57 protein-coding genes and 1 pseudogene (2 of these 58 only partly in view) are annotated in these 56,572 nt (G+C 58.7%); 33 read left to right on the top strand and 25 right to left on the bottom strand.

Annotated elements, in window-relative coordinates:
• A protein-coding gene (carB, locus tag QE432_RS23245; protein WP_003513392.1) for a carbamoyl-phosphate synthase large subunit crosses the window boundary here: on the top strand, window positions 1-346 show its final stretch. Its footprint begins 3,143 nt before the window's first position; only the last 346 of its 3,489 coding nucleotides appear in the window; the start codon falls outside the window, past its left edge; it ends in the stop codon at window positions 344-346.
• An 83-nt stretch (window positions 347-429) separates the two neighbouring features.
• Here the strand turns inward: carB and QE432_RS23250 are convergent, their stop codons facing one another.
• The 3 genes from QE432_RS23250 to QE432_RS23260 form a co-directional block, all read right to left on the bottom strand.
• Window positions 430-1,569 (bottom strand): GGDEF domain-containing protein, encoded by a 1,140-nt coding sequence (locus QE432_RS23250; protein WP_026330772.1) that lies wholly within the window; start codon window positions 1,567-1,569, stop codon window positions 430-432.
• A gap of 152 nt (window positions 1,570-1,721) precedes the next feature.
• Window positions 1,722-3,167, bottom strand: coding sequence for a UdgX family uracil-DNA binding protein (locus QE432_RS23255; protein ID WP_306625874.1), 1,446 nt, complete (start codon window positions 3,165-3,167; stop codon window positions 1,722-1,724).
• Entirely contained in the window at window positions 3,167-4,399 is a 1,233-nt protein-coding gene (locus tag QE432_RS23260) for a putative DNA modification/repair radical SAM protein (RefSeq protein ID WP_065702322.1), read from the bottom strand. Before QE432_RS23260 ends, QE432_RS23255 begins: the two co-directional genes overlap by 1 nt.
• A gap of 221 nt (window positions 4,400-4,620) precedes the next feature.
• On the opposite strand from QE432_RS23260, the gene greA reads away from it, so the two are divergent.
• On the top strand, window positions 4,621-5,097 hold the full coding sequence (gene greA / locus QE432_RS23265) for a transcription elongation factor GreA (protein ID WP_003513396.1): 477 nt from the start codon (window positions 4,621-4,623) through the stop codon (window positions 5,095-5,097).
• 91 nt (window positions 5,098-5,188) lie between these two features.
• Window positions 5,189-6,244, top strand: a complete 1,056-nt coding sequence (locus QE432_RS23270) for a glycosyltransferase family 4 protein (protein WP_111796067.1) — start codon at window positions 5,189-5,191, stop codon at window positions 6,242-6,244.
• Window positions 6,245-6,275: 31 nt separating this feature from the next.
• Here QE432_RS23270 and QE432_RS23275 read toward each other — a convergent pair whose 3' ends face one another.
• A complete protein-coding gene (locus QE432_RS23275; protein WP_003513401.1) occupies window positions 6,276-6,743 on the bottom strand; it encodes an Lrp/AsnC family transcriptional regulator in 468 nt (155 codons plus the stop codon).
• A 254-nt stretch (window positions 6,744-6,997) separates the two neighbouring features.
• On the opposite strand from QE432_RS23275, the gene trxB reads away from it, so the two are divergent.
• From trxB to QE432_RS23295, 4 genes are all read left to right on the top strand, one after another.
• Window positions 6,998-7,972 (top strand): thioredoxin-disulfide reductase, encoded by a 975-nt coding sequence (gene trxB, locus QE432_RS23280; protein ID WP_003513403.1) that lies wholly within the window; start codon window positions 6,998-7,000, stop codon window positions 7,970-7,972.
• A 24-nt stretch (window positions 7,973-7,996) separates the two neighbouring features.
• Entirely contained in the window at window positions 7,997-8,893 is an 897-nt protein-coding gene (locus QE432_RS23285) for a LysR family transcriptional regulator VtlR (RefSeq protein WP_003513405.1), read from the top strand.
• Between the two features lie 598 nt (window positions 8,894-9,491).
• Complete coding sequence (locus tag QE432_RS23290; protein ID WP_003513408.1) at window positions 9,492-9,782, top strand: ArsR/SmtB family transcription factor; 291 nt, start codon at window positions 9,492-9,494, stop codon at window positions 9,780-9,782.
• Between the two features lie 127 nt (window positions 9,783-9,909).
• Window positions 9,910-11,022: an alkene reductase gene (locus QE432_RS23295; protein WP_113157334.1), complete on the top strand. Its 1,113-nt coding sequence runs from the start codon at window positions 9,910-9,912 to the stop codon at window positions 11,020-11,022.
• A 56-nt stretch (window positions 11,023-11,078) separates the two neighbouring features.
• On the opposite strand, the gene QE432_RS23300 is transcribed toward QE432_RS23295, so the two are convergent.
• Window positions 11,079-11,468: a DUF6220 domain-containing protein gene (locus QE432_RS23300; protein ID WP_013636569.1), complete on the bottom strand. Its 390-nt coding sequence runs from the start codon at window positions 11,466-11,468 to the stop codon at window positions 11,079-11,081.
• Window positions 11,468-12,505: an NAD-dependent epimerase/dehydratase family protein gene (locus QE432_RS23305; protein WP_306625876.1), complete on the bottom strand. Its 1,038-nt coding sequence runs from the start codon at window positions 12,503-12,505 to the stop codon at window positions 11,468-11,470. The genes QE432_RS23300 and QE432_RS23305 overlap by 1 nt, the downstream gene beginning before the upstream one ends.
• A 63-nt stretch (window positions 12,506-12,568) precedes the next feature.
• On the opposite strand from QE432_RS23305, the gene QE432_RS23310 reads away from it, so the two are divergent.
• A complete protein-coding gene (locus QE432_RS23310; RefSeq protein WP_306625878.1) occupies window positions 12,569-13,540 on the top strand; it encodes a LysR family transcriptional regulator in 972 nt (323 codons plus the stop codon).
• Between the two features lie 109 nt (window positions 13,541-13,649).
• Here the strand turns inward: QE432_RS23310 and QE432_RS23315 are convergent, their stop codons facing one another.
• On the bottom strand, window positions 13,650-13,916 hold the full coding sequence (locus QE432_RS23315; RefSeq protein ID WP_003513427.1) for a DUF2188 domain-containing protein: 267 nt from the start codon (window positions 13,914-13,916) through the stop codon (window positions 13,650-13,652).
• A 197-nt stretch (window positions 13,917-14,113) separates the two neighbouring features.
• On the opposite strand from QE432_RS23315, the gene QE432_RS23320 reads away from it, so the two are divergent.
• On the top strand, window positions 14,114-15,220 hold the full coding sequence (locus QE432_RS23320; protein WP_306625880.1) for a calcium:proton antiporter: 1,107 nt from the start codon (window positions 14,114-14,116) through the stop codon (window positions 15,218-15,220).
• Window positions 15,221-15,279: 59 nt separating this feature from the next.
• Here QE432_RS23320 and QE432_RS23325 read toward each other — a convergent pair whose 3' ends face one another.
• Window positions 15,280-16,482 carry a pyridoxal phosphate-dependent aminotransferase gene (locus QE432_RS23325; protein ID WP_003513431.1) on the bottom strand — a complete coding sequence of 401 codons (1,203 nt, stop codon included), beginning with the start codon at window positions 16,480-16,482 and terminating at the stop codon, window positions 15,280-15,282.
• A gap of 209 nt (window positions 16,483-16,691) precedes the next feature.
• Between QE432_RS23325 and QE432_RS23330 the strand changes: the two genes are divergently transcribed.
• From QE432_RS23330 to QE432_RS23345, 4 genes are all read left to right on the top strand, one after another.
• Window positions 16,692-17,621 (top strand): EAL domain-containing protein, encoded by a 930-nt coding sequence (locus tag QE432_RS23330; protein WP_035198647.1) that lies wholly within the window; start codon window positions 16,692-16,694, stop codon window positions 17,619-17,621.
• Window positions 17,622-17,766: 145 nt separating this feature from the next.
• Window positions 17,767-18,078 (top strand): hypothetical protein, encoded by a 312-nt coding sequence (locus tag QE432_RS23335; protein ID WP_083211489.1) that lies wholly within the window; start codon window positions 17,767-17,769, stop codon window positions 18,076-18,078.
• A 141-nt stretch (window positions 18,079-18,219) separates the two neighbouring features.
• The gene (locus QE432_RS23340; protein WP_111783584.1) at window positions 18,220-19,122 is read left to right on the top strand and encodes a DMT family transporter; all 903 of its coding nucleotides are present in this window, start codon (window positions 18,220-18,222) and stop codon (window positions 19,120-19,122) included.
• Between the two features lie 443 nt (window positions 19,123-19,565).
• Window positions 19,566-19,781 (top strand): cold-shock protein, encoded by a 216-nt coding sequence (locus QE432_RS23345; protein WP_003494703.1) that lies wholly within the window; start codon window positions 19,566-19,568, stop codon window positions 19,779-19,781.
• 92 nt (window positions 19,782-19,873) lie between these two features.
• Here QE432_RS23345 and QE432_RS23350 read toward each other — a convergent pair whose 3' ends face one another.
• Window positions 19,874-20,518: an MBL fold metallo-hydrolase gene (locus QE432_RS23350; RefSeq protein WP_111783585.1), complete on the bottom strand. Its 645-nt coding sequence runs from the start codon at window positions 20,516-20,518 to the stop codon at window positions 19,874-19,876.
• A 234-nt stretch (window positions 20,519-20,752) separates the two neighbouring features.
• Here QE432_RS23350 and QE432_RS23355 point away from each other — a divergent pair, with 234 nt between their 5' ends.
• The 4 genes from QE432_RS23355 (at window position 20,753) to QE432_RS23370 (ending at window position 24,208) form a co-directional block, all read left to right on the top strand.
• Window positions 20,753-21,352 carry a DUF1236 domain-containing protein gene (locus tag QE432_RS23355; RefSeq protein ID WP_003513439.1) on the top strand — a complete coding sequence of 200 codons (600 nt, stop codon included), beginning with the start codon at window positions 20,753-20,755 and terminating at the stop codon, window positions 21,350-21,352.
• 202 nt (window positions 21,353-21,554) lie between these two features.
• Window positions 21,555-22,082, top strand: a complete 528-nt coding sequence (locus QE432_RS23360; protein WP_174002850.1) for a MarR family winged helix-turn-helix transcriptional regulator — start codon at window positions 21,555-21,557, stop codon at window positions 22,080-22,082.
• A 2-nt stretch (window positions 22,083-22,084) separates the two neighbouring features.
• Window positions 22,085-22,798 (top strand): response regulator, encoded by a 714-nt coding sequence (locus QE432_RS23365; protein ID WP_003513441.1) that lies wholly within the window; start codon window positions 22,085-22,087, stop codon window positions 22,796-22,798.
• A 30-nt stretch (window positions 22,799-22,828) separates the two neighbouring features.
• Entirely contained in the window at window positions 22,829-24,208 is a 1,380-nt protein-coding gene (locus QE432_RS23370) for an ATP-binding protein (protein ID WP_080798043.1), read from the top strand.
• Between the two features lie 121 nt (window positions 24,209-24,329).
• Here the strand turns inward: QE432_RS23370 and QE432_RS23375 are convergent, their stop codons facing one another.
• From QE432_RS23375 to QE432_RS23390, 4 genes are all read right to left on the bottom strand, one after another.
• Window positions 24,330-24,671 (bottom strand): tRNA-binding protein, encoded by a 342-nt coding sequence (locus QE432_RS23375; RefSeq protein WP_003513443.1) that lies wholly within the window; start codon window positions 24,669-24,671, stop codon window positions 24,330-24,332.
• A gap of 27 nt (window positions 24,672-24,698) precedes the next feature.
• Entirely contained in the window at window positions 24,699-25,517 is an 819-nt protein-coding gene (gene proC, locus QE432_RS23380) for a pyrroline-5-carboxylate reductase (RefSeq protein ID WP_306625902.1), read from the bottom strand.
• Window positions 25,518-25,519: 2 nt separating this feature from the next.
• Complete coding sequence (locus QE432_RS23385) at window positions 25,520-26,020, bottom strand: YbjN domain-containing protein (RefSeq protein WP_006311131.1); 501 nt, start codon at window positions 26,018-26,020, stop codon at window positions 25,520-25,522.
• 432 nt (window positions 26,021-26,452) lie between these two features.
• Window positions 26,453-26,716, bottom strand: a complete 264-nt coding sequence (locus tag QE432_RS23390; RefSeq protein WP_013636582.1) for an accessory factor UbiK family protein — start codon at window positions 26,714-26,716, stop codon at window positions 26,453-26,455.
• A 308-nt stretch (window positions 26,717-27,024) separates the two neighbouring features.
• On the opposite strand from QE432_RS23390, the gene lgt reads away from it, so the two are divergent.
• From lgt to QE432_RS23420, 6 genes are all read left to right on the top strand, one after another.
• Complete coding sequence (lgt, locus tag QE432_RS23395) at window positions 27,025-27,837, top strand: prolipoprotein diacylglyceryl transferase (protein ID WP_029658791.1); 813 nt, start codon at window positions 27,025-27,027, stop codon at window positions 27,835-27,837.
• 15 nt (window positions 27,838-27,852) lie between these two features.
• Complete coding sequence (locus QE432_RS23400) at window positions 27,853-28,953, top strand: class I SAM-dependent methyltransferase (RefSeq protein ID WP_019565221.1); 1,101 nt, start codon at window positions 27,853-27,855, stop codon at window positions 28,951-28,953.
• Window positions 28,954-29,113: 160 nt separating this feature from the next.
• Window positions 29,114-29,908, top strand: coding sequence for a peptidoglycan editing factor PgeF (pgeF, locus tag QE432_RS23405; protein WP_003513461.1), 795 nt, complete (start codon window positions 29,114-29,116; stop codon window positions 29,906-29,908).
• Window positions 29,909-31,060: a M24 family metallopeptidase gene (locus QE432_RS23410; RefSeq protein ID WP_065702315.1), complete on the top strand. Its 1,152-nt coding sequence runs from the start codon at window positions 29,909-29,911 to the stop codon at window positions 31,058-31,060.
• A 90-nt stretch (window positions 31,061-31,150) separates the two neighbouring features.
• Window positions 31,151-31,927 carry a hypothetical protein gene (locus QE432_RS23415; protein WP_038491763.1) on the top strand — a complete coding sequence of 259 codons (777 nt, stop codon included), beginning with the start codon at window positions 31,151-31,153 and terminating at the stop codon, window positions 31,925-31,927.
• Between the two features lie 220 nt (window positions 31,928-32,147).
• Window positions 32,148-33,080 (top strand): ribose-phosphate pyrophosphokinase, encoded by a 933-nt coding sequence (locus QE432_RS23420; protein ID WP_003513466.1) that lies wholly within the window; start codon window positions 32,148-32,150, stop codon window positions 33,078-33,080.
• Between the two features lie 231 nt (window positions 33,081-33,311).
• On the opposite strand, the gene QE432_RS23425 is transcribed toward QE432_RS23420, so the two are convergent.
• The 4 genes from QE432_RS23425 to QE432_RS23440 are packed head-to-tail and all read right to left on the bottom strand — an operon-like array spanning window position 33,312 to window position 36,780.
• Complete coding sequence (locus QE432_RS23425; protein WP_065702314.1) at window positions 33,312-34,160, bottom strand: phosphatase PAP2 family protein; 849 nt, start codon at window positions 34,158-34,160, stop codon at window positions 33,312-33,314.
• Entirely contained in the window at window positions 34,150-35,658 is a 1,509-nt protein-coding gene (locus tag QE432_RS23430) for an ArnT family glycosyltransferase (RefSeq protein ID WP_306625906.1), read from the bottom strand. Before QE432_RS23430 ends, QE432_RS23425 begins: the two co-directional genes overlap by 11 nt.
• Complete coding sequence (locus QE432_RS23435) at window positions 35,633-35,920, bottom strand: lipid-A-disaccharide synthase N-terminal domain-containing protein (RefSeq protein WP_019565216.1); 288 nt, start codon at window positions 35,918-35,920, stop codon at window positions 35,633-35,635. The genes QE432_RS23430 and QE432_RS23435 overlap by 26 nt, the downstream gene beginning before the upstream one ends.
• A 20-nt stretch (window positions 35,921-35,940) precedes the next feature.
• Window positions 35,941-36,780, bottom strand: a complete 840-nt coding sequence (locus tag QE432_RS23440) for a glycosyltransferase family 2 protein (protein ID WP_111783587.1) — start codon at window positions 36,778-36,780, stop codon at window positions 35,941-35,943.
• 190 nt (window positions 36,781-36,970) lie between these two features.
• Here QE432_RS23440 and QE432_RS23445 point away from each other — a divergent pair.
• A pseudogene (locus QE432_RS23445) lies at window positions 36,971-39,239 on the top strand (methyl-accepting chemotaxis protein).
• Window positions 39,240-39,382: 143 nt separating this feature from the next.
• Here the strand turns inward: QE432_RS23445 and adh are convergent.
• From adh to QE432_RS23460, 3 genes are all read right to left on the bottom strand, one after another.
• On the bottom strand, window positions 39,383-40,900 hold the full coding sequence (gene adh / locus QE432_RS23450; RefSeq protein WP_003513477.1) for an aldehyde dehydrogenase: 1,518 nt from the start codon (window positions 40,898-40,900) through the stop codon (window positions 39,383-39,385).
• Between the two features lie 173 nt (window positions 40,901-41,073).
• Complete coding sequence (locus QE432_RS23455) at window positions 41,074-42,033, bottom strand: helix-turn-helix domain-containing protein (RefSeq protein ID WP_013636592.1); 960 nt, start codon at window positions 42,031-42,033, stop codon at window positions 41,074-41,076.
• A 107-nt stretch (window positions 42,034-42,140) separates the two neighbouring features.
• A complete protein-coding gene (locus QE432_RS23460) occupies window positions 42,141-44,225 on the bottom strand; it encodes a putative bifunctional diguanylate cyclase/phosphodiesterase (RefSeq protein ID WP_306627119.1) in 2,085 nt (694 codons plus the stop codon).
• Between the two features lie 300 nt (window positions 44,226-44,525).
• Between QE432_RS23460 and QE432_RS23465 the strand changes: the two genes are divergently transcribed.
• The 5 genes from QE432_RS23465 to QE432_RS23485 all read left to right on the top strand — a co-directional run bounded on the left by QE432_RS23465 (window position 44,526) and on the right by QE432_RS23485 (window position 49,836).
• Window positions 44,526-45,137, top strand: coding sequence for a 50S ribosomal protein L25/general stress protein Ctc (locus tag QE432_RS23465; RefSeq protein WP_013636594.1), 612 nt, complete (start codon window positions 44,526-44,528; stop codon window positions 45,135-45,137).
• Window positions 45,138-45,443: 306 nt separating this feature from the next.
• Window positions 45,444-47,828, top strand: a complete 2,385-nt coding sequence (locus tag QE432_RS23470; RefSeq protein ID WP_306625908.1) for a bifunctional diguanylate cyclase/phosphodiesterase — start codon at window positions 45,444-45,446, stop codon at window positions 47,826-47,828.
• 16 nt (window positions 47,829-47,844) lie between these two features.
• The gene (locus QE432_RS23475) at window positions 47,845-48,558 is read left to right on the top strand and encodes a substrate-binding periplasmic protein (RefSeq protein ID WP_065662224.1); all 714 of its coding nucleotides are present in this window, start codon (window positions 47,845-47,847) and stop codon (window positions 48,556-48,558) included.
• A gap of 102 nt (window positions 48,559-48,660) precedes the next feature.
• Window positions 48,661-49,377 carry an aminoacyl-tRNA hydrolase gene (gene pth / locus QE432_RS23480; RefSeq protein ID WP_003513491.1) on the top strand — a complete coding sequence of 239 codons (717 nt, stop codon included), beginning with the start codon at window positions 48,661-48,663 and terminating at the stop codon, window positions 49,375-49,377.
• 6 nt (window positions 49,378-49,383) lie between these two features.
• Window positions 49,384-49,836, top strand: coding sequence for a GNAT family N-acetyltransferase (locus QE432_RS23485; protein WP_038491777.1), 453 nt, complete (start codon window positions 49,384-49,386; stop codon window positions 49,834-49,836).
• Window positions 49,837-49,847: 11 nt separating this feature from the next.
• On the opposite strand, the gene clpS is transcribed toward QE432_RS23485, so the two are convergent.
• Entirely contained in the window at window positions 49,848-50,159 is a 312-nt protein-coding gene (clpS, locus tag QE432_RS23490) for an ATP-dependent Clp protease adapter ClpS (protein ID WP_003513495.1), read from the bottom strand.
• Window positions 50,160-50,412: 253 nt separating this feature from the next.
• Between clpS and ychF the strand changes: the two genes are divergently transcribed.
• From ychF to QE432_RS23510, 4 genes are all read left to right on the top strand, one after another.
• Window positions 50,413-51,516 (top strand): redox-regulated ATPase YchF, encoded by a 1,104-nt coding sequence (gene ychF, locus QE432_RS23495; protein ID WP_003513497.1) that lies wholly within the window; start codon window positions 50,413-50,415, stop codon window positions 51,514-51,516.
• 321 nt (window positions 51,517-51,837) lie between these two features.
• Entirely contained in the window at window positions 51,838-52,311 is a 474-nt protein-coding gene (locus tag QE432_RS23500; protein WP_003513500.1) for a MaoC family dehydratase, read from the top strand.
• The gene (locus QE432_RS23505; RefSeq protein WP_003513502.1) at window positions 52,308-52,775 is read left to right on the top strand and encodes a MaoC family dehydratase; all 468 of its coding nucleotides are present in this window, start codon (window positions 52,308-52,310) and stop codon (window positions 52,773-52,775) included. The genes QE432_RS23500 and QE432_RS23505 overlap by 4 nt, the downstream gene beginning before the upstream one ends.
• A gap of 63 nt (window positions 52,776-52,838) precedes the next feature.
• The gene (locus QE432_RS23510) at window positions 52,839-53,474 is read left to right on the top strand and encodes a class I SAM-dependent methyltransferase (RefSeq protein ID WP_065702309.1); all 636 of its coding nucleotides are present in this window, start codon (window positions 52,839-52,841) and stop codon (window positions 53,472-53,474) included.
• Between the two features lie 13 nt (window positions 53,475-53,487).
• On the opposite strand, the gene QE432_RS23515 is transcribed toward QE432_RS23510, so the two are convergent.
• From QE432_RS23515 to QE432_RS23530, 4 genes are all read right to left on the bottom strand, one after another.
• Complete coding sequence (locus QE432_RS23515; RefSeq protein WP_019565208.1) at window positions 53,488-54,030, bottom strand: adenine phosphoribosyltransferase; 543 nt, start codon at window positions 54,028-54,030, stop codon at window positions 53,488-53,490.
• A 90-nt stretch (window positions 54,031-54,120) separates the two neighbouring features.
• The gene (locus QE432_RS23520) at window positions 54,121-54,513 is read right to left on the bottom strand and encodes a GFA family protein (protein WP_003513508.1); all 393 of its coding nucleotides are present in this window, start codon (window positions 54,511-54,513) and stop codon (window positions 54,121-54,123) included.
• Between the two features lie 79 nt (window positions 54,514-54,592).
• Entirely contained in the window at window positions 54,593-55,477 is an 885-nt protein-coding gene (locus QE432_RS23525; protein ID WP_003513510.1) for a cytochrome c1, read from the bottom strand.
• 22 nt (window positions 55,478-55,499) lie between these two features.
• On the bottom strand, window positions 55,500-56,572 hold the 3' portion of the coding sequence (locus QE432_RS23530; RefSeq protein ID WP_019565206.1) for a cytochrome b. It continues 211 nt past the right edge of the window; only the last 1,073 of its 1,284 coding nucleotides appear in the window; the start codon falls outside the window, past its right edge — the gene reads right to left on this strand; the stop codon is at window positions 55,500-55,502.

Here is a 56,572-nt window from a genome sequence, read left to right on the forward strand (position 1 = left end):
GCCCGCAATCCGTATTCTGGTCGAGAGCGGCTTCAGGGTACTGGCAACCGGCGGCACCCAGCGTTTCCTTGCTGAACAGGGCATCAACGCCGAGAAGATCAACAAGGTGCAGGAAGGTCGTCCGCATATCGAAGACGCCATCCGCAACCGGCAGGTCCAGCTGGTCATCAACACCACCGACAGCAACAAGGCGATTTCCGACTCGAAGTCGCTGCGCCGCGCAACGCTGATGCAGAAGGTGCCCTACTACACGACGATGGCCGGTGCCGAAGCAGCAGCCCTTGCCATCAAGGCGCTTAAGGCCGGCAATCTGGAAGTGAAGCCCTTGCAGAGCTACTTCCTGTAAAATCAGCCGACAACGAAGATCATGGAAACGCCGCGGGTCATGCCTGCGGCGTTTTGCATTGTCTCACAAAAAGCTCAAAAGCCTCACGCCGCCAGGGCTTCGCGCACGCAATTGCGCCCATCCGTCTTGGCGCGGTAAAGGGCGCGGTCCGCCATTTCCGCCAGGGTCTGAAGATCGCAGCGTGCATCTCCGCTGGTTGCGACGCCGATGCTGATCGTCACGCCGACACGCAAACCGCCGCAATCGACTTCGGTTATCGCAATCGCATCGCGAATGCGTTCTCCGATCATGCAAGCCTTTTGAACACCGGCACCCGGCAGGAAGATGATGAACTCCTCGCCACCGTAACGCGCCAGCACGTCACCACCGCGTATGCTGCCGCCGATACGCTTCGCGACTTCCTGAAGAACGCTGTCGCCGACGGCGTGGCCGAAGCGGTCGTTGATTGATTTGAAGTGGTCGATATCGAGCAGCATCGCCGCATCGTTGGGACCCGGCACCGCCGGCATGGCCTGGAAGAAAAAACGGCGGTTCTTGACGCCCGTCAAAGGATCGGTGTTGGCGAGAACCAGCAATTTCCGCTCTGACCGCTCGGCTACCAGCATCATCACGAACAGCGCAATGGCGAAGTTCAACATGATGATCAAGAAAAACGCATTGACCAGATCGATGGCGGCGTATTGGGGCAAAAGCACGCTCTTTGCCACCGACAACGAAATCAGGCCGGAAATACCCGCAATCGCGCCCAACGCGAAGCGGGACAGGAGTGGCTCCTTGCGCCACCGCGCGAAAAGCCCGCCAGCTCCAGCAAGATAGGCCACAGCCGCACAGCCGTTGAACAGGGCCGCACGATAAGCGTTATTGTCAGCCACCTGCTGTGCAAGGACAATTGCCAGCAAGGCAATCAAACAGACAGCTGATACTGTCCCCCTGCTGGCAGCACGTCCATCGCTCACGATTTTCAGGCCAAGCCAGATCAGCGCATAACCCACGATACCGAAGACGATGCTGCCGAATTGCCACAAGGCCGGAGACATTATTCCCCATTCGCCGTACCCAGCGAGCGTGGAGCCGGCAGCCATGGCTGCGAAGCCTGCTGCAAGAGCTGTCGGGCCGTGCAAACCACGATTTGTGAGCTTCAGATATATAAAACTCAGCATTCCAACAATGTAAGAACACTTTTGCATCAGTATCACTGTTGCAAGATCTAGTTCGCCGAGCATCATACATCCACGCAATGAATAAATATAAATATCTGAATTATGGTATCAAGTATAAAATTTCAATAAAAATAACCAATAAACAAAAATTTAATCATACCGATGAAGACATCGATGATCATCAAATATAACGTAAAAACACACAGAACAGTCTATTAGAATAATCTTATAAAATCAATTTCATTCCTGAAATTCTGCATTTCCGCCTCCTTCTGCTGCGAGTCGGGAAGGCGAAGAAGATAGGAAGGGTGCACCGTGACAAAAAGCGTCCGCTCCTCCTGCATCGGTATCGGGCGACCCCGAACCTCGGACACCTTTTCCTTTCCGCCTGTCAGCGCATAAAGCGCAGTTGCACCCATGGCAACGATAAGCTTCGGCCGTACTAGCTCGATTTCCTTGTTAAGCCACCAGCGGCATTGCTGCACCTCGCCCGCATCCGGTCGCTGGTGGATGCGCCGCTTGCCGCGGGCCTCGTATTTGAAGTGTTTGACGGCGTTGGTGACATAAAGCTTTTTGCGGTCAATACCGGCTTCAATCAACGTCCGGTCGAACAACTGACCAGCGGGACCGACGAAAGGTTTTCCGGCAAGATCCTCGTGATCTCCCGGCTGTTCCCCGACGATCATCACTTTCGCATCTTCAGGTCCCATGCCGAACACTGTCTGCGTTGCCTTGCAATGCAGGGCGCAGCGCGTGCATTGGCCAGCCTCCCGCGCCAATGAAGCGAGCGTACCGTCCGGCGCCGGTGGCGGCTCTTCACGCGCCGAGGCCGCGGCCTGCAGGCGGTGATGGAATGGTTGCGGCTGGCTAGCAGCCTTCGCCGCCATCTCCAGCACCCGCGCCTCGGCACCGAGAACGAGACCTGGAATAAGCTCGGCTTCCGGCAAATTTTTCCAGTATTTCTTTGGCATCTCTGCCGTCATCGCTTTTATCTTCAGTCGCGCCGGATTGAATATGTTGGCATAATAGGTTCGCCACAGCTCGTCCGTTTCATCCGTCAGCTCAGGCTTGGACGCGGCCTGCCGCGATGTCTCCAGCACGTTTCCGTCCCACCGCGCGGAGCCGTTCGGTGTTGCGATCAGCCAGTCCATATCCGTGAACCGCCGCTGGAAAAACGGGGCCGTGCGCTCGACGATGAAGTGATCCGGCTCGAACCATGCGACGAAGCGCCGCCGCCCGCCCTGCCCCTGCGGCAAGGATAATTCCTTGAAGCGAACAAAGGCCGTCATCTTGTGACAATCGCGGCGGACCGATTTTTCAAGCTGCCGGGCTTCGGAAACATCCGCATCGGACTTGAACTGCAACAGGGCGCGATCCCGCCTCAGCCGCCACAGCAACCGGTAAAGCAGTGCGAAACGACCCGGATCGCTATGACAGATAATCGCTTGCGCCAACGTCACGAAGGAGGCTGGAACGGACACCTGCACGTCATCCGCACGGGCCGCCGGCAAAGGCTCTCCGGCAAAATCGAGAAGCCCAGCTTTCTCATCCCGCAACCGCCAGTCAATCGCCTCCGGCGGCACATTGGCGGCGAGAGCCGTGCGCGCCGCATCACGCCACTCGCCGAAATCGCCCCGCCCTTCCAGAACCGGGCCGTACATCACAGCAGCGATAATTGTTCGGGCTGCGGAGCAAACATCGCTCGCAAATCCGGCCGTTCGGTCAGCTTGCCCGGCGTCCAGCCGTCGGCAACGATGAAGGCCTTCACCTTTTTCAGGGAAACGCCGAAGCGGGCGATATCCTCCAGCCGCAATCGGCGAAACCGGCGTGAAGACAGGATCGAGGCGACCGTCTTGGTACCGAAGCCGGGCACGCGCAGCAATATTTCGCGATCCGCCACGTTCACGTCCACTGGAAAACGGTCGCGATTTTTCAGCGCCCAGGCAAGCTTTGGATCTATATCTAGATCGAGCATTCCGTTACCGCCGATCGCGGTTATTTCACCAATGTCGAACCCATAAAAACGATAAAGCCAGTCGGCCTGATAAAGCCTGTGTTCCCGCATCAAAGGCGGCTTGATGAGCGGCAGGTTCTTCGACGAATCCGGAATGGGGCTGAAAGCCGAATAATAGACGCGCCGCAAACCATAGCTGCCATAAAGCCGGGCGCTGGTGGACAGAATGGTGCTGTCATCAGCCCCATCCGCCCCAACGATCATCTGCGTGCTCTGTCCGGCAGGCGCAAAACGTTTGGTCTTTCGCGTCCTGACAGTCGGCTCCCCCGCCTCCTCGATCTTCAGGCGGATATCAGCCATCGAGCGGCGAATATTGGCGGGCTGCTTTTCCGGCGCAAAACGGCTGACGCCGCTATCAGTCGGCAATTCGATGTTGATCGACAGCCGGTCGGCGTAAAGCCCCGCTTCCTCAATAAGCTTTGGCGATGCTTCGGGAATGGATTTCAGATGTATGTAGCCGCGAAAGCCATGCGTGACGCGCAGTTCCCGCGCCACCCGCACCATCTCTTCCATCGTATGATCGGAAGAGCGGATAATGCCGGAAGAGAGAAACAGCCCCTCGATATAGTTGCGCCGATAGAACTCCAGCGTCAGCCACACCACCTCCTCGGCAGTAAACCGCGCCCGCTCGACATTGCTCGAAGAACGATTGATGCAATAGGCGCAATCATAGATACAGAAATTGGTGAGCAAAATCTTCAGGAGCGAAATGCAGCGCCCGTCCGGCGCATAGGCATGGCATATGCCCGACCCCTCCGTGGAGCCAAGTCCGCCGGATGCAGCAGAGCTGCGTTTCGTCGTGCCGCTGGAGGCACAGGACGCATCGTATTTGGCCGCATCGGAAAGAATGGCCAGCCGTTGCCTGATTGACTTCTTCATGGTTATGTTCACTATATGTTCTATTGAAAAATGTCAATCTCATCTGTTAAAGCCCTGAACGAATGCAAGAAAATGCCCGTCTCAAATTTGCTGGCATTTCGTTGTCGTCTTCTGATATAGTCGGCTTAGTTATGATTTTGGCATGGTTCCGGAGTTCCCCTCCGGAACCTGTTTCTTTTTGTGTCTGCAAGTAAAGCGACAGGACTGCGAAGGATAAAAAAATGGTAGAAAAAGTACCGATGACGCACGGTGGATTCATCAAGCTGCAGGAGGAGCTGCGCTTTCGCCAGCAGGAGGAGCGCCCCCGTATCATCGAGGCAATTGCGGAGGCGCGCGCCCATGGCGACCTTTCGGAAAATGCCGAATACCACGCTGCCAAGGAAGCCCAGAGCCATAACGAAGGCCGCATCACTGAACTCGAAGACTTGACCGCACGCGCGGAAGTCATCGACCTTTCCAAGATGTCCGGTTCCAAGATCAAGTTCGGCGCCACCGTCAAGCTGATCGACGAGGATAGCGACGAGGAGAGAATCTATCAGATCGTTGGCGACCAGGAAGCCGATGTGAAGGCTGGACGCATTTCCATTTCCTCGCCCATCGCCCGCGCCCTCATCGGCAAGGAAGTCGGTGACAGCATCGAAGTCAACGCACCGGGCGGCGCCAAGGGTTACGAGATTCTCGCCGTACAGTGGGGCTGATCTGCCCTTTCATGCAATGCGCCCCTCGGGCGCATTGCATTGATATCCTGAACTGAACATCCTGCCTTAGCCGCAAAGACGGAAGCCCATCTTGTCCCACGCCAGTCTGAAAGATGTGCAGGTGCTTGCGCCGAACTTCAAGCGCAGGCTCTCCGGCGTTACCTCCACCATCGTCCAGCTTATTCCGGTACAAAACCGGCTGGGTCAGAAAGTGGGCGTCATCGGCCCGGGCCTGCCGCAGCATCTGCCACATGTGCGCTTCCGTGATCTGTGGCGGCTCTGGCAAAACGGCCCGCTCAGCGGTCCGCGCATCTGGCACGCCCGCCGCAATCTCGAAATGTTGCCGGGCATTCTCATGCGTGACGTGCTGCGCATGAAGGTGAAGCTGATGTTCACCTCCGCGGCGCAAAGGCGACATTCCGCCTATACCCGCTTTCTGATTTCAAAAATGGATGCGGTCGTCGCGACAAGCGGCCGCTCAGGCTCGTTTCTGGAAGTACCACACAGCGTCGTCATGCATGGCGTCGATACCGAGCTGTTTCATCCCGCAACCGGCCCGGAGGATACGATCGCTTCGACCGGCCTGCCGGGGCAATTTCTCATCGGATGTTTCGGACGGGTGCGCCACCAGAAGGGAACAGACCTTTTCGTGCGCGCCATGATCGAACTTCTGCCCGACTATCCCGAATGGACGGCCGTCATCTCCGGCCGCGTGACCGCAGAGCACAAGGCCTTCGCCGACAAGCTCGTGGCCGATGTCGCAGCAGCCGGTCTTGCGGACCGCATCGCGTTTCAGGGCGAGGTGGACGACATCAAGCCCTGGTATCGGCGGCTAACCCTCTATGTCGCACCGTCACGCAACGAGGGCTTTGGCCTGACACCACTGGAAGCCATGGCGTCCGAGACGGCTGTCGTTGCCAGCAATGCCGGCGCTTATGAGGAAATGATCGTCAAGGGCGAGACCGGCATGGTCGTTGAGGCCGGCGACTACGCGTCCCTGCGGGATGCCATTAAAACCTATCTTGCCGATCCTGCTCTCGCCAGGGACCATGCCCGTGCCGGACTTTCGCATGTGCGCACTGCATTTCCGCTGGAAAAAGAGGCGACAAGCCTCGGCACGATCTATGACGCGTTGCGGCGCGGGTAAGCGCCGGCGCAATCACTCAAAGGTCCGGCGATCAGATTTCCACCAGACCGACGCGCTTGACCTGACGGATGGTGAGCATGGTGCGCACGGTGTCGACGTTTTCGTCCGCTGTCAGAACCTCGATGACGAAATCCTGAAACTCGGTCAGGTTTCTGGCGATGCAATGCAGAAGGAAATCGCTTTCGCCGGATACCATCCAGGCCTGGCGCACCAGCGACCATCCGGCCGTCGCCGCTGCAAAGGCTTTCAGATTGCTGTCTGACTGGCGCTTGAGGCCGACCATGCAGAAGGCAACGAGATCGAAACCGAGCTTCGGCGCGTTCAACATGGCGTGATAACCCTCGATCACGTCGGCTTCTTCCAGCTTGCGGACGCGCCTGAGGCACGGCGGCGCGGAAATACCGACCCGTTCGGCCAGTTCCACGTTGGTCATGCGCCCGTCGCGCTGCAATTCGCGCAGGATTTTCAGATCGATGGCATCGAGTTCGACGCTGGTCACGGAGAGGTTCCTCGTTAAGCCGGAGAACTTCCTTGTACTACCAGGCGCAGGATTCGCAACAATATGCCGCCGGCCGGTCACAAAATTGCGCGCGCATCCACAACTGCCTTGTTGGTAACGCAAGGCTGCCCTTGAATAAAGGCACTAGACAACCTTAAATACCGGGCAACGAAGGGGTTGCGGCCTGTCCACCGTGCTGCGGCTGGAATGTTCTGCTGCCGAAAGGCCCCGCTACTTTAAAAAGGATTGTTTCCATGTCTGCCCGCCATACCAAGGTATTGATCATTGGCTCTGGTCCCGCCGGTTATACCGCGGCGATCTACGCGGCCCGCGCAATGCTGAAACCCGTGCTGATTGCCGGCATGGAACAGGGTGGCCAGCTGATGATCACCACCGACGTCGAAAACTATCCGGGCTTTGCCGATCCGATCCAGGGCCCCTGGCTGATGGACCAGATGCTGAAGCAGGCGACGCATGTGGGTGCGGAAATCGTCAGTGACCTCGTGACCGAAGTCGAAACCAACACGCGCCCCTTCGTGGTCAAGACCGATTCCGGTCAGGTCTGGACCGCCGACACGCTGATCATCGCAACAGGCGCAAAGGCCAAGTGGCTCGGTATCGAGAGTGAGCAGCACTTTCAGGGCTTTGGCGTTTCCGCCTGCGCCACCTGCGACGGTTTCTTCTATCGCAACAAGGATGTGATCGTGGTCGGCGGCGGCAACTCTGCCGTGGAGGAAGCGCTCTATCTCGCCCATATCGCCAAGTCCGTAACCGTCGTGCACCGCCGCGACAGTTTCCGCTCGGAGAAAATCCTTCAGGAACGGCTCTTCGCCAAGGAAAACGTCAAGATTCTGTGGAACACGGAAATCGCCGAAATCACCGGCGCTCCCGCCAAGCCACCAATGCCACCCTCTGTTTCGGGTGTGCGACTGCGTGACACCAAGACCGGTGTGATCAGCGATACGCCCATCGACGGCGTCTTCGTCGCCATCGGCCACGCGCCGGCCGTCGAACTGTTCAAGGGCAAGGTGAAGCTCAAGGACAATGGCTACATGTGGACCGCGCCCGATTCCACCGCTACCGACGTGGAAGGTATTTTCGCCGCCGGCGACGTTACCGACGATATATACCGTCAGGCCATCACCGCCGCCGGTATGGGCTGTATGGCCGCCCTTGAAGCAGAACGGTACCTCACCGCGCAGCAGCCGCTTGCGGTAGCAGCCGAATAACCGAAAGGCAGGATAGGCATGGCAATGCCATTGGACTGGGATAAACTGCGCATTTTTCATGCCGCAGCCGAAGCGGGGTCTTTTACCCACGCTGCCGACAAGCTGCATTTGTCCCAGTCGGCCATCAGCCGCCAGGTCAGCGCGCTGGAACAGGATGTTGGCGTGAAGCTGTTTCACCGCCACGCCAGAGGTCTTATCCTCACCGAGCAGGGCGAACTGCTGTATCGCACCGCCCATGACGTGTTGCTGAAGCTCGAAACCGTCAAGATGCAACTGACCGAAACGACGGAGAAGCCGAGCGGCAAGCTGCGCGTGACGACGACGGTTGGTCTCGGCCAGGGCTGGCTGACGGACAAGGTGCAGGAATTCCTGCAGCTCTATCCGGAAATGTCGATCCAGCTCATCCTCGACAATGAGGAGCTGGATGTGAACATGCGCCACGCCGATTGCGCCATCCGCCTGCGCCAGCCGCAACAGTCCGACCTTATCCAGCGCAAGCTGTTCACGGTGCACATGCACGTCTATGCGGCGCCATCCTACATCAACCGCCACGGCGAGCCGCAGTCGATCGAGGATCTGGACAACCACCGCATCATCTCCTTCGGCGAACCGGCACCCAACTATCTGCTTGATGTCAACTGGCTGGAAAATGCGGGACGCTCGTCGGACAACACCCGCATTCCGCATCTTCAGATCAACAGCCAGACCTCGATCAAGCGCGCCTGCCTGCTGGGAATAGGTATCGCCTGTTTGCCGGATTACATCGTCGGGCGCGATCCGGGATTGATTCAGTTGTCGCTTGCCGCCGATATTCCCTCGTTCGACACCTACTTCTGTTACCCGGACGAGATGAAAAACGCTGCAAAACTGAAAGCCTTCCGCGACTTCGTCGTTGCCAAGGCACGGAACTGGAACTTCTGACGTTTAAATAGGCCAGCGCCACAAAATATCATACTAATTCATGGAGTTGGCCTTCCCAAGATGGCGGCGCGCCAGACGCGCCGCACTTCAGCTTTGCACATAAATTATACCGGAAATATCCAGACCTGCATCGCACGCATGCCTGACCTGCACAAAAAAGAGTTGTTTCGTGCACAAAAAAGCACCATATCGCTCTCAGTTGATGCACACGGTGGCTTTTCCTCCCAGTTCCACCGCATCAGCTGTTCCCCTCTGGAGGTTTTTGACCTTCACACTTAAAGGGCCCTGGATTTATCCGGCGGCCCTCTTTTTTTACCCGCAAGAATTTTCTCCAATTTGGCGAAATATCGCATGATGCAACCTTGTTTTGCATTCTTGCCACTCCCATATTTCAATCAGCTGTCACGCCTGCCTATGCACGCGACAGCTGTTCCCCTCTGGAGGTTTTAACCTTCAAACTCATTGGCCGCGGAGAAATCCGGCGGCCATTTTTTTGCGCGCTGTTCTCGGCCCGGGTGACTACCTCACAGAGACGTGAATTGTATATCGGAAACTATCGATATAAATATCGAACATGTCAGATATTAGAGAAACGCAGATGAACCCGGAGGAAATCCTCAAAGCCCTTTCACACCCCGCAAGGCTGAAGTTCCTCGAGTGGCTGAAGAGCCCTGAAAGTCACTTCTGTCAGGACCATCCGCTCAGCATGGGCGTATGCGCCAATCAGTTCCAGATCAGCGGCCTGTCGCAATCGACGGTCTCCTCACATCTGGCGGTTTTGCAGGCAGCTGGCCTGATAAGGTCAAAGAAAGTTGGGCAATGGGTGTTTTTCGAACGCAACGAGGAAACCATCGACGCCTTCCGCAATTATCTGCAAGCCAATCTTTGAGCCTCCCAAGCTTATAAGACCGGGGCGTCGGACCGGAAACTGCAAGGCGGTTTTCTCTCCGATGCCCATACATTAGGAAAGCGCGCCAGCCGCGCAATTTCGCCAACCGACCAGAAAGTGAAGTCGCATGACAAGTCTTTTCGAACCGGCACAGGCCGGCGATATCGCACTCGCCAACCGTATCGTCATGGCTCCCCTCACCCGCAACCGCTCGCCGGGGGCAATTCCCAATAATCTCAACGCCACCTATTACGAGCAGCGCGCAACAGCCGGGCTGATCGTGACCGAAGGCACGCCGATTTCCCAGCAAGGTCAGGGTTACGCGGATGTTCCGGGCCTCTATAAGAAGGAAGCGGTTGAGGGCTGGAAAAAGATCACGGATGGCGTGCATGTCGCCGGCGGCAAGATCGTCGCGCAGATTTGGCACGTGGGACGCATTTCCCACACCTCGCTCCAGCCGCATGGCGGACAGCCGGTCGCCCCTTCCGCGATTATCGCCAAGTCCAAGACCTATATCATCAATGATGACGGCACCGGCGCGTTTGCGGAAACCTCCGAGCCACGCGCACTGACCATCGACGATATCGGTCTTATCCTTGAAGATTACCGGACCGGCGCGCGCGCCGCACTTGAGGCCGGTTTCGACGGTGTCGAAATCCATGCCGCCAACGGTTATCTGATCGAGCAGTTCCTGAAATCCAGCACCAACCAGCGCACCGACGAATATGGCGGCTCGATCGAAAACCGCGCCCGCTTCCTTCTCGAAGTCGTCGATGCGGTTGCGGAAGAGATTGGCGCAGGCCGCACCGGCATTCGCCTGTCCCCCGTCACGCCCGCCAACGACATTTTCGAGGCCGACCCGCAGCCACTCTATAATTACGTTGCGGAAGAACTCGGCAAACGCAATCTCGCCTTCATCCATGTTGTTGAAGGTGCGACCGGTGGTCCGCGCGACTTCAAGCAGGGCGACAAGCCCTTCGATTACGCAGCCTTCAAGGCCGCCTATCGCAATGCAAGCGGCAAGGGCCTGTGGATCGCCAACAATGGCTACGACCGTGAGAGCGCCATCGAGGCGGTGGAAAGCGGCAAGGTTGATGCCGTGGCCTTCGGCAAGGCCTTCATCGCCAACCCGGATCTGGTGCGCCGTCTCAAGGACAACGCGCCGCTGAACGAGCCGAACCAGCCGACCTTCTATGGTGGCGGGGCTGAAGGCTATACCGACTACCCGGCTCTTGGCTGATCAGTGCTAAACTTGAAACGCCGCACCGCTCCACAGCGTTGCGGCGTTTTGCCGTTTTAGGACAGGCCTCGCGTCTGCCGCGCAGCAAAGTCTGAAAATGCGCCCATTACGAAGGCGTTGGCCACATGCAGCGCCTGCAGAAAGCCACTGCCCGTTTCCCGACCAATGCTCATCAACGCCACCTGAAGGCAGTAGAGAGCGAGCAGCACGAGCGCGCGCCCAAGGTTTGGCCGGAGGTCATCATGACGAAGGGCGAGCACGACTAGAGATACAATGGGAACGGCGATCAGCATGCCAAGCCCTTTGTGAACCACAAGCAGCGATCCGTCATAATAGATCGACAGCCCTGCCAGCAGCACCTGCGCGAAAATCAACACCGGCACGCCTGCCGAAATCACGGCGAACATACGGCGCCGCCGGGAAAATCCATTAGCCACTGTAACCATCACACCCTACCTCCGGCATCGGTCGCATGATGAAGGCCCGCCGGTTGCTGCACCTCGGCGAGACACCCAAGGCTCGCCAATGTTGTCGATACCGCCGCATCGATCGGCGTTCGCGGTTCCGCGCCGAGGAATTCGACAAGCTTGCGGTTGCTCATCCGGATCGGCATCTGCCACAGATATTTCATTTCCATGACTTCGCGGAACAGGGGAACGAACGGTGCAGCCAGCCCAACGGCTAACCACGAAAGCCGCCGCATCTTGACCGGATGGCCGACGGCCCGCTCGATGGCCCCAACCAGTTGCAGCCCGTCGAAATCCCAGACACCCTCCATGTGGTAGACGGCAAACGTCTGAAGCTCGTCCGAGCGATCGAGCAGCCGTCCGATTATCTCCGCAACATCCGGCAGATAGGCCCATTGATGCCCGGCATTCGGTACTGCTGGATTCTGAACACTGCGAACCGGCTTGCCCGGTCGCACCAGCATCTGCGAAAACCAGTTGTTCTTCGCGTCAGGACCAAAGAAATCACCGGTGCGGACGATCAGGACCGGCACGCCGCGCATCGACGCCATTTTCAAACGCCGCTCCATTTCAACGCGCAAGCCGCCCTTGCGGGTGAAAGGCTTTTGCGGACTGTCCTCCGTCAGAAGCGGAAAGGCATCCGGGCCAAAATTATAGATGCTGCCTGGAAACACGATCCTTGCCCCGCAGGCCTCGGCAGCGGCAATGGTATTGTCGAGCATCGGCAGCACTTGGCTGTCCCAGTTGCGATATCCCGGAGGATTGACCGCATGGACGATGAGCCCGGCGCCTTTTGCCGCCTTCACCACATCCTCCCGGTTCATGGCATCACCAATCACGCGCTCGACGCCATCGACGGCATCAACTGGTGCCGATCGGCGAGTCATCGCCCGCACCCGCCAGCCGCGCTGCAACAACATCTTCGAGACATGGCTGCCGACGCCACCATTCGCCCCAACAATCAGCGCCAGAGGCCGGTTATTCTCTGCTGTATTTGCGTGAATTTCATATATCATTGCCATTACTCCTTCTTCTGGGCTGGAGTATCGGGCCATCAGGCGATATACGAAATTGTCCAAATGAGTGGAGCCGCTATACAAAATCTTATAATCAGAAGCCGCGATGTCAGCTGGGATTTTTACCGCACCTTCCTCAGCGTGCTGCGCGACGGCTCGCTTTCCGCCGCCGCCCGCGAACTCGGCATTACCCAACCGACAGCTGGGCGCCATATCGGAGCGCTGGAAGAGGCCATCGGCTTTCCGCTGTTCATCCGCTCGCCGCACGGGCTGATGCCGACGGAAGCGGCGCTGGCGCTCCGGCCGTATGCGGAAAATCTGGCGGCGACGGCTGCGGCCCTTATGCGGGCGGCCTCCGGCGAGGTCGGCAAGATCGAAGGAACCGTGCGTATCAGCGCATCGGACATCATCGGCGTTGAAATGCTGCCGCCGATCATCGCTGCCATGCAGGAGATTCACCCCCGGCTTGAAATAGAACTTTCACTCTCCGACACGCTGGAAGACCTTTTGCGGCGCGAGGCTGATATCGCCATCCGCATGACCGAACCGCAGCAGGATGCCATCGTCATGCGCTATATCGGCAATTTCCGTCTGGGATTTCATGCCACACGCGACTATCTGGCAAGAGCCGGCATCCCGAAAAACATGGAAGAACTGAACAACCACCGTATGATCGGTTTCGACCGCAAGACGCCTTTCATCAGGGCGGCGATCCAGCGCATGCGCTCGCTCGATCCGGAAATACCCGATATCGAAGAAATTTCCTTCGAAATTCGCGCCAACAGCAACCTCGCCCAGCTTGCCATGATCCGCGCCAGCGCGGGCATCGGCGTCTGTCAGATCGGCCTGGCGCGCAAGGATCCGCGCCTTGTCCAGGTCCTTCCGAAAACCGACATCCCGCTGCACGCATGGGTCGCGATGCATGAAAATCTCAAGACCTCGCCGCGATGCCGTGCCGTGTTCAGCGCCCTTGTCGACGGCCTGAAGGCCCACCTGAAGGAAACCGATCCGGGCGCCCCGCCGCAACGACGCTAGCGCCATTACAGCATCGATGCCGCACGGCCTTGCGCCCGCAAATCCGCAAGACAGACCGGCGAAGCATGGAGGGTGATGCTGTTCTCACCGGAAATGTTGACGCACTCCATCAAAACGGTCTGGCCGGCGGTGAAATCTTGTCGACCACTTCCGCCTCCGGCCGGTCGCCGCCCTGGCTATATTCCTCATGCCACTGGCCGCGTTCGTCCTGATAGCTGATTTCCTCGTCATCGCCGCCCACCTGCTGTTCGGCAGCAACGATGCGCGCGGCCTCAACGGCATCGGCATAGGTAGGAAATGTTTCGGAATAAGCGCCGTTCATGCGGTAGGCGAAGCCACCGTCATGTTCCACGACTTCATATACCACTTTTGTCATGCATGTTCCTCCTGTTTCAGTAGGCGACATCGCAACCACAACCGCGCTTCAAGCATTGCACCCAACGGGGGACAACACGGCATGAGCAGCATGTCCTTGACTGTACCACTATCCTACCAAAAGCACTCAAGCGCAAATCCTGCTTGATCTTAACGACGATACGTCACAGCCTCACACTCTCAGGGGAAGGGAAATCGATGGCGGGTTCTATTTTAAAGCAGGAGCGCATGTTGCTGCTGGCAATACCGGTGGCAGCCGTCGCCTATATGGCCGAACATGCGATATTCGAGGCCGGCAAAACGGCGTCGCTGATTGCCGCGATCGCCCTGATCGGGATGATCGTTCTGGTGTCGATGCGGGTTGCCCACCACGCCGAAATCCTCGCCACCAAGGTCGGCGACCCCTATGGCACGATGATCCTGACGCTGTCTGCCGTGGCGGTGGAAGTGCTGATCCTTGCCATCATCATGAGCGAATCCAATTCGCCGACGCTCGTGCGTGACACGATCTATTCCGCCGTGATGATCGACATCAACGGCATTCTGGGACTGGCCGCCCTGCTGGGAGGCCTTCGCCACGGCGAGCAGCCCTACAATGACGATTCAGGCAAGACGTACGGCGTCATGATCCTGACTGCCATGGGCATCTCGATGATCGTGCCGGAATTCATCCCCAAGGAAAGCTGGCACGTCTATTCCGCCTTCACCATCGTCGCAATGATCGCGCTTTATGCGCTGTTCCTGAAAATGCAGGTTGGTCCGCACAGCTATTTCTTCAGCTACGCCTATCCCCGCAAGGCTCATCCCAGCGGTCATCCATCCGGCGATCACACGGAGGACGAGGAAGAGGGCAGCGTGCCCCTCTCCATCGGTCTCATCATCGCGGGCGTCGTGCTGATCGGCGTGCTGGCGGAATTCATGGCGGCCTTCCTAAGCCAGAGCCTCGAGGGCACAAGCGCGCCACCGGCACTGATGGCCGTCGTGGTCGCGACGATCTCCGCATCACCGGAAATCCTGACCGCGCTCAGGTCCGCATTGCGCAACCGCATGCAGGCCGTGGTCAATATCGCCATGGGCGCATCGCTTTCGACGGTCATCCTCACCGTCCCTGTGATGGAGGGCATCGCACTCTACACCGGTCAGCCGTTCATCATGGCGATGACGCCGGTCCAGACGGTCATGGTCTTCATCACCCTCATCGCCGCCGCCATCAACCTCAATGACGGTGAAACCAACGCGATCGAGGGAATGACGCATTTCATCCTCTTCGCCACCTTCATCATGCTGCTGTTTCTCGGGCTTTAGCCGCAACAAAAAAAGCCCGGCATCGCTGCCGGGCTTTGTTATTCAATATCCTAGACCGATCAGCGGCAATCGGCGCAGAAGCGCTGGATGCGCTTGCAGGCCTCTTCCAGCAGTGCTTCCGACGTGGCGTAGGAAATGCGGAAGTTCGGGCCGAGGCCGAACGCCGATCCCTGCACAACGGCAACACCTTCGGCTTCCAGAAGCTCGGAGACGAAATCCACATCCGACTCGATGACCTTGCCGGACGGCGCGGTCTTGCCGATCATGCCGGCGCAGGACGGATAGACATAGAATGCGCCTTCCGGAGCCGGGCAATTGATGCCTTTCGCCTGGTTGAGCATGGAGACGACGAGATCGCGGCGGCCTTCAAAAATCTTCTTGTTGGCCGGAATGAAATCCTGCGTGCCGTTCAGCGCTTCGACAGCCGCCCACTGAGCAATCGAGCTGGCGCCCGAGGTCTGCTGGCCCTGGATCATATCCATGGCCTTGATGAGCGGCAGCGGGCCGGCTGCATAGCCGATACGCCAGCCGGTCATGGCATAGGCCTTGGAGACGCCGTTCATCGTAAGCGTGCGGTCATAGAGCGAAGGCTCCACCTCAACCGGCGTGACGAATTTGAAGTCGCCATAGGTCAGGTGTTCGTACATGTCATCAGTCAGCACCCAGACGTGCGGATGCTTGACCAGCACGTCCGTCAATGCCTTCAGCTCGTCATGCGAATAGGCAGCGCCCGAAGGGTTGGACGGCGAGTTGAAAACGAACCACTTGGTCTTCGGCGTGATCGCCTTTTCCAGCGCTTCCGGCTTCAGCTTGAAATTGTCTTCGAGCGTCGTGTCGACGAAGACAGGCGTACCGCCGCAGATCGCCACCATTTCCGGATAGCTGACCCAGTAAGGTGCAGGAATGACGACTTCGTCACCCGGGTTGAGGGTGGCCATGAAGGCGTTGAAAAGGATCTGCTTGCCACCGGTGCCGACGATGGTCTGCTCCGGCTTGTAGTCCAGACCATTTTCGCGCTTGAACTTGTCGGCAATCGCCTTGCGCAGTTCAGGAATACCTGAAACGGGCGTGTATTTCGTTTCGCCGCGCTTTATGGCGTCAATGGCGGCTTCCTTGATGTTTTCGGGCGTATCGAAATCCGGCTCGCCGGCGCCAAGGCTGATCACATCGCGGCCCTTCGCTTTAAGCTCACGGGCTTTCTGGGTAACAGCGATGGTGGCGGATGGCTTTACGCGGGAGAGAATGTCGGCAAGGAAGGCCATTTTTAATCGGTCCTGTTGTGGTTGACATCGGCAGAGGCGGAAAATCCTGTCTTCTGCGGCATTTTCTATGTCGAAAGACAGGCGCTCTTTCAAGGTCAAAAGCAGCATATGTGACACGGGGAAGAATTTAAACCTTCCTTAACCCGGAAGTAACGCTTGATGCGCTATATTCTCCGGCTAGAGGTCGTGTCTCTGTAGCTGGTTGAAAAATGGCGCCCAAAAGCATCTTTTCCAGTCTTGTCCGCGAGGTCGATGGCACATGGTCCACGGCCTATGGCACCTTCAACTTGAAATCAGCCCTGCAGCCCATCTTTCGCCGAACGATGAACGGCGCTCTCGACATCGATTCCTTCGAGGGTCTGGTGCGCCCCCATCGCAACGGCGAACCTGTGACACCGGGTGAATTCTTCTCGCTGGTGGCGCCTGAAGATATAGAGAATATCGACAGTATTCTGCGCACGATCCACATTCTCAATACCGGCAGGCTCAATCGTTCGCGCGCCCGCGTCTTCGTCAACTTCCATCCGGGCCTGTTCCAGACCCCGGCCAAGATGCGTCAGGAAGTGGAGCGCATGCGCCTTACCGCCCACGAGGCCGGCATGACGGCAGACCGCATCGTCTGCGAAATCTCCGAGAAAAAAGTCTCCGATACGCAGATGGTCGCCGACTTCGCCTATCATATGCATGACATCGGTTTTCGCGTGGCGCTGGACGATTATGGCGCGGGCGATTCCGACATTGACCGGGTGAAACTCATCAAGCCGGACTATGTGAAATTCGAGGCAGGCTGGGTGCGTGATTTCATGCAGAATTCGGCAGGCGCCGCCCTTCTGCGCGTCATCGTCAGCCAGTTTCGCGACGATGGGATAGAGCCGGTGTTCGAAGGACTGGAAACCGGCAGGCAGGTGGATATCTGCGAGGACCTCGGCGTCCTGCTGATGCAGGGATACGTGTTGGCAAAACCCGAACTAGCGCCGACGAGTTTCGACGCTCGCTTTCCCGAACTCGGCAGCGGATATTTTTCACCCTCGCCAAGGTCGGACAGAAGTACTGCGACACCGGCATTCCCGCGTGAAGACCGCCTCGCCGAGCCGCATACCCTGCGCCAGACCCGAACCTTCGGAAAACGCGGCCTTTGAGGCCGTTGACAGCGAAATTGTCTCGAAATCGGCTTTGCCACGATATTGCCACAATAAATACTGCGGAACGCCTGAATTCGGTCTCCAAGCCGTCCATTTCGAAGCCTCTTTTATCCTTTGAGAACAGGGACAAGAGGCGATCGCCATGTTTACCAACGACAGGACATCAGTTGAACGGTTAAGGGCGCAGAGAACGCTGTTTTCCCTCTGGATGGCCATTGCCGCCTTTCTTGTCGTCGTCACCATGGCCGCCGGGATCGCAACCTCGGCCAATGCAGCCTCTCAGGCAATCGACACCCTGCAGACATCCTCTATTCCGCAGGTGACGGCAACCGCGCGGGCGGGCGGCCACCTGTTGCTGGTTATCTTCTCCGCCGCAGCCTTCATAAGCCTCGGCATAGGCGGCCTCGCGCTCACCCGGCGAAGCCTGAAGGACGAGGCCCGCCGCCACAAGTAAGCCGCCCTCTCCTCGACTTGCGGCATCGGCGTGTTGCTGCTAAAGCACAGGGGAAGTCGTCAGAACGACGTTTCAAAAATCCCCGAAATGCCAAGGCCGCGACGGAATGATCTTCGGGCCCCTGCTGTGCTGGTGCCATTAATGACGCGTATTCAGGCCAACATGCTGCTTCTGCTCGCCGCGGCGATCTGGGGAGGCGGTTTCGTCGCACAATCATCCGCCATGGCCTCGATCGGGCCATTCTGGTTCGTCGGTTTACGCTTCGCCATTGCCGCCATCGCCGTGCTGCCATTCGCCCTGATGGAAAACCGCTCGAAAAAATCGCCGCCACGTCGCAGGGAAATCGGCGGCTTCATCCTTGTGGGCCTCGCCCTGTTCGGCGGCGCGACGACGCAGCAGGTCGGGCTTTTGACTACAACCGTCACGAATTCCAGCTTCCTGACGGGACTTTACGTCATCTTCGTACCCGTGATCGCCGTCGTTCTTTACCGGCGCCATCCCCACTGGATCGTCTGGCCCGGCGCCCTGATGATGCTGGGCGGAATATTCCTGCTCTCGGGCGGCGCACTCGAGACGCTGACGCAGGGCGATATTCTCAGCATCATCTGCGCCTTCTTCTGGGCAATCCAGATTACGCTTGCAGGTCGTTTCGTTTCCGAAAGCGGACGGCCGCTTGCGCTGTCATGCACTCAGTTTGCGATTTGCTCTCTCTTGAGTTGCATGATCGGCCTTGCGGTAGAACCCATCAGCATGGCGTCCATAGAAGGGTCGCTGGCGGAAATTCTATACGTCGGCCTCGTATCCTCCGGCCTCGCCTTCGTTTTGCAGGTCGTCGCCCAGCGGTATACGACCGCGCCGCAGGCTGCGATATTTCTCTCTTCAGAGGCACTTTTCGGAGCCTTGCTGGCGTCGATTTTCCTGAAGGAAACCATTTCCAACGCCGGTTATATCGGCTGCGTGATTATTTTCGCCGCTATATTGATCGTCGAACTGGTGCCGGAACTGACGCGTAAACGGCAAAAAACCGTCGTTGGAACGGCCTAACGCAGAAAGAACTGATTTTTCTGTTTCGAGGAAAAATCGTACCGCCGCATTCAAAATTTTGCCCGGAAACCGAAGGCAACCGGCAATTATTTCATCAATTATCAAATATGCGGAAAAAATGTGCGACTACGCGCAGGAATTCTACCGCAGGTTTTTATCCGACAAAAAGCCCGTGAAAACTTTTGCTTGCCAATTTTCCATAAACGCAGCAATCTACTGCGGTTCGGGCAATTTGCGAGCATGGGAAGGCCTATAAATTTGCGCACTGGGGACGCTATAAACCTCGGGCGGTGGGACGAAAAACGTTGGATGAGAACGCCATTACTTCCCGCTGTGAAGGTCCTTTTTCTCAATAGTCAAGAGCTGCCTGCCAACGCCCTCGCGGGGCAAAACTGTAATGCTGCCTGTAGCTGAACGCGGGCAGAGCGAAAAGGACCTGATGCATGGCCGAAACTGGCACCGTAAAATTCTTCAACACAGACAAAGGCTTCGGCTTCATCAAGCCAGACAATGGTGGCGCTGATATCTTTGTTCATATCTCTGCCGTACAGGCTTCCGGCCTGTCCGGACTTTCAGAAAATCAGAAAGTGAGCTTCGACACGGAACCGGATCGTCGCGGCAAGGGCCCGAAGGCAGTCAATCTGCAGATTGCTGGCTAACCCTAAAACGGCTTTCATTTCTAGTTGAAGCCCGGCAGGAATGCCGGGTTTTTTTATGCCCAATCCGGAGGCGCCAATACGCGCCCGGAAACTCAGATCCCCTTGAGATAGGGGTTGGTGCGCCGCTCCTCGCCAAGCCGCCCGCCGGGGCCATGGCCGCAGATAAATCCGACATCATCACCCAGCGGCAGCAGCTTGTCGCGAATGGACGCCATCAATTGCTCGTGGTTCCCGCCCGGCAGGTCGGTACGCCCCACCGACCCCGCAAACAGCACATCGCCGACATGGGCGAATTGCTGGTCGCGATTATAATAGATGACGTGACCTGGAGCGTGACCCGGGCAATGGTAGACTTCAAAGACATGATCCCCGAAAGATACCGTGTCGCCCTCATTCAGCCACCTGTCCGGCAAAACGTTCTGAAGACCGCTGATGCCGTATTTCTGGGCCTGGGTCTCGATCCTCTCGAGCAGCGGCCGATCGTCCTCATGCGGGCCGATCACCGGCAGGGAAAGCTTCTCGCGCAGTTCCTTGGCGCCGCCGGCATGGTCGAGATGGCCGTGCGTCAGCCAGATTTCCTTGAGCGCGATGCCGTTTTCGGAAACCACCTGAAGAATGACATCCACATCCCCACCGGGATCGACGACAACGCCTTCCTTCGTATCCTCATCGAAGAGAATGGTGCAGTTCTGCTCGAACGGCGTGACCGGAATAATGCCCGCCTGCAACTTTCCCATATCCCGTGTCTCCCTGTCTGACAAATCCCGCCTCCTATAGCCTGCGGCCGGTTCCGGCACAATGGCGGAGGAAAAAGCAACGGTTTCCGGTGACCTTGCTACTTCTAAAAACTATGAGTTAATCCAATTAGATATCGGAAATTTTCCCGCTCGAGACGGGAGGTATCTGTGAAAAATGTGGAACGCCCTGAAGGCTGCGACGTTGTAGGTCCAGTCTTTAAAGGAGTGAGACACATGGACAAGACGCTTAAAATGCTCATGGCTGGCGGCGCTTTCGCCCTGATGGCCGGTTACGCAAACGCCGCCATGGTCGCCACAACAGCATCGGACGTTTCCGTTCGCTCGGGCCCAGGCGAGGATTATCCCGAGCTTGGCCTTGCCACCCGTGGCAGCAACGCGGTTCTGGATGGCTGCATGGACGGCAGCAGCTGGTGCCGCATCGAAGTCAACGGCCTGCGCGGCTGGGCACATGCAGATTATCTGAATGTTATGTATGAGGGCTCTCCCGTCATTCTCGAACAGCGCCGCTCCGATATCAGCGTGCCGGTCGTGACTTACGAGAAGACCTCGAGCGTACAGGCAGAACCCAACCCCGGCGATCCGAACCTTGGCCGCGTTGGTGAAGTCAATCCGCCCGAAACAGTCATCTCCTATATTGACGAGCACCCTGCGGACACTGTCACCTTTGATGGCGAGGTAGCGGTCGGCAGCACCCTGCCCTCCGATACCCGGCTCGTGGAAATCCCTGATTACCAGTATCGCTACGTTCAGGTAAACGACGTGCCGGTTCTGGTGGAGCCATCGACGCGCCGGATTGTCTACGTCTACCAGTAGACGCGAACTCGATACCGGCAGCATGAAACCAATGAAGAGCGCGGGCTTTCCGCGCTCTTTTCTATTTACGGTAAAGGTCAGTCAGGATTCCAGTTGCACCGGCACCCGCAGCATATTATCCACCGCAACAGAAAATGATCGCGGCATCCTCCCGAGCGGACGCATTTTCGGCTATGTTTACAGAATATTGGCGCATCGACGCATGTCAGCCGCAGAATATGAAGGAACCGCAGTGCCACCGCAATCGCTCAAAACCGCAGCCGCCAAGCAGACACCGGCACTCCCGAAGGTTGACGACGGCAAGATCGACTTCGATACGATAGAGGCGCTGTTCTTCGCGTATCGCGATTTCGTCTCCGATCCAGATGTCATTCTTTCGAAACTGGAATATGGGCGCGCGCATCACCGGGTGGTCTATTTCGTCAGCAGGCAGCCCGGCATGACGGTGGCGGATCTGCTCGACACCCTGCAGATCACCAAGCAGAGCCTTGCCCGCGTGCTCAAGCAATTGATCGACGACGGTTATATCCGCCAGATGGCTGGCCCGGAAGACCGCCGCCAGCGCAGGCTCTATCCGACGCTGACAGGGCGCGAACTGGCGCTGGCGCTGAGCGAGCCGCAGTCGCGCCGGATCGACCGTGCGCTGGAAGGGCTTGGACCCGACGCCCGCGCCTGCGTTCGCAAGTTTCTGGCGCAGATGCGCAGCCCGACACCGGGGGAAGGCGACTGACGATGGCCACGGCAACGACAAAACTCCCCCCCGCTGATGACGATGCGGCCCACCTTCTGATCGTCGATGACGACGCCCGCATTCGCAATCTTCTGCAACGTTTCCTCGGCGACAAGGGATACCGCATCTCCGTCGCAGCCGATGCGGCAGAAGCCCGGCGCAAGATGGTAGGCATCCGTTTCGACCTTCTCATTCTCGACGTGATGATGCCGGGGGAAAACGGGCTTTCGCTCACCCGCTCGCTGAATGAGAACAAATCCGTGCCGGTCATTCTCCTGACCGCCCGCTCGGAGGCGGATTCGCGAATTGCTGGGCTGGAAGCCGGCGCGGATGATTATCTAGCGAAGCCTTTCGATCCGCGCGAACTTGTCCTTCGTATCAACAACATCCTGCGACGCAACACTTCGCCGGATACGCCCAAGATCGAACAGATCATGTTCGGCCCCTACAGCTTCTCTATCCCCAGGAAGGAATTGCGGCGCGGCGCTGAAACGATCCGCCTGACGGATCGCGAACAGGAGATCATGCTGCTCTTTGCGCTTCGCGCCGGCGATACCATTCCACGGCACGAGCTGGTCGAGGCGGAATCCGAAGTGGGCGAAAGAACAATCGATGTGCAGATCAACCGCCTTCGCCGCAAGATCGAGGACGACCCTGCCAACCCGGTCTATCTGCAAACGGTGCGTGGCATCGGCTACCGCCTGAGCGTGGATTGACAAGGACAAACGAAAGGCGGGCGCACAGCCATGGCGAGCCTCGATTTTCTAATCACTGTCAGGAATAGCGGCGTAGCGAAGACCTGGCGCGCATTTGCCAGATGGCTTCGCCACTGGCTGCCCACCGGGCTTTATACACGCTCGCTGCTGATCATCATCCTGCCGATGATCCTGCTTCAGGGCGTTGTCGCGGCCGTTTTCATGGAGCGTCACTGGCAGCTGGTTACCGAGCGCCTTTCCTCCGCCGTAACGCGCGATATCGCAGCGATCATCGAGCTTCTGCAAACTGATGAGGAAGAAGACGACTATCAGCGCGTCATCCGCATCGCTCGCGAGAAGCTGGGTCTCAGCATCTACATCGAGCCGAAGGCCGATTTGCCGGCCCCGAGACCAGAACCGTTGTTTTCCATTCTGGATACGATCCTCGCCAATCAGCTGACCCAGCAAATCGGCCGGCCATTCTGGATCGATACTTATGGCAACGGTTCCCTGGTTGAAATACGTGTCCAGCTCGAAGACAAGACGCTCCGCGTCTTTACCAGCCGCAGCGCCGCTTATGCCTCCAACACGCATATCTTCCTTGTCTGGATGGTCGGTGCATCGCTGGTTCTGATCGCCATTTCCATCCTGTTCCTGCGCGGGCAGATCAAGCCTATCGAAGCGCTTGCCAAGGCGGCCGAAAATTTCGGCAGGGGCCAGAAGATCAGCGCCTATTCCCCACGCGGCGCAGACGAGGTGCGGCGGGCGGGACTTGCCTTCATATTGATGCGCGAACGCATCGAGCGGCAGATGGAACAGCGCACTGCCATGCTGAACGGTGTCAGCCACGACCTGCGCACCATCCTCACCCGTTTCAAGCTGCAACTCGCGCTTGCCGGCGACAATCCTGATCTGGAAGGGTTGGACAAGGATGTCGAGGATATGCAGTCGATGCTGGAGGCCTACCTCACCTTTGCCCGCACCGATGTCGAGGAGGATGTCGGCACGCTTGAGCTTCCGGCACTTCTGGAAAAAATCGACTATGATTTCGAGCTGCACGGCAAGAAATTCAGCTACGAGCTTTATAATATCGACCAGATCATCGCGCGCCCGAATGCCCTCTCCCGCCTCGTCGCCAATCTCGCGGAGAATGCCCGGCGCTATGCCAGCAAGCTCCATATCGACATCCGCAAGGCTCCACGCTCCATCATCATGACGTTTGATGATGACGGGCCGGGTATTCCGGAAGCGTCAAGGGAGGATGTCTTCAAGCCGTTCTTCCGGCTGGACGAGGCACGCAACCTCAACGCCTCTGGCACCGGGCTCGGCCTCTCCATCGTCCGAGACATCGCCCGCAGCCATGGCGGTGACGTATCGCTGGACGACAGCCCGATGGGCGGATTGCGGGTAATCGTCAAAATTCCGGCGTAGAGCAGCGGAGAGAAAAATGTGATGCGGCTCGCCCGCTTCCGTCATTCCAGCCTTGAACCGGAATGACGGAGAAAGAGTGTTCAGCCTGCGCAATCTTTGGGTTGCGTGTTGTTGCGCTTTCTCAGCACATTTTCTCGCCGTTCGGCACCGGCCGCTCGACCGCGGCAAGCACGATGTCGCCGTTGCCATCGGCAAACCCCAATGTCAGAACTTCGGAGCGGAACGGGCCAATCTGGCGCGGTGGAAAATTCACCACACCCAGCACCTGCCGGCCGATCAGACTTTCCGGGGTATAGTGCACCGTGATTTGCGCCGAGGATTTCTTGATGCCGATCTCGGGGCCGAAATCGATCTTCACCTTGATCGCCGGCTTGCGTGCTTCCGGAAAAGGCTCTGCCTCAACGATCGTGCCGACACGGATATCGACCTTCTCGAAATCGGCATAGGAAATTTCACTGCTCATGCCCTGCTCCCGCCAGCCTGCTCGTCTTCAACCAGCCAGTTCTTCGGCGCGATTTTTCGCCGCAGCGATCGCCTTGTCAAACAGGGGCTGCATACCGTCTTCGGCCATCAGCACCGAAAGTGCGGCGGCCGTTGTACCGCCCGGCGAGGTCACGTTCTGGCGCAGGCGCGCCGCCTCGTCAGAAGACTGATGCAGGAGTTCGCCCGCACCGGCCACGGTTTCACGCGCCAGCCGCATGGCTATATCCGCCGGCAGACCTGCCTTGCGACCGGCTTCCGCCATGCATTCAACCAGATAGAAGACATAGGCCGGACCGCTTCCCGAAACCGCGGTAACCGCATCGATATCGCTTTCGGTTTCCACCCATTCGACCGGACCGCTGACCTTCAGCAATCCATCAACCACTGCCTTTAGCGCCGGCGTCACCAATTCGTTGGCGTAGGCGCCCGTCACGCCACGGCCAACCATGGCCGGCGTGTTCGGCATGGCCCGCACGGCGGCGATCGAGCCGAAATGCGAAACGAAAGTGCCGATGGTGGTGCCGGCCGCAATCGAAACGACGACGGTCTCGGGTCCGAGCAAGGGCTTGAGGGAGGGTAGCACTGCTTCCATCATCTGCGGTTTTACCGCGACAAACAGAATGCCCGCCTTCACGCCATCAGGCACGCTTTCGCTATGCGTGGCGCCCGCTTCCGCAATTGTCGTGCGCATGGCGTCGGAGGGGCGCGGATCGATGACGATAACCTGCGAACCCGGCACGCCCTTTTTCAGCCAGCCCGAAAGCAAAGCGCCGCCCATATTGCCCGCCCCAACGAGGACGAGAGGACCGGAAGCCCTGTAGACCATTTTCAAGCTTCTCCGACGGTCTCGAACATGACCGCTTCAATTGCACTTTTCGCATCCAGCCCCGACCATACGACGAACTGGAATGCCTGATAATATTGTTCGCATGCCTCAAGCGCGCTGGAAAGCAGCACTTCCACCTGCTGGTTGTTAGGCTCCGCACCGCCAGCCAGAAGCAGCGACTGGCGGAAGATCACAACATCTTCCTGCCGCCACAGATCGAAATGACCCATCAGTACCTGGCCGTTGACCTGAGACAACAGGCGAATGACTTCGTTGACGCGCTGATCGGGCACCTTGATGTCGAAGGCGCACGCCAGATGCAGTGCCTCAAAATCTTCCATCCAGGAAAAGGAAACGTGATAATCGGCCCAGTGGCCCGCCACCGTCATGGCGATCTCGTCTTCGCCGGAACGTTCGAACGACCAGTCGTTCGAGGCGGCGACAATCTCGATCATGTCCACGGGATTGGACTGGCGCTCAATTTCAAATTCTATCAGGCTCATGCGGCACCTTCTCATCCGGTATGGATGTTCTGCTTTGAACGCCGGGCACAAAACGCACACACAAACCGGATTCAACACTTGAGACGATTGCCCGACACCAACAGAGTTACACATTCACCCTGTGTGGAGCTTACCAGGTTCGTTTCGAATCATCATTTAAAATCAGTGTATAATGGCCGAGTCCTGCTGCCACCCCTCGGGCAGCATTTTTACTTTTTGAACAGTGGATATCTTCTCCCCCATCACCTCAGGCGAGATACATAAGCGACTCTGGCAATTGCGTTTTTTGGAAGTGTCCACAGGCCTCAAAAAATTAACGATGGAGGCAGGTCCGGATCGACAGGGAATAATTTCGGGTTGCATGGCCCGCAAACAAAAAGTCCCGGAATCGCAGGCGATCCGGGACCTCTTGATGAAAAAGCGCGAAAAGAATCAATCCTTGGCAGCAGAAAGCTTTGCTTCCAGAGCCTCGATGCGAGCGCGCAACGCATCGTTTTCATCGCGCGCCTTGATCGCCATCTCGCGCACCGCGTCGAATTCCTCGCGCTTGACCACGTCGAGGCTGTTCAGCCAGCGATCCGCCTGTGCGTGCAAGGCAGCCTCGGCCTCCTTGCGCATTCCCTGCGCAGCGCCCGCCGCATCGGTCATCAGCTTTGCGAATTCATCCAGAAAACGATTGGTGCCTGTCGTGGTCATGGCCCTGTTCCTTCGTCGGTTCAGGGAGCGTTCCGTTCCCTGCTGTTGATGCCTTTCAGGTAGGCACTCGACAGCCGCCTTGCAAGCAAAATCGAAAAATCCACATGGCTTGCAATGGCCTTCGGCATCGCAAAGCGTCCCTTGAAGAATAATCTTGACCGGCGCTGCGGCAATCGCCATTTTCCTCGCGTAAAGAGACCGGAGAGCATCATCGCCCGGCTCCTTGAGGCAATGGGTCATTCTGTTGTCCGCCCAGCAACGATGACGGAATATACGGATTGTTAGCCGCTCCCACCCAACTTGCCATCATGCCATTTCCGAATATCGATCCGGTTGCCCTGTCTCTCGGGCCTCTGGCGATCCATTGGTACGGCATTGCCTATGTCGCCGGCATCATGCTCGGCTGGTTTTATGCCCGCCGCCTTGCGCTTACGCCTCGCCTGTGGCCAAACGATACATCGCCGATCTCGGCGCAGCATCTTGACGACTTCATCCTGTGGGCAGCCGGCGGCATCGTGCTTGGCGGGCGCATCGGCTACATCCTGTTTTACGATCTTGGCGCCGTCGCCGCAAACCCTATAAGAGCACTTGAGATATGGAACGGCGGCATGTCGTTCCATGGCGGCCTGATCGGCACGACCATCGCCATGATCCTCTTCGCCCGCAAGAACGGCATCCCTGTCTGGAGCATGTTCGATATCATCGCAGCCGTCGCACCTGTCGGCCTGCTGTTCGGACGCATCGCCAATTTCATCAATGGCGAATTGTGGGGACGTATCGCCGACGTTCCCTGGGCGGTCGTGTTCCCCACCGGCGGGCCGTTTGCGCGTCACCCCAGCCAGCTTTACGAAGCGGGACTCGAAGGCCTCGTTCTCCTCGTCATTCTGGCGGTCACCATCTACGTTTTCAGGGCGCTCAAGACACCTGGCATCGTAACCGGCATCTTCGTTTGCGGTTACGCGCTGTCGCGCATCTTCGTGGAATTCTTCCGCGAGCCGGACGCCCAGATCGGTTATCTCGCGGGCAACTGGCTGACCATGGGCATGGTACTCTCCACGCCGATGTTCCTTCTTGGCCTCTGGGCCGTCTTGCGTGCGCGGCGCGCGAAAATACGCGCTTAAGCGGAATGGCCTGCCATGACGACACCGCTTGCGCAACGCATCAAATCCCTCATCCGCCTGAACGGCCCGCTCAGCGTCACCGATTTCTTCTCGCTTTGCCTCGCCGATCCTGAACACGGTTATTACCGGAGCCGCGAGCCTTTTGGCAGATCGGGTGATTTCATCACCGCTCCGGAAGTCAGTCAGCTTTTCGGCGAAATGCTCGGCGTTTTCGTGGTTCACGCGTGGCAGCGCCATGGCGCACCCGCAGATATTCGTCTGGTGGAAATCGGCCCCGGCCGCGGCACCATGATGTCTGACATGCTGCGCGTCATCCGCCGCATCGCCCCACCACTTTACGAGACGATGCGGGTGCATCTGGTGGAGACCAGCCCTCGCCTTTGCGCCATCCAGAAAGAGACGCTCGCTGCGCATGCCGAACGGCTGACATGGCATGACAGTTTCGATGCGGTGCCGGAAGGTTTCCTGCTCCTCGTCGCCAACGAGCTTTTCGACGCCATCCCAATCCGGCAATTCGTGAAAACGCCGCAGGGTTTCCGCGAACGGGTGGTCAGTCTTGGTACCGATGGTGAACTGGTCTTCTCGACTGGGCTTGCCGGCATCGACCCGACGCTGCTGCCGCCCGGCCCGGAACGGCAGCCGATAGGCAGCATATTCGAGATCTCACCCGCCCGCGAAGCCGTAATGACCGCAATCTGCCAGCGCCTGTCCGCATATGGCGGCACCGCACTCGCGATCGACTACGGCCATCTGGTCGCCGGATATGGCGACACATTGCAGGCCATGCGCAACCATGCCTTCGACCCGCCGCTTTCTCATCCCGGGCAAGCCGATCTGACCAGCCATGTCGATTTCGAAAGCCTTATCAGGACGGCTGAAGCAAACGGCGTTCATGTCAATGGCGGCATCAGGCAGGGCGACTTTCTTTATGGTCTTGGCCTGAAGGAACGGGCAACCGCCCTTGCCGCAAAAGCTACACCCGACCAGACGCTTGAAATCGCCGAAGCGGTCAACCGTCTCGCTGGCGAAGGGGCTGGCAGGATGGGGGAACTTTTCAAGGTCATCGCCGTTTCAAGTCCCGCGCTCCATCTCATGCCGTTTCGCGCGGTGGATTGACAGTGCAATCACCTCTGGGCCAACATCGGCCCAGAACGAAGCAAGCGAACGCAGACACACTGCACCAGACAAACGCCGCGCAACGCCGCGGCAACAGGAAACATCTCGCTTAACGCATCCCACTGGCCAACAGCGACATTCTCCAAGGAACTCCCGCACCATGCAGAACGAAACGCTGCCGCTCCCCATCCAGAGCCCCCTGCTTGCCGCCTTGAGTGAAAACCGTGTCCGTCACGGTTTCTTCACCCGGCAAGGCGGTGTCTCCGAGGGGCTTTATCAGGGCCTCAATGTCGGCCTCGGTTCGAATGACGAGCCGGAACTGGTGCAGGAAAACCGCCGGCGCGTCACGCAATGGTTCGGCTTGTCTCCGGAACGTCTCGCCACCGTGCATCAGGTCCATTCTCCTGATGTCCTTGTGGTCGATGAAAGCTATGACGGCAGCCGCCCGCAGGCCGATGCGATGGTGACGGCGACACCGGGTTTCGTGCTCGGCGTTCTGAGCGCCGATTGCGGCCCAATCCTTTTTGCTGACGCTGAAGCGGGCGTTGTGGGTGCCGCCCATGCCGGCTGGAAGGGCGCATTGTTCGGCGTGCTCGAAAACACGATCGAGACCATGAGGAAGCTGGGCGCCAGCCGCGAGCGCATCTCCGCCTCCCTCGGCCCCTCCATCAGCCAGGCCAATTATGAGGTCGGGCCTGAGTATATGGCGCGCTTCACCGATTTCGATCCTGCCTATGCGGCCTATTTCACCGCTTCGGACAAAGGCGGCCATGCGCTATTCGACCTCAAGCAATTTACGGTGGACCGGCTGGTCAATGCGGGCGTGAGAGCGGAAAACCTCGGCCTCTGCACCTATCCCGATGAAGAACGCTTCTATTCCTACCGCCGCACGACCCACCGTGCCGAGCCCGACTACGGGCGGCAGATTTCCGCAATCGCAATTCTGGAGGACTAAATGGCCCTGCACTTCGAGCTCTCGGAATTCGATGCCCGCCGCGAACGGCTGATTGCGAAGATGGCGGAAGAGAAGCTGGACGCCATTCTGCTTTTCGCCCAGGAAAGCATGTACTGGCTTACCGGCTATGACACCTTCGGCTACTGCTTCTTCCAGACGCTGGTGGTCAAGTCGGACGGCTCCATGATGCTTCTGACCCGTTCGGCGGATATGCGGCAGGCCCGGAATACTTCGACGATCGAAAATATTCTCGTCTGGGTAGACCGGCCCAATGCCGACCCGACGCTCGATCTTAAGAACCTCCTCAGCGATCTCGATCTCCTTGGCGCCAAGATCGGCGTGGAATACGACACCCACGGCATGACCGGGCGCGTCGCCCGCTTGCTGGACAACCAGCTTGCCAGCTTCTGCCAGATGATCGACGCCTCCTATCTGGTCAGCAGCTTGCGGCTCATCAAGAGCCCAGCCGAGATCGCCTATGCGAGGAAGGCAGGCAGACTTGCGGATGAGGCTCTGGACGCTGCAATGGAGCTCATCAAGCCCGGTGCGGACGAAGCCGCGATCCTCTCGGCAATGCAGGGAGCGGTTCTGGCCGGCGGCGGTGACTATCCCGCCAATGAATTTATCATCGGCTCCGGCGCGGACGCGCTGCTGTGCCGTTACAAGGCCGGGCGCCGCAGGCTCGATGACAAGGATCAGCTGACGTTGGAATGGGCGGGTGTCAGCGCCCATTACCACGCCGCCATGATGCGCACGGTGGTGATCGGCGAACAGGACTTCCGCCAGAAGGAGCTTTACAGCGCCTGCCTGCAAAACCTCACCGACATCGAGGAAGTGCTGCGGCCCGGCAAGACCTTCGGCGATGTCTTCGACGTGCACGCCCGCGTCATGGACGAGCGTGGACTGACCCGCCATCGCCTGAACTCCTGCGGTTATTCGCTGGGCGCGCGTTTCTCACCGTCATGGATGGAGCATCAGATGTTCCATGCCGGCAACTCTCAGGAAATCGCCAGCGACATGACCCTGTTCGTGCACATGATCGTGATGGATTCTGATTCCGGCACCGCCATGACCCTCGGCCAGACCTACCTCACCACGGAAGGCGCGCCGGAACCGCTCTCGCGCCATAGCCTCGATCTTCTCACAGCTTAAATCTGCACCGGGTTTGACAGAGCGGGAAAACCGGCCCTACATTGCCGCCACCTTGGGCAAGAAGGAGCGGAACATGAGAGGAAACGTCGCATGAGCCGGACGGGGTTTACCCGCCCTTTCCAGACGTTTGTCGTTTCGGTCCTCGTCATTCCGGCGCTGGCGTTGACCCTGTCGGCCTGCAACACCACGGAGGCGCTGACGCCGCAGGTGAATGTCGGCCACAATAGCTCGCAATCGACACCGGTGACGCAGGGCGATCTCGACCAGATGGCTGCCGCCGCCGACCGCGCGCCCGCAGGCGCACCGGCAACCGCCTCTTCCGTGCCCGCTTATGCACCGCAGAACTCCCTGCAGGCGCAGGCACAGGCGCTTTCCAACGGCAATGAGTACGGCGAACCTCTTGGTCAGACCCAGTCTACCGGACAATCTGCAGGCCACTCACCCGCCAGCACCCAGCCGCCGCCTCCACAGCAGACGGCCGCACTTGCCCCCGCCGCTTCCGGCAATACCATCCGCTTCCTGCCGATCATCGGCGCGCCCGTTCAGGCCGTCACGCCGCTTTCGCGGCAACTGGGCGCCGAGGCGCGGGCAAAGGGGCTGACAATCCGCGCCTCCAACGACAATTCGGCAGAGAACATCCTCAAGGGATATTTCTCCGCCTTCGCCGATGGCAGCAAGGTCAACATCATCTACGTCTGGGACGTTCTGGATGCCAATGGTGTCAGGCTCCATCGCCTGCAGGGGCAGGAAACGGTGGCAGCCAAGGGCAGCGATCCCTGGGCCGCCGCGACCGACAGGGTCATGCAGGATATCGCCGCAAAAACGCTCAACGAGTATTCGTCATGGAAGCAGTCTCAAAGGGGATGAGATGAAACGGCGGGAGAAGTCACAGAGATTTCATGAAAATCATTGCGAAAGCACGGAGTCCTCTTGCAATCGGAAGCAACAACGCTATTAAGGCGCGCATGGCAACAAGGCGTATCCGGCAAAGGCTTTTCAGCCGGATGTTCCTCCCCTTGAACGACGCTTGGTTACGGCAGACACTTTCCCGTGGCGCAAGGCGATTGCATGGAAACAGGCGGGCGCAATGAAGGTTTTCGCAGGCAATTCGAACCGGCACCTTGCCGAAGCGATCTGCAAGTATCTCAACGTTCCCTTGGGAAATGCCACCGTAAAGCGGTTTGCTGACCAGGAAATTTTCGTAGAAATCAGTGAAAACGTACGCGGGGAGGACGTTTTTCTCGTCCAGTCCACTTCGTTTCCGGCAAACGATCATCTGATGGAACTGCTCATCATGATCGATGCAATGCGCCGCTCCTCGGCAAAACGCATCACGGCAGTACTTCCCTATTTCGGTTACGCCCGCCAGGATCGCAAAGCCGGCCCCCGCACACCGATTTCCGCCAAGCTCGTCGCCAACCTGATCACCGAAGCCGGCGCCGACCGCGTTCTGACGCTCGATCTTCACGCCGGCCAGATCCAGGGCTTTTTCGATATTCCGACCGACAACCTCTTCGCAGCGCCCATTCTGGCCCGCGATATCAAGGACCACTACGACACCAACAACGTCATGGTCGTTTCGCCTGACGTTGGCGGTGTGGTGCGCGCCCGTGCCCTGTCGAAGCGTCTGGACTGTCTGCTGGCCATCGTCGACAAACGCCGTGACCGTCCGGGTGAATCCGAAGTCATGAACGTCATCGGCGACGTATCCGGCAAGGACTGCATCCTGATCGACGATATCATCGATTCCGGCGGCACGCTCTGCAATGCTGCCGAAGCGCTGTTGAAAAAGGGCGCAACCAGCGTCACCGCCTATATCACGCACGGCGTGCTTTCCGGCGGCGCCGTTGCCCGCGTGGCCTCATCGAAGCTGCGCGAACTCGTCATCACCGACAGCATCCAGCCGACCACCAGCGTCCAGTCCGCGCACAATATACGCGTGATCAGCACTGCGGGCCTTCTGGGCGAAGCGATCAACCGCACCGCGCAGGAACAGTCGGTTTCCGGCCTGTTCGACTGAAGCAATCGTTTCTCTCGTACATCTGCAAAATCACTGCATCCGCATACTGTCACCCCGGATTTAGTCCGGGGTCCAGTGCGATCAAGTCTTTGATCGCGTGAGACCCTTTCTTACGGCGCGTCCGCGCCGTGGCTGGATGCCGGTTAAAGATTGGCATGATGAGAAGAAAGCTTATCAATTTTGCCAGCTATCTCAGCATCCGCAGAGATCGCAGCACTCCATCTGCACCACTCAGGAAGATGCCGTGCCCGCATCCGGCGGTCGTTGCAGCCGTGTGGCGGCGGCCTTGATTTTCGGCCACCAGCGCCGAGCGCGGGTGCGAACAGCATGGCTGCCATTGCGCCAAAGGCTGATGGCATCGGCCGTAACGGCATCGCCGGTAAATAGATGACGATGACGGGCAATTGCCAGCGCCCGGTAAAGGAACAGCGTCGTCAGTGCGGAAAACAGCACGGACATCACCACATCGCTGAGAAAATGCCCGCCAGCTGCAATACGCAGACCGGACATGAGGATGATGGCGCCGGCGGCAGTGCTGCCCATGAAAAGACGCCCGCCCCATTGCAGGCGGTTCCAGACAAGCGCGCAGAGCGGCAGGAAAAAGCTCGCTATGAGCGCCGTTTCCCCGGAGGAAAACGAACAGTTTGAATAACATTGCGTGCTGAACTGGAAAGGCGGCGTAAAAAGCTGATGTCCACCGAAATCGCTGACGCTGAACGGGCGGGCGCGGCCGATATTGGCCTTCAGCACCCCGTTTACCAGAAGCCCGGCACAGAGCACCACAGGCCCGCAGAGAAAGGCCCAGACGCGCCAGCCGGTGCGCTGCATCGCGCCCAGCCTGATGTTGCCGACCAGAACAATGGAGGCCAGAAGTGCGGCCAGTTCCGTTAACTCCCGCAACGTATCGCGAAACCACTCCGGAACCGGCAGGCTTCCAGCCCACAGGCGCGCTTCGGGCGAGAAAAACAGGGAAGAAAACTCGAGGTCGATGGACGGGAAGGTCGCGAACAGGATGACGAGCGCCAATGTGGCGAATGTAACCCAGATCGTGATCCGCATATGCGAAAGATCATTGTCCATCGGCAACCCTCGGGATGCATTGTGGCGGCAGACGCCAGAGACCGATTTCCTTGCCCTCTAACGAGCCCGGCCCGGCAACCCATGTCGACAGCGGCGCCTCGCCATTGAGACAACCCGGCAGGCTGTCCGCCCTCGCAAGATAGACGGGATTTGTCGCCTCTCCGGCTTTCAGCGGGTAAAGAAGCGCGTAGTGGCTGGAAGGAACGCCGGTTTCAGGCAGAGCGTGCGGCATGAGCAGCTTTTCGTCCCGCAGCTGATAAAAAAGCTCGGCCAGAATGGAGCGATCTGCAGCGACGATTGCATCCGCCCCCGCCTCTCGCGCCCTTGAAAGGCCGGTCGACACAAGCTCCGAGCTGCCGAGATAGCGCTTCATCGCCAGGTCGCCATTCGGCAAGCGCAATTCCGTTCCGGCAATCGTCATCAGCGGCAGTGCGATGGCAACGATACCGCCGAGCACAAGGCTGGAAACGGTGAGCCAACGCCGGGATGCCAGGACAGGCACCGCCAGAAGCACGCCCGCGGCATAAGCCCCCACCGCCCAGTTGGCGAGCGCCCGCGACATCAGCCCCTGTGCCGTGATCAGAAGCACGATCGGCACCGAAAGGGCGACAAGCGCCCGGGTTTCAGCGGTTTTCGCCCTGAACGTCGCGACGATCATGCCGATGAAGACGAACGGCCCGACGACACCCGCCTGCGAGAAGAAGAACTCGAGCGCCGGACCAATTTTCAGCTTAACGCCATGCCAGTTGGCATTGTCCGCCGTGTGGCGCGCGGTCATGAAATCATGCGCAGCATTCCACCACAGATTGGGAGCGATGACGGCGGCGCAGACAACTACAGCAATACCGGCGTCACGCCAACGGATGCGCCAGCCCACGCACAGCCAGCCGGCAGCGATGAAGCAGGGCAGAAAATAGATCATCGCATATTTAGACATCAGCCCGAGGCCGAAGCTTAGACCGAGCGCAATACTCCAGAGCATCGCGGACACACCGGCAGCGCGTGCTTCCGCGAGCTTGCGCATGCAGATCATCGACAGCACGATGAACAGCATCATCGGCGTATCGGTCGAGATCAGCAGACTGCCGAGCGTCACGGCGGGCAGCGTCAGATAGATGACGGCAGCCAGCGAGGCGAGCTTCGCATCATAGATCATGCGCCCGAGCGCAAGGATCGCCGCGGCCGCTATGCCATGGATGACCGGCGCGGCGAGCCGCACGTCGAAGGTGCTCTCGCCGCCACTCAGAGTGGTGGCGGCGCGAATGATCCAGCCGATCAGCGGTGGCTTGGAATAGGCGCCGAACGCCATCTCCCGGCCCCACAGCCAATATTGCGCCTCATCAACGAAAAGATCGGTGCGGTTCAAAGCAAGCCCGAGGACGCGCAGCACGGTGACGAGCACGATTGCCGCAAGCGCAAACGTCATCCATTGGCGCTGCTCATTCGCCTGCGCGTAAGGCAGAGCTGCGGCCTCATGCATGCTGGCGGCGTTCTGCATGGATCAACCAGAGATTTCGGGCATAAATGAACAGGCCGGAGGCCTGTCCCAGAATGAAAACCGGATCGCGACGCCAGATCGCGTATAATAGCAGCACAAGGCCGCCGACGATGGAGAAATACCAGAAGGCTACCGGAATGACCGAGCGGTTCGCCCGTTCCGACGAAATCCATTGAACCAGAAAACGCATGGTGAACAGCATCTGGCCCATAAAGCCGGTGCAGACCCAGAGAAATTCCTTCCAGCTGTTCACATGCAGCATGGACCATAAGGCCGGTGCGTTCACGGCGATGTCTCCGTCTTGAAGGTTTCGGCCCAGCTTGCCCGCTTGCGCCGCCGCAACAGCCAGGCAACGCCGATCAGGTCGTGGATGCCGACAAGCGCGCGGCCGATATTGGTGTAATGGGAATTGCCATGCAGACGCGCCCGGTGTGTGACGTCGACATGGGCAACCTGCCAGCCGTCGCGATTGAAGAGCGCCGGAAAATAGCGGTGGTGGTGATCGAAATAGGGCAAGGCGAGATAGGCGTCGCGACGGAAAGCCTTGAGGCCGCAGCCGGTATCCCGCGTGCCGTCCTTCAATATCCGCGCCCGCAAGCCATTGGCGAAGCGGGAGGAAAGACGTTTTGCAAGCGTATCGCGCCGGCCGACACGCTGCCCGGCCACAAGCGCAAGCCGGCTCGGCGCGTTCGTGGCAAGAAGCGGCGCAAGAAGCGCCGGCAGATTGTCCGGCGGGTTCTGCCCGTCTCCGTCAAGCATACAGACAACCGGCGCGCGCGCTGCCTGCACACCGCTGTGGATCGCAGCCGATTGCCCGCCCTGCCGGTCATGCCGCACCAGCCGCAGCATCGGATAACGCCCGGCAAGCGAAAGCGCCACATCCGCCGTGCAATCGGAAGATGCGTCGTCCACCACGATAATCTCGAACGGACCGACCGGCTGGCAGGCAGCAACGATCTCAGCGACAAGCGTTTCAACGCTCGCTTCCTCATTGTGCATGGGTACGATAACCGCGAAATCCGGGATCGATCTCAAAGGGGCTCCGTCATATCCAGCCGCGGGTGTTCCGCAAACATCGTCGATAGTGGCAAGAGCAGGAGCGCGAAAAGCTTGCATGAATATGAACAGCCGTTGAACTTCGCACGGTATGCGCCCGTTCCATTGCAGTTTTATTACGGAGAATGGCCGGCCAGGGCCTTGGATTTTTTCACGGTATACGGGAAATAATCATACAATTCCCCGCCAAGCTTAACGCGACCGTAAACAATTGTTGCGACGGTACCGCAACGTTCTTTTGGGGGGAGGAAACAGGATGCCGGGTGCAAATCCGACTGCTGTCAAAGCTAAATCATTGTCAATCAAGGCCAAATTCGCAGCGCTCGTCACGGGCGCGACGCTGGTTTCGTGCCTGGCCGTTGGGCTGCTGTCATACGAAATGGGCAAGTCCGGCCTGATCGACGCCAGCAAGATCAGGCTCGAGACGGTTGCGGGAAACCAGTCCAAACAGCTTGATGCCTATACGCTGCGCGTCGAACAAAGCATTTCCGAGCTGTCGCAGAACGCTGCGATCGCTCAGGCGCTGGAAACCATGACCACGGTCGTACCGACGGAAAAGGATGCGATCATTCAGGCATTCCGCCGCGAGGGCGTATCCGAGGAGGAGCGCGCCTCCTTCAACGGTGAAGGCTTGCGGCTGCTCTATGCCATTCGCCACGCCACGATCAACGCGGCCATCGCCAGCGTCTGGCGCAACACCCGGGTCAGCGACATCTACGTCATCGACAAGGCAGGCCTCATTATCTATTCCGTGACCAAGGGCAAGAACTTCCTGACCAATGTGACGGAACCGCAAAACAGTGCGATCAAGGAATTGTTCGACCGCATCGAGGCCGGCAAGGACGGTGTCATCAGCACAACTGGGTTCAGCGATGGCGGCACCAATGAGTCGGCCCTGATCGGCATGCCGCTTGCGGTCTCGAACTGGGGTCAGTTGCAGCGCAAGGGCGCCGTCATCATGCGCATTTCCGCAGACCGTATCGGTGCGGTGGTAACACCTGAGGAAACCGGCAAGTCCATCGACGACGCCGTTCTTCTGAGCGCTGAAGGCAAACTTCGCGCGGGCGTGCTCTCCGGTGGGGCTGGAGTCGCCGTTTCCGAAAGTCTCGCAGCACTTACAGGTGCCAGCGAAGCCGGAACGGTCATGGCGAAGACCCCTGCGGGCAGCATCTTCTACGCCTATCGTCCGGTCTCCGTTTTCGGACAGAAGCATCTTCTGGCCATCGGCCAGCAGGAGAGCAAGGTGCTCGCAGCGGCCAATGATCTCGCCTTCTGGGCAACGCTTGCAACACTTGCGGTGCTTGCCGTCATGACACTCATCGGCATTTTTGTTTCCGCCAGCCTGACCAAGCCGCTGACCGGCCTTGCCGGGTTGATGGAACGTCTGAACGGTGGTGACCATAATATTGAGATCAAGGCCGTTTCCCGTGGCGACGAAATCGGCACGATGGCGCGCGCACTGGAATCCTTCCGCCAGGGCATTCTCGACAAGCAGCGAATGGAAACCGAGTCCCATCGCAAAAGCGAGGAACTGGACGAGGAACGTGCCCAGCGTGAGATGGAAAAGGCAAGAAGTGCAAAGGAACTGGAAGAAGCAGTCGATGCGCTTGCGACCGGCCTTGCCAATCTTGCTGCGGGCAGGCTCGATCTTCGCATTGAAAAACCCTTCGTGCCGTCGCTCGACCATCTGCGCGTCGATTTCAACAACTCCATAGCGGGGCTGGATGCGACGATCTCCAGCATCGGCGAAAGCGCCAACGCCATCCGCTCCGGCTCCGGCGAGCTGAAAAGCGCATCGGAAGATCTGTCGCGGCGCACGGAACGCCAGGCGGCCGCCCTAGAGGAAGCAGCCGCCGCACTTGGAGACATGACGCAGGCCGTCAACGTTTCACTCTCCCGCTGTGACGTCGCAGTCGGAACGACGGCGGAAACCATGCAGGATGCCCATAAATCCACCGCTGTCGTCAAAGAAGCGATCGTCGCCATGGAGCGTATCGAGACGTCGTCGTCCAAGATCCGCCAGATCATCGACGTCATCGACCAGATTGCCTTCCGAGACCAATCTTCTGGCGCTGAACGCCGGGGTTGAGGCCGCCCGCGCCGGTGAGGCCGGAAAGGGCTTTGCGGTCGTGGCACAGGAAGTGCGGGAACTCGCGCAGAAATCGGCGGCTGCCGCACGGGATATCACGACGCTCATCGCCACCTCTGCGGGCGATGTGGAAAGCGGCGTGGCACTGGTGCTGAAAACCGGAGAAAGCCTCGAGCAGATCCAGAAACGCATCCAGTCGGTCAACGATCAGATCGGTGAAATCGCCACAGCATCGCGCGAACAATCCGGCCGCCTCGGCGAAATCAACGCCTCCGTCAACGAACTCGACCATGTGACGCAGCAGAACGCGGCGATGGTGGAGGAAACGACAGCTGCGGCCTTCTCGCTCGCAAGCGAAGCTGATGGCCTGACCGAACAGGTGGGCCAGTTCTCCGTAGGCGCCACCCGAAACCGCGACCAGCGTTACGCGGCATAGTCCGCAGTAAAAAAAGGCCGGAGGCAAAACCTCCGGCCTTTTATTTTGCTGAACTTCATCCGGGTTCCCAGGGACCGAAGCCCCTGGGAACTCGCCGGCGGCCGGAAATCAGGACGATCCGTCGCCGGCTTCCGGGGAGGAACTCAGAAGAAGCCAACCTTGTTCGGGCTGTAGGATACGAGCAGGTTCTTGGTCTGCTGATAGTGATCGAGCATCATCTTGTGGGTCTCGCGACCAATGCCCGACTGCTTGTAACCGCCAAAGGCGGCACCGGCCGGATAGACGTGGTAGCAATTGGTCCACACGCGGCCCGCTTCGATGCCACGGCCAGCGCGATAGGCGATATTGGTATCGCGGCTCCAGACGCCAGCGCCAAGACCGTAAACCGTGTCATTGGCGATTTCGAGCGCTTCTTCCACCGTCTTGAAGGTGGTGACCGAAACAACAGGACCGAAGATTTCCTCCTGGAAAACCCGCATCTTGTTGTTGCCTTCGAAGACCGTCGGCTGAATGTAATAACCGTCCTTAAGATCGCCCGTGAGCGTCTTGCGGTCACCGCCGGTCAGAACCTTTGCGCCTTCCTTCTTGCCGATATCCAGATAGCGCATGATCTTGTCGAACTGTTCCTGCGAGGCCTGCGCACCCAGCATGGTCGACGGATTGAGCGGGTCGTCCTGGCTGATGGCCTGAACGCGCTTGATCGCCTTTTCCATAAAGCGGTCGTAGATCGATTCATGCACCAGCGCACGCGACGGGCATGTGCAGACTTCGCCCTGGTTGAGCGCGAAGAAGGCGAAACCTTCAAGCGCCTTGTCAAGGAAGGCGTCGTCTTCATTCATCACATCGGCAAAGAAGATGTTCGGCGACTTGCCGCCCAGCTCCAGCGTGATGTTTGTGACATTGTCGGCCGCATAACGCATGATTTCCTTGCCGACGGGGGTGGAGCCGGTGAAGGCGATCTTGGCGATGCGCTTGCTCTGCGCCAGCGGCTTGCCCGCTTCAACACCAGTGCCGTTGACGATGTTGAGCACGCCCGGCGGCAGCAGGTCTTCGATAAGCTCCATCACCACCAGAATAGAAGCAGGCGTCTGTTCCGCCGGCTTCAGTACCACGCAGTTGCCGGCGGCGAGTGCCGGCGCAAGTTTCCATGCGGCCATCAGGATCGGGAAGTTCCACGGAATAATCTGGCCGACGACGCCGAGAGGCTCATGGAAATGATAAGCGACCGTGTCATTGTCGATTTCGCCGATCGTGCCTTCCTGCGCGCGGATGCAGCCCGCGAAATAGCGGAAATGGTCGATCGTCAGCGGAATATCCGCATTGGTGGTCTCGCGTAGCGGCTTGCCGTTATCCCAGGTTTCGGCCCGTGCGATGAGATCCAGATTGTCCTCGATGCGCTGGGCAATCTTGAGCAGGATGTTGGAACGTTCGGTAACGCTCGTCTTGCCCCACTTCTCCCGCGCCTGGTGGGCGGCATCCAGTGCGAGTTCGATATCGGCCGCATCGGAGCGCGGAACCTCACAAATCTTGTGACCCGTTACCGGCGACAGATTGTCCATGTAGCGGCCGGATTTCGGCTCCACCCATTTGCCGCCGATGAAATTTCCGTATTTCAGCTTGAAGGGCGCTTCGCCAGCTTTGTGCTGAACCTGAATATTCATGATTTCATCCTCCCTGATGAAAACGATCCGCGACGGACCGCATGACAGGAAGGTGGGCCTAGATGATCGTGGCGGGTAGTGGCACCGCGCGGTTCCGCAGCGCACATTGTCTCACATCTGCGACAAACCCGCTCCGATCCCGCTGAATTGAGCGGGTATCGTCTCTTATAGCCTCAATGCACGTCGAATTTCTTCATCTTGCGATGAAGCGTGGCGCGGCTGATGCCGAGCAGGGACGCGGCCTGCGTGACATTGCCATTGGTGCGCGACAGAACCCGGCGCAAAGCCGAACGTTCCGCCTCCTCAAGATCGGAACCGCCGTCGTGACGCTGTTCCTGCAACACATCGGCGGCGGGCAGCCCCTGCGCAATGCGATGGTCATCGAGCTTCAGCGCAAGGCGCGCCGCGCGCGTCGCCCCAAGCACGAGATCGTCCTGATCGACGGCAAGCAAGGAAAGTGCCGGACTGAAACCCGTAGGCACCACGACGATGCGCGCGCCGGGAAAGGCCCGGCGGAAGAGATTGCCCTCGATACGCTGGGCCGCATCCCGCACCGCCTGCGTGACGAAAGAAAACGTCATTTCGTTGATGTCGTCGCGGCACGTGGAAATATCGAGAGCGCCCGTCACCCGGCCGGTATGGTCGCGGATCGGGGCCGTGGTGCAGCACAGTTCCGTGTTCGATGTGAAGAAATGCTGATCGCGATAGACCACCACCGAACGCTCGTCGGCAAGTGCCGTTCCAATACCGTTGGTTCCGACGCTCGCTTCGCTCCAGACGGCGCCGGACCAGAGACCGAGCGCCCGGAAATCACGATCGTCACCGGCAGCACCCCGGCGCTCCAGCGCGACGCCCTGGGCGTCTGTCAAAAGCAGGCAGCAGCCGGATTTGCCGACACTGTGAAAAATACGGTCGAGTTCATCCGTGCTTTCGGCAATCAGGCCCGCCGCACTTTCGCGTGCGCGGCGGAATTCGACGTCGGTGAGAAAGATCGGCTTGCGGTTTTCCTCCGGCGCAAGACGGTGCGTGACCATGCAACGGCGCCATGAGGCGATGATCGGAGAACTTGCGGCTGCGGAACGTTGGCGCGCTGTTTCATACACGCGGTCCGCATGGGCGATGTCTGTCGGCATTCGCTCCTCCCAAAGCTTTTCGGCAATGGTGCGCTGGAAGCGTTCACGTTTCAACTAAAAACTTTGCGACCCGCATCCGTCAGCGCAACCGCGGGCTGCGCCTGATATCATACCGCCTTGAAATAGCGTTGGCCGGTGGTGGTGACCTCCGGCTCGTCCTCCGTCGAGAGGAACGTGTCGTCGACGAGATTGGCGATGGAGGTCAAGGGACCGGGCCTGCCGAAGAAGAAGCCCTGCACCTGCAGGCAGCCTTCGCGGCGAAGGAACTCGATATGGGCCTTCGTCTCGACACCTTCCGCAAGCACCGGAATATTGAGGCTATGCGCCAGAATGAGCGTGGAGCGAACGATCGCCTCCGACTGCACATTGGTCGACAGGCCATCGATAAAGGCCCGGTCGATCTTGATCTTGTCGAAGGGAAAGCTCTGCAGGGTCGACAGGGAGGAATAGCCCGTGCCGTAATCGTCCATGGCGATCTTGACGCCGAGCGCCTTGAGTTTGCGGATCGTAATCAGCGCGTGGCGGTGGTCGGCGATGATGCTGCCTTCGGTGATTTCAAGCTCAAGCCTCTCAGGCGCAAGCGCCGTCTCCCTAAGAATCTTCTCGACCTTCTCGGGGAAATCATTGTCCGCAAGCTGCTGCGGGGCGACATTGACGGCGATGGAAAGCGATTTTTTCCAGAGAGCCGCCTGCGCGCAGGCTTCGCGCAGAACCCATTCGCCCAATTCGACGATAAAGCCGGTCTGCTCCGCGATCGGAATGAATTCGACGGGCGAGATCATACCGCGTTCCGGATGTTTCCAGCGCAACAGCGCCTCGAAACCGACGATGCTGCCGCTCTTGGTATCATTCTGCTGCTGGTAATAAAGCTCGAACTCGCTGTTGGCGAGACCGCTGCGCATGGCCACGGCAAGCGCGTTGCGTTCGCGTGCGGCTTCATCCATGGACTTGTCGTAAAAGCAGATCGTGTCGGAATTCCCGCCTTTTGCCCGATACATGGCGACATCGGCCTGCGCCATCAGCGTGTCGGCGTCAATGGCGCCGGTATTGCGCACCGATATGCCCACACTCGCGCCGACCGAAAATGTCTGCCCATTCCATTCGACCGGCCTGCTGATCTGCTCGATCAGCCGCTGGGCGAATTCCGCACCATCGGCGCGGGTATAATAGGAATGGGTCATCGCCACGAATTCATCCCCGCCCATACGCGCCAGAAACTCCCCGGCTTTCAGAACGGAACTTGCGCGGTCGGCAATGGCGCGCAGCACGGCATCGCCCGCCGCATGGCCGTGAACGTCGTTGATTTCCTTGAAGCGGTTGAGATCGATGGACAAAAGCGCCGTGTGCGCGCCCATGGAGAGATGGCGCGTGCGGCGGTTGAGATGTTCGATAAATGCCGCGCGGTTCGGAATGCCCGTCAGCGGATCGTGCAACGAAAGATGACGATAGCGGGCGACCGCCTGCTGGGTGGACTGGGCGTCGATGACATAGGTGGAAAGCCCGAGCGCCAGCAGGAGAAGCGTCACGGCGATGGCGCCCCCACCCATGATGGCGGGCGGCAGCAGACTTTCCGAAATGACGATGCGCGGATCGAACTCGAACAACATCGAGGCCATGCCGGTGTAATGCATGGAGGCGATGGCCAGGATCAGGAACGCAACCGAGCTATATTGGCAAAACCGGTTGACTGGGCGCGCGATGCGATTGACCGCGAGCGCACCGAATACAGCCCCGAGCACCAGCGAAGCGATGACGTAGGTCTGGTTCCAGAAAATCATGCCCTGTATCTGATAGGCAGCCATGCCGGTATAATGCATGGCCGCAATACCGAGACCGACTGTCGCACCACCCGCTTCCACCAGGGCTGTGCGTCCGCCATAGGCGGAAATGGCAAAGCCGGTTGTCGTTGTAGCAATGGCGATAAGAAGCGAAAGCCCGGTCAGATAGGGATCGTACCCCACCTCCCCGGCAGCGACATAACCCAGCATCGCCACGAAATGGGTGGTCCATATCGCCGAACCACCATTGACCCCAGCCAGAAACAGCCAGTTGACCTTTTGCCAACCGCTCGCCTGACGCGCCCTCGAGAAAAGACGCATCGTGACGAAGCTTCCCAGCATGCAGACGAGGACCGCTGCTGTGGTGTATCGGAAGTCATGATCGACGGTAAGGCACTGGAGAACTTTAAGCATTGTCATCTACGCAATTGGAATTCCAGGCAGCCTTATCACTTGCCAAGTTTGCAGCCGGTTTATATGAATGGATAAGCATATATTAAAAGTTGCAATGCACGAGTGAATTAGACAAGTCTAATAAAATCACAGCATAGCATCCGTGGAAAACGGCCGCTCTTGTCTTTGTCTTCCGTTTGTATTATAGCGCCCGCACCCGTGTAGACACCCTTGGAGGCAACGCGGGCGAGATGGCTTTTAGCCTCTCCAGTTCAGCGCCTGCGGGCATGAACTCTCCATATAACCTCGAAAGGAATTGCCATGAGCAAAGAATCGTATGAGCTCAAGGCCGAGGCGCGCGAACGAGTTGGTAAGGGGTCCTCTCGTGAACTTCGCCGCAACGGTTTGATTCCCGCTGTCATCTATGGTGACAAGCAGGCCCCCATTTCCATCGCTCTGTCGACCAACGAAGTAACCAAGCGTATCCACGCTGGCGGCTTCATGACGACTGTGGCGGTAATCGACGTCGACGGCAAGAAGATCAAGGTCCTGCCGAAGGACTACCAGCTTGATCCGGTCCGCGACTTCACCATGCACGTCGACTTCCTGCGCGTTTCGGGCAACACGCTCGTCAACGTTGAAGTTCCGGTTCACTTCGAAAACGAAGAAAAGTCGGAAATCAAGATCGGCGGCGTTCTGAACATCGTTCGCCACACGGTGGAATTCCACTGCCCGGCCAACGACATTCCGGAATTCATCACGGTTGATCTCTCCGGTCTGAAGATCGGCGACAGCGTTCACATTTCGAATGTGAAGCTGCCGAAGAACATCTCGCCTGTAATCGCCGACCGTGACTTCACGATCGCAACGATCGTTGCTCCGGCTGGCGGCGTTGCTGAAGAAGAAGAAGAAGCCGGCGAAGCTTCTGAATAATAATCTGCGGCCATAAGGCCAGATAGATTTGAGCTAAAAGGCCCGTTCCGTTTTTCGGAACGGGCCTTTTAGTTTTTATGAACTTTAAAAGCAAAAACCTCTCGCCGCGTGCAGGATGCCGGTCCCGTTTCAGCGCGAATTAACAATTCCATGAAACGATGCCCATTGCGTTATCGTGAAAACACCGGACGGGTTGAAGAAATACAGTGAGGATACAAGGCCGTTGCCGAAAACCTCAAGGATGTCTCTCCGGACGGGGCGGAAACGGGGCGCAGTTATCTGGGGTAGAGGGTACTGCAATAGAACATGGCTCATTCCGTCGAAAGTCGCTTTATCGCGATTGTTTCCGGTGCACTTCTCACAGTGGTCGCCCCGCTTTTCACCCTTTTGCTGACCCTCTCCTATCACGAGGCTATCCGTAGCCAGCGCAATCACCTTGAGATCCTGCTGTCAACCAATGCGCAGGCGCTTGCCCGCCCGCTATGGGATCTCGACGACGACACCATAAATCAGATTACCGGCACCCTCGTTTCCGACCCCGTGATCCGCATGGTCGAGGTCAAGGATACCTCTGGCCAGCTGGACATCATCCAGACGGCCGGCAGCGACATCATTCAGGATGCAGCCTCCACGACCCGCGAAGTGACCTACAAAACCACAAACGGTGTCGTCACCGTCGGGCAACTGACAGTCTATTACGACGATATCGGTCTTCTGACCTCTCTCAGCCGCACCGAACTGGCGTTCATCACAATTTTCATTCTCGCCATTCTCACCACCGTTCTTGCGGCCATCGCCGGCAACCGCTTCATGGTCATCCGCCCGCTGATGCGGCTGGCGGCAGCGATAGAAGCGACACGCCGCGTCGGCTCGCGCCACCATGTCGACTGGCGCTCGAAGGACGAGATCGGCAGGCTGGCAAAAAGCTTCAACGAAATGCAGACCCAGCTTGAAAAGGAAGAGCTGGAAATCAAGCATGCCCATGAGCGGAAGACGGAAATCTACAATCGCACACCCGCCATGCTGTTCTCGCTTGACAGATACGACCGGATTGCCGCGGTCAGCGACTATTGGGTGCAGGCGACCGGTTATGATCGGGCCAGAATACTCGGCCTGAATTTCGCCGACCTCATCCACCCGGATGACCGGTCCCTTTTCCTGCAGCGCAAGGCGGCACAACATTCGCCCGACGCCGCACATGCGGGTATCACGGTGCGTTTTCATTGCATGGATGGCAGCGTTATGGACGCCCTCATCCTTGAAAAAGCCCTTGATTCCGGCAACGCACATCAGGGCACATATCTCTGCGTCATGACTGACGTGACGGAGTTGCGCCAGTCGGAAAAGCGCAACCGCCAGCAGGCTATTTCCGACCATTTGACCGGTCTCTTCAATCGCCAGGGTTTCGAGGCCATTCTCGACGTGCAAATCCGTGACGCCGACAGGAACGGCAGCGAACTGGCATGCCTTTTCATAGACCTCGACCGGTTCAAGGCCATCAACGACAATCTCGGCCATGCGGCGGGCGATGCGGTTCTGCGGGAATTCACGCTGAAAATCGAACCACTGCTGACACCGCTGGACAGCGCATCGCGTCTGGGCGGCGACGAATTCGCCATTCTGCTTGCCGGCGACAAGGTGGAGGAGCGCGCCCAGCTGTTCTGCGAGCGTATTTGCACCATGCTGGACACGCCCTTCGAGATCGAAGGCAACAGCATCCGTCTCAGCGCCAGCATTGGCATGGCGATCTACCCCCTGCATGCCGCAAGCGCATCCGAACTTTTGCAGAATGCCGACATGGCCATGTATACCCGCAAGAGAACGGGCAAGAACGGCTCGCAGATCTTCGACAGCTCGATCATGGACCGGGCGCGCGAACATGCGGAACTGGAAAGGGATATCGCGCAGGCGCTTTCCGACAATTGGTTCGAGGCTTATTTCCAGCCGATTCAAGATCTTGCAACGGGCCAGACGGCGGGTTTCGAGGCGCTGTTGCGTCTCAACCATCCGGAAAAGGGATTGCTTTCTCCCGCCACGATCATCAGCCTTGCGGAAGAAAACGGCACCATCCATCGCATCGGCAATGTCATCCTCGACCAGTCAATCGCCAATCTGGCCAGACTGTCGCACCTGCCCGGCATGGAGCAATCCTATGTGGCGGTGAATTTTTCGCCGCTGCAGTTCGAACCGGGATTGCCGACCCGTATCGCCGGCGTCCTTCACCGCTACGGCATTCTTCCTAAACGGCTGATTATCGAGATAACCGAGGCGGTCATCATGAAGGACGATCCGCAAATCCGGGCGATCCTCAATGCCATTCACCAGCTGGGCTGCCGCATCGCGCTGGACGATTTCGGCACGGGTTATTCGTCGCTGAGCTATCTCAGCCGCTTTCCGGTCGACATCGTCAAGATCGATCAGTCCTTCACGCGCTCGATCTGCGACGACACGGTGGAGATAAGGCAGCGCAGCCGCATGCTGGTCGAGGGTATCGCCGCAATCTCACACAAGATGAATTGCTCCGTCATCGCCGAAGGCGTCGAGACGGAAGAGCAGAAGGAGCTTCTGACAGTGATAGGCGCGGATTACGGACAGGGCTATTATTTTGCGCGACCGCAGCCCATCGAACGGCTGATCGCTGCATTGAATGCGGATTACGGCGCAGACCGCGCCGCGGCGCGACAGGCGTAAACGGGTGGGAGCAGCCATGGGATTGATCCGCTTTTGTCTGATCTTTCTTGCTCTTGCCGGCCCGGCCAGCGCAGCCAAGCTTTTCCTGACCACCGAGGTTTACCCACCTTATAATCTGCAAAACGACGACGGCAGCGTGGCGGGCGTTTATATCGACCAGCTCAGGATCGTACTTGAGGATACCGGCACCGATTACGAGGTTGCCGTCATGCCCTGGGCGCGGGCAATCGCATTGGCCACAACGAAGGCCATGCATTGCGTCTTTGCCACGGCGAGAACGCCCGAACGGGAAAAGCTTTTCAAATGGGTCTCACCGATCCATAGCGACCGCAACATCCTCGTGGCGCGCCAGAGTGCGGATATCAACGTCTCCAGTCTGGAAGACGCGAGAAAATACCGGGTCGGCACCCAGCGTGGCGACTACACCGAGGTCCTTCTTGGCAACCTCGGTTTCGAGCATGTGGATGTCGGTGCTGATTTCCAGATCACGCTTCACAAGCTGAACGCAGGCCGCATCGACCTGATGCCCATGTCGGAAAGCACTTTCAAAAGCCAACCCCCAGGCAAATTCAGGGAAGTGATAACGCTGGCGCGGCAACAGCTGGGTCTTGCCTGCAACAAAAGCGTTCCAGACGAGGTCATTGCAAAATTGCAGGCGCGGCTGGACAGGCTGATCGCCGATGGAACGCAACAGAGCATATTCGACCGCTACAAACTCGTCAGCCCTTGAGCGCCCGCTCGCCACATCCAAAAAATCCATAAAAAGATTGACAGCCGGAACATTTCGGGGTGGTGACAACAGCATCGTCAGGCAAAAAAGCGGACATGCCCCATGAAGATCATCGCAGGCCTTGGTAACCCCGGCGCCCAATATGCGGGAAACCGTCACAACATCGGCTTCATGGCCGTGGATGCGCTGCAGCGCCTGCCTTCCTTCTCGCCCTGGGCGCGGAAATTCAAGGCGGAGATTTCCGAAGGCGAAATAGGCGGTGAGAAAGTTCTGCTGATGAAGCCCCTCACCTACATGAACCTGTCGGGTGAGTCCGTCGGCGAGGCCATGCGTTTCTTCAAGCTTGCGCCGGCAGACATTATCGTCATCCATGATGAACTCGATTTGCTTGCAGGCCGCGCGCGCATCAAGACCGGCGGCGGCCATGGCGGCCATAATGGCCTGAAATCGATCGACGCCCATTGCGGCAAGGAATACCGCCGCCTGCGTCTCGGCATCGGCCATCCCGGCGACAAGGAGCGCGTGCATGGCCACGTTCTCGGTGATTTCGCCAAGACCGACCGTGTCTGGCTCGATCCGCTGCTGGACGCCATTGCCGACAATGCCGCCATGCTGGTGAAATCAGAGGATTCGCAGCTGATGAACAAGCTGGCGCTTGCCACCGGCAGCAAGCCGGAAACGGAAAAACCGGCCAAGGCGGCCAAGCCCGCCGCGCAATCCCACATCCATCAGGCGCGCAACAACGCCCAACCGAAAAAACTGCCGGAAACCGGGCCGATGGCGGAGATGCTGAAGCGGATGTTCGGCAAGAAGGATTGAGCGCAGATGTCTTCAGAGACCATGAGCCTTCGCAAAGCTGGCCCGGACGATCTGCCGAAACTGCTCGAACTTTACCAGGCGCTGAACCCTTCGGACCCGCAACTGACGACGCAAGAGGCAAGCACGGTTTTCGCCGCCATGCTCGGCCAACCCGGCCTCACCGTGTTCTTTGCCATGGAAGACCAGGAACCCGTTGCAACCGCCACGCTTCTCGTCATCCCGAACCTGACGCGCGCTGCCCGTCCCTATGCCTTCATCGAAAATGTGGTGACGCTGGAAACCCGTCGCGGCCGGGGATATGGCCGCGCAGTCGTGCGCCACGCCATCGAGACCGCCTTTGCCGCAAATTGCTACAAGGTGATGCTGCTGACCGGCCGGCAGCGTCCTGAGGTGCACGCCTTCTACGAAAGCTGCGGTTTCATTCAGAACAAGACGGGTTTCCAGATCCGGCGGGATTGAGCATAAAGCCGTCACTCCTCCGGCTCGGTGGTGAACATCAGCGGAAACCCGGCCTCCTTGCCAAGATCGTTCGCCTCCTTGGCCTTGGTCTCGGCAATGTCGCGCTCGCAGACAACGACGACCGCGCTTCCGAAGCGATGCGCCGTCATCATCACCCGGTGGCCGGTGTCCTCGCCCATGTGGAAGACGACCTTCAACACCAGGGTGACAAAGTCGCGCGGCGTATAGTCGTCATTCAGCAGAATGACCTTGTAGAGCTTAGGCCGCTCCAGCTTCGGTTTGACTTTCGGTTTCGGTTTGAGATCAACAGGACTGTCACTCATCATTGTCGCCCGTGATTGTCACTCAATTGTAGCCCATGGGGAAAATCCCCGTTGATGACGAAAGATCGGTTGCTCGACCGGCGCATATTGCGCCGCAACCGCAGCATCGACAACCCCGGCCCCGCACTCGCGCAAAATTCCGCGCCATTCGCGGGGCTTTGCCCGCCCAAATCGGCCCCCGGGCTTGACCTTGCCCTGCCCTTTCCGCAAAAGGCTCCTCAACGAATTCTTTCAAACGGACAGGTTTCAAGCCATGGGCTTCAAATGCGGTATCGTCGGGCTGCCGAATGTCGGCAAGTCCACCCTCTTCAACGCGCTGACGAAAACGGCGGCCGCGCAGGCCGCCAACTATCCCTTCTGCACCATCGAGCCCAACACCGGCGAAGTTGCCGTGCCGGACCCCCGCATGCAGCAGCTCGCGGCCATTGCCGGATCGAAGGAAATCATTCCGACCCGCATTTCCTTCGTGGACATTGCCGGCCTGGTGCGCGGCGCATCGAAGGGTGAAGGTCTCGGCAACAAGTTCCTCGCCAATATCCGCGAAGTCGATGCCGTCGTGCATGTGCTGCGCTGCTTCGAGGACGACGACATCACCCATGTGGAAGGCCGCATCAATCCGGTTGGCGATGCCGACACGATCGAGACGGAACTGATGCTCGCCGACCTCGAAAGCCTGGAACGCCGTGTCGAGCAGACGCGCAAGCGCGCCACCAGCAAGGACAAGGAATCCTTGGCCCAACTGCCGGTGATGGAAGCGGTAATTGCTCTGCTCAACGACGGAAAACCGGCACGTCTGCTTTTGAAGACACTGGCGGACGAGGAAATCGAAATCCTCAAGGGCCTCAATCTCCTGACGTCGCACCCGGTGCTTTATGTCTGCAACGTCTCTGAAGCCGACGCATCCACCGGCAACGAGCACACCGCGGCTGTCGCGGAGATGGCAAAGCAACAGGGCGCCGAATGCGTGATCATCTCGGCGGCGATCGAGGCCGAAGTCGCGCAGCTTCCGGCCGATGAAGCCGAAGAATTCCTCTCGGCCCTCGGGCTCACCGAAGCCGGTCTCGACCGGTTGATCCGCGCCGGCTATCACCTGCTCGACCTCATCACCTATTTCACCGTCGGCCCGAAGGAAACGCGCGCCTGGACGATCGTGCGCGGCACCAAAGCGCCCGCTGCCGCCGGCGTCATCCATACCGATTTCGAACGCGGCTTCATCCGCGCCTTTACCATCGCCTATGACGACTACATCGCCTACAAGGGCGAAGTTGGTGCCAAGGAAGCCGGCAAGGGACGCGACGAAGGCAAAGAATATGTCGTCCAGGACGGCGACGTCATCCACTTCCGCTTTAATACCTGATCTGGTCTTGAGCGCGGCGGCGGTCACATCGCGTCTTTTGACTCGCTGACCGAAGTGACACACACCCGTGGCTTGTTTCTTCTCCCCGGCGGGGGAAGATAGCCCGGAGGATCGGATGAGGAGGCAGGGCTGGCGAATTACACGACCCTTGCCCTCATTCCGCTATCGCGACCTTCTCCCCCTCTGGGAGAAGGCAGCATGCCGCACTCGCTCTCTCAACAGCATCTCCCTATGCCGCAAACGCACTCTCGATTTGACCTTTACGTAAAGGGAAAAATCATTTTAGATGCCGGTGACATCGACTAGGCAAGGGAGGAAGCCATGGCGCCGGTCGCGACATATGCCTATGAGGATTTTTCCGTTGGACGGGAATTTCCCCTGGGACCGCAATCGATTTCTGCAGCACAAATCATCGAATTCGCCAGCGAGTTCGACCCCCAGCCCATGCATCTATCCGAAGAGGCTGGCCGCCAGAGCATTCTCGGCGGGCTGGCGGCATCCGGCTGGCACACCTGCGCCCTGCTGATGCGAATGATGGCGGAGAGCTATATCAGCGATTCGACATCGCAAGGCAGCCCCGGCATCGATTATGTCGACTGGAAAAAGCCGGTTCTGGCTGGCGATACGCTTTCGGGAAAATCCATTGTTCTGGAACAGCGCACCTCCAGCTCACGCCCCGGCATCGGCCTCGTGAAGTTTCGCCATGAGCTTTATAACCAGCGCGGCGTTCTGGTATCGCACGGCGAAAACACCGTGATGTTCCTGATGCGTGCGGACGGAGGCCTTGCGGCATGAGACTGGCAGAACTTTCCCCGATCGGCGAACGGGTCACCCTCGACACATTGCATTTTTCCGCCGAAGACATTGTCCGTTTCGCCCGCGATTTCGATCCGCAGCCCTTTCATCTCGATGCCGAAGCGGCGAAAAACAGCGTCTTCGGCGCGCTCTGCGCTTCCGGTTGGCACACCGGCGCTGGCTGGATGAAATGTTTCCTTTCCCATTGGGGCAAGGAAGTGAAGAGGCTGAAACAACTTGGCCTTGAACCGCCGAAACTCGGCCCCTCCCCCGGCTTTCGTGAACTCAAATGGAAAAAGCCGGTTTTCGCCGGAGACGACGTGACCTATTTCGTCACCTTGCTCGATGCCCGACCGCTGGAATCAAGAGCCGGGGTTTGGCTGAACACCACCTTCAACGAGGGCGTGAACCAGTCCGGAGAAACCGTGATGACCTTCCAGAGCGGGGTTCTGGAGTTCGAATAGCGGCTGGCCGAGATAGCCCGCGCGCGATACCCTCGGAATCGGCGTCGCGGCGGGAAGGCAAGAATGAACGATATCCTACAGGGTTATGCTGAAGCGGCAACGCCGGACCTGATTGCCAGGTTCGATGGACTGGATTGCCGGGAAATCTACGCACCGGTCATCGATCTGTTGCCGGTCTCACCGGCCCGCGTGGCGGATATTGGCAGCGGCACCGGTCGCGATGCCGCCTGGTTTGCCGAATGCGGCCATGATGTTCTGGCGATAGAGCCGGTCAAGGAACTGCGTGAACCCGGAAAGAGATTGCACCTCTCGCACAAGATAACCTGGCTTGACGACTGTTTGCCCGATCTGATGAAAGCGCGCCGCCACGGCCCGTTCGATCTGGTTACGCTGTGCGGCGTCTGGCACCATATCGATGACGAGGCACGGCAGACCGCCATGGAAAGCCTCTCGGAGATGACGGCAGAAGGCGGATTGCTGATCATGTCTCTGCGTCACGGCCCCGCACCCAAAGGCCGCCGTGCTTTTCCCATTTCACCAGCGGAAACGACGGGCAATGCAGCCCGTCTGGGGTTCACGTTGATACGACAGGTAGAAGTTGCTTCCATTCAGGCGGGTAATCGCGCCATGGGCGTCCACTGGACATGGATCGCACTACGAAAGAACGGACAAAACACCGGCCTGTCGCAACATTCCTAGCCGGAAACCGGCCTCAATGGCCTGAAAACTCCACCAGTGTCCGCACTTCCACACCGAGGTCTTCCAGCTTCCTGCGGCCGCCGAGATCGGGCAGATCGATGACGAAGCAGGCCGAAACGATTTCCGCGCCCATCTGCCGCAAGAGTTTCACCGCACCTTCGGCGGTGCCGCCAGTCGCGATCAGGTCGTCGACCAGAATGACCTTTTCGCCCGGCTGCACGGCGTCCACATGCATTTCCATCTCGTCAACGCCGTATTCAAGGCTGTAGGCCACGCGCACGGTGGTGTGCGGCAACTTGCCTTTTTTGCGGATAGGCACGAAACCGGCGGAAAGCTGGTGCGCCACCGCTCCGCCCAGAATGAAGCCACGCGCTTCCATCCCCGCGATCTTGTCGATCTTCGTTCCCGCATAGGGCTGCACAAGCTCGTCCACGGCACGGCGGAAAGCGCGCGGATTGCCAAGCAGAGTCGTGATGTCCCTGAAGATGATGCCCGGCTTCGGATAGTCGGGAATGGAGCGGATGGCAGCGGAAAGCTCCGAAGCGATAACGGTCATGGTATTTCCAGTTAGATTGGGAAATGGATCAGAAGGTTCGGGCCACCCTATCAACTTGGTGGCTGCGGACCAACTAAAAAGGACCGCCGCTCATTCCTGCCCCGACATTCCCTCGATCCGCGCCCAGACTGGGCATACATCCGCGAAGGAATGCGACAGAGGCCGTAGCGCCTCATCATTTCTGTCGTCAAAAGAGCCGGAAACGAGGGCGACAGTCGGTGCATCGTCGATGGCGCCAAGCGTGCTGCCGCAGACCGCGCAAAACGCACGGCTGGAATAATCTGAAGACCGGAAAACCATGGGCGCACCGCGCTCTCCCGTCCAGACCACTGCATCGCTCGCAAACTCCACCCAGGCAAGGCTGGAAGCGCCGGAGTGCCGCTGGCAGATATCGCAGGAGCAGCTGTGCGGATTGCCGGGTTCACCCGTGGCCTCGAAACGGACGGAACCGCACAGGCAGCCACCGCTCCGGACTTTCGCCATTTCTCATCCTCCTTCGACACATGAAAAGGCCCCCAGGGCAAGACCATGGGGGCCAATGATTGCGGGCATTTGAAGCCGCTCAATGTTCTTTGTTGGCGTAGACCGATTTCTTGGTGAGATAGATCAGCGCCGTGAAGATGAACAGGAACACCATGACCATGAAGCCGGTGCGCTTGCGCGCTTCCAGATGCGGTTCTGCGGCCCACATCAGGAAAGCGGACACGTCCTTGGAATATTGATCCACCGTCTGCGGCGCACCATCGTCATAGGTCACCTGATCGGCACTGATCGGCGGCGCCATCTTCAGCGCCACGGCGCTGGCGAAATACGGGTTGAAATGCGTGCCTTCCGACACTTCAACGCCGGCAGGCGCGTCCTGGTATCCGGTCAGCAGCGCATGGATGTAGTCCGGGCCGCCTTCCTGATAACCGCCGATGATCGGAATCATGTCGATGACGAACTGCGGAAAGCCGCGCTCCACGCCGCGCGCCTTGGCAAGCAGCGACATGTCCGGTGGTGCAGCTCCGCCATTGGCAGCAGCAGCCGCTTCGTGGTTCGGGAATGGCGAGGGGAAATGGTCGGAAGGCACAGCCTTGCGATTATACATTTCGCCGTCGGCGTTCGGCCCGTCCTGCACTTCATATTCCGCAGCAAAGGCCTTCACCTGCTCTTCCGAATAACCGAGATCGCCCAGCGTGCGGAAGGAAACGAGGCTCATCGAATGGCAGGCAGAGCAGACTTCCTTGTAGACCTTCAGGCCGCGCTGCAGCTGGCCCTTGTCGTATTTGCCGAAAGGTCCGGCAAAAGACCAGCTCTGCTCCTCGGGCTTGATGACCGGGAAGTGACCGCCGGCGATCGCATGCTCGGTCTTGGTGGCGAGATCGTGGCTCTCCTCCGCCGCAAAAGCGGCGGCGGAACAGCCGATGGCAGCGATAAGCGCGATGCTCGTTACAAGCTTCTTCATTGTCGTCATCCTTCCTTCGCGCTCAGACTTGGGCGGCCGCTGGCGCGGCAGTCTTCTTGGCGGCGTTCTTTTCCAGAACGGCCTCGGTAATCGAATTCGGAATACGCCGCGGCGTTTCGACCAGACCGAGGATCGGCATGATGACGAGGAAGAAACCGAAGTAATAAAGCGTGCCGATCTGCGACATGATGACATAAAGGCCTTCCGCCGGACGCGAACCCAGCCAGCCGAGCAGGATGGCGTTGACCACGAACAGCCAGAAGAACAGCTTGTACCAGGGACGATAGACGGCGGAGCGAACCTTCGAGGTATCGAGCCAGGGCAGGAAGAACAGCACGATGATTGCGCCGAACATGACGAGAACGCCACCGAGCTTGGAATCGATCGGCCCGATATTGAAGGTGATGGCGCGCAGCATCGCGTAGAACGGCAGATAATACCATTCGGGCACGATATGCGCCGGTGTCTTCAACGGATCCGCCATGATGTAGTTATCAGGGTGTCCGAGGAAGTTCGGCATGTAGAAGACGAACCACGCATAAGCGATGAGGAACACCGAAACGCCGAGTGCATCCTTCAACGTCGCATAGGGCGTGAAGGGCACCGTATCGGTCTTGCTCTTCACTTCCACACCGGTCGGATTGGTCTGGCCGGTCACATGCAGCGCCCAGATATGCAGGATGACGACACCCGCAATCATGAACGGCAGCAGGTAGTGGAGCGCGAAGAAGCGGTTGAGCGTCGGATTGTCCACCGCAAAGCCGCCGAGCAGGAACTGCTGAATCCACTCACCTATGCCCGGGAAAGCCGAGAAGAAGCCGGTGATGACCGTGGCGCCCCAGAAGGACATCTGGCCCCACGGCAGCACGTAGCCCATGAAGCCCGTCGCCATCATCAGGAGGTAGATCACGCAGCCGAGAATCCAGAGGATTTCGCGTGGCGCCTTATAGGAGCCGTAATAAAGTCCACGGGCGATGTGCAGGTAAACCGCGATGAAGAAGAACGACGCACCGTTGGCGTGCATGTAGCGCAACAGCCAGCCGTGGTTGACGTCGCGCATGATCTTTTCGACGGAATTGAAGGCAACCGTCGTTT

The sequence above is a fragment of the Agrobacterium sp. SORGH_AS_0745 genome, from assembly GCF_030818995.1.
Classification (GTDB): domain Bacteria; phylum Pseudomonadota; class Alphaproteobacteria; order Rhizobiales; family Rhizobiaceae; genus Agrobacterium; species Agrobacterium tumefaciens.

Coding starts and splice junctions, on each gene's coding strand:
- QE432_RS23520 (WP_003513508.1), bottom strand. CDS start 54,513: ATGGCGAAAGTCCGGAGCGGTGGCTGCCTGTGCGGTTCCGTCCGTTTC.
- proC (WP_306625902.1), bottom strand. CDS start 25,517: ATGGTCTACAGGGCTTCCGGTCCTCTCGTCCTCGTTGGGGCGGGCAAT.
- QE432_RS23315 (WP_003513427.1), bottom strand. CDS start 13,916: ATGACAAAAGTGGTATATGAAGTCGTGGAACATGACGGTGGCTTCGCC.
- pth (WP_003513491.1), top strand. CDS start 48,661: ATGAAGATCATCGCAGGCCTTGGTAACCCCGGCGCCCAATATGCGGGA.
- QE432_RS23390 (WP_013636582.1), bottom strand. CDS start 26,716: ATGACCACGACAGGCACCAATCGTTTTCTGGATGAATTCGCAAAGCTG.
- QE432_RS23305 (WP_306625876.1), bottom strand. CDS start 12,505: ATGATATATGAAATTCACGCAAATACAGCAGAGAATAACCGGCCTCTG.
- QE432_RS23430 (WP_306625906.1), bottom strand. CDS start 35,658: ATGCAGAACGCCGCCAGCATGCATGAGGCCGCAGCTCTGCCTTACGCG.
- QE432_RS23525 (WP_003513510.1), bottom strand. CDS start 55,477: ATGAAGAAGCTTGTAACGAGCATCGCGCTTATCGCTGCCATCGGCTGT.
- QE432_RS23435 (WP_019565216.1), bottom strand. CDS start 35,920: ATGCTGCATGTGAACAGCTGGAAGGAATTTCTCTGGGTCTGCACCGGC.
- greA (WP_003513396.1), top strand. CDS start 4,621: ATGGTAGAAAAAGTACCGATGACGCACGGTGGATTCATCAAGCTGCAG.
- QE432_RS23260 (WP_065702322.1), bottom strand. CDS start 4,399: ATGAAGAAGTCAATCAGGCAACGGCTGGCCATTCTTTCCGATGCGGCC.
- QE432_RS23455 (WP_013636592.1), bottom strand. CDS start 42,033: ATGCCGACAGACATCGCCCATGCGGACCGCGTGTATGAAACAGCGCGC.
- QE432_RS23250 (WP_026330772.1), bottom strand. CDS start 1,569: ATGCTCGGCGAACTAGATCTTGCAACAGTGATACTGATGCAAAAGTGT.
- QE432_RS23255 (WP_306625874.1), bottom strand. CDS start 3,167: ATGTACGGCCCGGTTCTGGAAGGGCGGGGCGATTTCGGCGAGTGGCGT.
- lgt (WP_029658791.1), top strand. CDS start 27,025: ATGCCATTTCCGAATATCGATCCGGTTGCCCTGTCTCTCGGGCCTCTG.
- QE432_RS23385 (WP_006311131.1), bottom strand. CDS start 26,020: ATGAGCCTGATAGAATTTGAAATTGAGCGCCAGTCCAATCCCGTGGAC.
- QE432_RS23410 (WP_065702315.1), top strand. CDS start 29,909: ATGGCCCTGCACTTCGAGCTCTCGGAATTCGATGCCCGCCGCGAACGG.
- QE432_RS23290 (WP_003513408.1), top strand. CDS start 9,492: ATGAACCCGGAGGAAATCCTCAAAGCCCTTTCACACCCCGCAAGGCTG.
- QE432_RS23415 (WP_038491763.1), top strand. CDS start 31,151: ATGAGCCGGACGGGGTTTACCCGCCCTTTCCAGACGTTTGTCGTTTCG.
- QE432_RS23335 (WP_083211489.1), top strand. CDS start 17,767: ATGTTTACCAACGACAGGACATCAGTTGAACGGTTAAGGGCGCAGAGA.
- QE432_RS23310 (WP_306625878.1), top strand. CDS start 12,569: ATGAGTGGAGCCGCTATACAAAATCTTATAATCAGAAGCCGCGATGTC.
- QE432_RS23465 (WP_013636594.1), top strand. CDS start 44,526: ATGAGCAAAGAATCGTATGAGCTCAAGGCCGAGGCGCGCGAACGAGTT.
- QE432_RS23485 (WP_038491777.1), top strand. CDS start 49,384: ATGTCTTCAGAGACCATGAGCCTTCGCAAAGCTGGCCCGGACGATCTG.
- QE432_RS23345 (WP_003494703.1), top strand. CDS start 19,566: ATGGCCGAAACTGGCACCGTAAAATTCTTCAACACAGACAAAGGCTTC.
- QE432_RS23400 (WP_019565221.1), top strand. CDS start 27,853: ATGACGACACCGCTTGCGCAACGCATCAAATCCCTCATCCGCCTGAAC.
- QE432_RS23340 (WP_111783584.1), top strand. CDS start 18,220: ATGACGCGTATTCAGGCCAACATGCTGCTTCTGCTCGCCGCGGCGATC.
- QE432_RS23420 (WP_003513466.1), top strand. CDS start 32,148: ATGAAGGTTTTCGCAGGCAATTCGAACCGGCACCTTGCCGAAGCGATC.
- QE432_RS23360 (WP_174002850.1), top strand. CDS start 21,555: ATGTCAGCCGCAGAATATGAAGGAACCGCAGTGCCACCGCAATCGCTC.
- QE432_RS23375 (WP_003513443.1), bottom strand. CDS start 24,671: ATGAGCAGTGAAATTTCCTATGCCGATTTCGAGAAGGTCGATATCCGT.
- ychF (WP_003513497.1), top strand. CDS start 50,413: ATGGGCTTCAAATGCGGTATCGTCGGGCTGCCGAATGTCGGCAAGTCC.
- QE432_RS23285 (WP_003513405.1), top strand. CDS start 7,997: ATGCCATTGGACTGGGATAAACTGCGCATTTTTCATGCCGCAGCCGAA.
- QE432_RS23425 (WP_065702314.1), bottom strand. CDS start 34,160: ATGGACAATGATCTTTCGCATATGCGGATCACGATCTGGGTTACATTC.
- QE432_RS23460 (WP_306627119.1), bottom strand. CDS start 44,225: ATGCTTAAAGTTCTCCAGTGCCTTACCGTCGATCATGACTTCCGATAC.
- QE432_RS23515 (WP_019565208.1), bottom strand. CDS start 54,030: ATGACCGTTATCGCTTCGGAGCTTTCCGCTGCCATCCGCTCCATTCCC.
- adh (WP_003513477.1), bottom strand. CDS start 40,900: ATGAATATTCAGGTTCAGCACAAAGCTGGCGAAGCGCCCTTCAAGCTG.
- QE432_RS23505 (WP_003513502.1), top strand. CDS start 52,308: ATGAGACTGGCAGAACTTTCCCCGATCGGCGAACGGGTCACCCTCGAC.
- QE432_RS23500 (WP_003513500.1), top strand. CDS start 51,838: ATGGCGCCGGTCGCGACATATGCCTATGAGGATTTTTCCGTTGGACGG.
- QE432_RS23470 (WP_306625908.1), top strand. CDS start 45,444: ATGGCTCATTCCGTCGAAAGTCGCTTTATCGCGATTGTTTCCGGTGCA.
- QE432_RS23330 (WP_035198647.1), top strand. CDS start 16,692: ATGGCGCCCAAAAGCATCTTTTCCAGTCTTGTCCGCGAGGTCGATGGC.
- QE432_RS23510 (WP_065702309.1), top strand. CDS start 52,839: ATGAACGATATCCTACAGGGTTATGCTGAAGCGGCAACGCCGGACCTG.
- trxB (WP_003513403.1), top strand. CDS start 6,998: ATGTCTGCCCGCCATACCAAGGTATTGATCATTGGCTCTGGTCCCGCC.
- QE432_RS23355 (WP_003513439.1), top strand. CDS start 20,753: ATGGACAAGACGCTTAAAATGCTCATGGCTGGCGGCGCTTTCGCCCTG.
- QE432_RS23475 (WP_065662224.1), top strand. CDS start 47,845: ATGGGATTGATCCGCTTTTGTCTGATCTTTCTTGCTCTTGCCGGCCCG.
- QE432_RS23320 (WP_306625880.1), top strand. CDS start 14,114: ATGGCGGGTTCTATTTTAAAGCAGGAGCGCATGTTGCTGCTGGCAATA.
- QE432_RS23365 (WP_003513441.1), top strand. CDS start 22,085: ATGGCCACGGCAACGACAAAACTCCCCCCCGCTGATGACGATGCGGCC.
- QE432_RS23325 (WP_003513431.1), bottom strand. CDS start 16,482: ATGGCCTTCCTTGCCGACATTCTCTCCCGCGTAAAGCCATCCGCCACC.
- QE432_RS23295 (WP_113157334.1), top strand. CDS start 9,910: ATGACAAGTCTTTTCGAACCGGCACAGGCCGGCGATATCGCACTCGCC.
- pgeF (WP_003513461.1), top strand. CDS start 29,114: ATGCAGAACGAAACGCTGCCGCTCCCCATCCAGAGCCCCCTGCTTGCC.
- QE432_RS23370 (WP_080798043.1), top strand. CDS start 22,829: ATGGCGAGCCTCGATTTTCTAATCACTGTCAGGAATAGCGGCGTAGCG.
- QE432_RS23350 (WP_111783585.1), bottom strand. CDS start 20,518: ATGGGAAAGTTGCAGGCGGGCATTATTCCGGTCACGCCGTTCGAGCAG.
- clpS (WP_003513495.1), bottom strand. CDS start 50,159: ATGAGTGACAGTCCTGTTGATCTCAAACCGAAACCGAAAGTCAAACCG.
- QE432_RS23300 (WP_013636569.1), bottom strand. CDS start 11,468: ATGGTTACAGTGGCTAATGGATTTTCCCGGCGGCGCCGTATGTTCGCC.